This window comes from Pedobacter sp. AC402 (assembly GCF_979252805.1).
In genome coordinates, this window is the sequence record NZ_CEEDAI010000008.1 from 173015 (window position 1) to 230685 (window position 57671).

The window sequence follows — 57671 nt, forward strand, 5'->3', positions numbered from 1 at the left end:
GACTCCTGCTCAATTGGAAGAAAAAGTAAAATTTATGGGCCGTTTTGAAATGACCAAGGATATGGTTTTTACTAAAGATTTTGAACACCAAACGCATCACCGTGGCCAGGCAACTGTTTATTTACGTTTAGCAGGAGCTAAACCTCCACAAGAAAAACTATTTTAAGGTCAAAGTATTGTTCCGTCATTTCGAACGGAGTGCAACGCAGTTGAGAGACTGAATTTGAAACATACTTCATTTTAGATCTCTACATTGCGCGTTGTTTCAGTCGAGATTACAATTTGTGGCTGGTAAACAACGTATTACCTTGTACCACTATCCGGTTGTTTCGGGCCGCTCAGTTTCGATGTACTTATTTTCTAATGTACCATCACTGTATAATTTTAGTATGGCGTAACCCGGGGCTGTTTCCTGGTAATAATAAGGCCTGGCTGATCGTTTATCTCCTTTACCCCACCAGAAGCCACTCATTGCACCATTACAATAATATTCTACCCCGTTATACCATGCCCGATCTAATAAATGCTGATGACCGCTCAGGCACACTTTCACTTTATCTTTATGTTTATAAAACAATTGTTTCAGTTCTTTATGGTCGCCATGCTGCCCACCTTCAAAGGTGCCGGTAACGGTTAATATAGGGTAGTGCGACATAAGCAATACAGGTGTATTGGCAGGCAGATTTTCCAATTCGGCTTCGAGCCATTTATATTGTTCAGCATCCAAAGCTGTATTCTTATTATTTCCGTCTAATACGATAAAATGCCAGCCTTTTTTAGTGAAACTATAATAACGGTTAGGAATCTTTAGTCTTTTAACCACATACTCTTTTCCATACATTTCATCTGCGGTTGATGGTGCAGCCCACCAGATATCGTGATTCCCGATACAGCTGTGTACCTCATAACCCGCAATTTGTTTGATGCAGTTATCCCAGATGCCCCATTGCTCTGTTACACTTTCACGCGTAATGTCTTTATAATCTGCGGCATGGATACTATCACCTCCGTTTAGAAAAAAATCAACTTTCAACTTTTTAATCTCCTGCAAACATTTCTCAAATCTTGCAGGCGCATTGTCGCCACCTCTGATATGTACATCAGTAATGTGTGCAATGGTTAATATAGGTTTACGGTTATTGCTTTTTTCAATAGGTGCAGCTAAAGTAACATTCTTTAAATCTCCTACCACAAGAGCAGCAGCAGCCAAAGGGATTGACTTTAATAAATTTCTTCTTTTCATATTTTTGTGTGTTTGTTGATTAAAGTAAAGGCACAACCGTCTTATTGAGCCTGTCGAAACATAGTAAAATGGTTTAAACCAAATCTTTCGCTAAGCTACCGTTGACAGGCTCAGTAAAGCGGTCGTTATTGCGAGGTACGAAGCAATCCTGAAAACACACGCTACTAGCGATCATTTTAAGATTGCTTCGTCGGCTGAAAAAGCCTTTTCGCAATGACGATAAACTGGGGATATTCATTTCCTTAAAATCATGTCACTCATATAGAGTTTTTTACAATAAATTACTCCTCAGTATGACGATATTTTAATTAAACCCATCCTCTTATTTACTATTGCCAGCCAGTTGGTTGTTTTAACTGTGGGTTAAGCAAAATCTGTTGTATTGGGATAGGAAAATAGTAATATTTTGGTTCGATGAATGATCTCGGAGCGCTGATATTTTCGGGGAACATGATGAAGCCCGAACTCCCGTTACTCAGATAAAAACTGTTATCGCTAAGGTAATATTTTACCAGGTTCTTTTTTACATCAGCTGTAAGCCCATCAAGTGGACCTTCCTGATCTTTAGCCTGTAAAATGGCAATATCTTCTACCCCATCACCAGTTACATCATAGGCACCGAGTTTGGGTAAATACATGCCCTGGGTTGGCCTTTCGAGTAATTTACCTGCTTTCCATCTCAATAAATCACGAAATCTAAGCCCTTCACACGCCATTTCTACATTACGCTCTCTACGGATTTCCAAAAGAACTCCTTTGTTGCTTCCATTAACCAATGGATACATATTGGCTAAAACAGGATCAGGTGAGGTGTTGGCATCAGCCATATTCAGTGGAGCAACTCCGGCACGGTTCCGTAGAACATTGATGGTAATATCCACATCAGCCTGGTTAAGCAAACCCAGCTCGGCCTTTGCTTCTGCATTAATTAACAAAACCTCTGCATAACGCAAAATCGGAAGATCGGTAAACTCAGTATATACCTTTGTGGTGGGATCAATAGCGTAGTATTTAATTTGTGGGTAGCCGCCAAAGGTAGGTCTGGTTTTACTAGGAATACCGCCCAATGTGGTAGAAAAACCCGGGGGCATAATGGTTACTGCCATCCGTGGATCGCGGTTATTAAAAATTTCGGCGTAAGTTTTTTTATCCCAGTTAGGGCTTGAAGTAAATGGTGTACCATCTGTCATGAGGTATGTATCTACCAGGCTTTTATTTATGGCCCACTGCCAATCGAAAACATAATGCGTACTGTTTGCCCGGTTTAATGCCTTATCGTAATCATCATAATAGATCATTTCTTTATTGCTGCTTAAATCCTGACTGGTAAAAAGCTTTTGATAGTCTTCTCCTTTTTTGCCGGTGTTATATATGCTAAATCCTGCTCCCATTACCTCTTTACTTGCAGATTCTGCACGCTGGATAAAAGTATTGGCTGATGCCTGCAAACCAAGCTCATCATGATATTTGCGAAAAGTACCTTCGAAAAGACAGAACCTTGCCAGTACAGTTAATGCAGCCCACTTGGTAATCCGCGTATTGGTTCCTGTTGGGATGATGTTGGTTGCAGCATACTCAAGGTCGGCTTTTACCGAATCGGCCACCAGGGCACGCGGATCTTTTGCTTTGTACAACTGCGCCTGGTCATCTGGATTGAGTACGCTGGAATAATATGGAACATCGCCATACCTAACAATCATATTATAATAAAATATGGCCCTGTAAAAGCGGGCAATACCTACAAAATGTTTAATGGTTGCAGCATCTCCCTTTACCTGCTGTAAATTATTCAGCATGTAATTAATGGTACGCAGGTTCCCCAACTCCAGCCTCCAACATTGGTTGGACTGATTTTTCCCCTGATCATGTTATCAACTTCACTACCCCCTAAGTTTACAGATATGTTATCAGAAAAAAGATCGTTCGTACTCGGGCCGAACATGCTATAAAAACCATTGCTGTAGGTTTCGAGATCTGCTGTTGTTTTAAAAAACTGATTGGGTGTAATGGTGGTTTCAGGAATCCGGTCTAGAAAATCCTTTTTACAACCCGCCAAAATTCCTATTATCAATACAAATAGGAAAATATGAATGTAATATATAGTTTTCATCTGTTCAGTGTTAAAAATTAAAGTTTAAGCCAAATGAATAGGTCCGTTGAAATGGATAAATATTGCCATCAAGGCCTTCAGGATCAAGCTTTACTTTAAGGTTAGAATGTTCAAAAAGATTTTCGCCGCTCACATAAAAATGCACGTTCTCTAACTTTGCTTTTCTTAAAAAGCTTTTAGGCAAGGTATAACCTAAGGTGATGTTCTTTACGCGTAAATAGGAAGCATCCTGTAAAAAACGGGTATTCGGTATACCAAGTTCTTCTCCGGTATCTTCGGCGGCATAGGCTTTTATCCTAGGGAAGTAGGCATTTGGCCTTTCAGGACTCCAATGATCGAGGTTCTGCACCGTAACGTTGGTCCAGGGCTGCGCATATATGCCCCAGAAGTAAATGTTGCTTCCTGCGGCATACCAGTCTCTTTTGGCTACTCCCTGTACATATACCCTTAAATCGAAACCTTTCCATGCGCCTGATAAATCAAAGCTATAAGGCAACCGGCTCCTGCTATTCCCAATTTTATAATAATCACCGGGGTTATTTACCGTTTCATTTCCAAAATCCACTTTGCCATCACCATTGCGGTCTTTAAATTTCATATCGCCTACAAAATACTGGTAGCGCTGATCATCGGTTCCTACTGCAGTTTGGTTGGCATGATTTTTCAGTTCATCAGCATTCTGGAAAAAGCCTTCTGATTCCAATCCCCAGATTTCGCCAATTTCCATTCCTTCATAATAATCACTTAATAGTTTATTTGGATTATCAAAACGGGTAATGTATGATCTGCTATCGCTCAGGGCAAAAACAGCGTTATACGTAAACGGAGAACCACCAAGCATAAACTGATCTTTCCAACCTATTTTCAACTCCCAGCCTTTGGTTTTTAAATCGGCGGCATTTGCCGTTGGCGATCCTGTTCCGAATACTGCAGGAAGCGGTTTTCCGGGCACCAACATGTTTTTGGTGAAACGGGTATAACGGTCGAAACTCAGGTCTAATCGGTTTTTAAAGAAACTCATATCAACGCCAAGATTAATGGTTGATACTTTTTCCAGGTAAAGCTATCCGAAATTGCTGCTGGTGGATTTACATAATTCGGTTGAGAACCGCCTAAAATCTGGCTGGTTTTCCCACTGGTCATTTTTAAGAAATAATCATACTCATTTGCAGCGGCCTGGTTACCCAGCATACCATAAGATCCCCTAACTTTCAACATATCCACGGCCAAAAGTTCTTTTACAGGTTCAAAAAACTGCTCTCTTGAAATAACCCATCCTGCAGATGCAGAAGGAACGAATGTCCACCGTTTATTAGGCGCAAAGCGCGAAGATCCATCATAACGGCCATCAAGCTCTAATAGATAGCGCTCTTTATAATTATAATTAAGCCTATAGAAAAGCCCCTGAACTGCCCATTCTGCAACATTTTCTGTTATTGTTTGATCACCGGTGGCCAGATTGACTGAAGGCAGACCATTTGAAATCAGTTGCTTACGAGAAGCTAAAAATTTGGCATTTCTAAAATGTTCTTGATTATAACCTACCAATCCTGATATAAAATGATCCCCTATTTGCTTTTGTGCCTGGGTATAAAGATTGATAACATTGTATTTTACATTCCCATTCTGATCTGTTGCCGAGGTAGAAGTAGTTAAAGGTGGCGCAAGATTTGGTCCCGTTTTATACGGAACCGGAATTTCGTATGATTTATTTAAGCTATCTACCCTTCTAAAAGTTGCATCCCCTTTTAAGCTCCATATATTTTTAATTAGTGAAGCATCGAAAGAAAAGGTACTTTGAACGGTATTAGTGCTTATGTTTTTTCTTCCGCCCTCTTGTACGGCGCCAAGCAATGATGCCCCGGCCGAAGTCCATGAACCATCAGGGTTCCGCGGAATATCGGTTACATTGGTGCGGTTAATATTCCAGAAGTAATTGCCATCTATAAATGTTGGTGCCTCATAAAAGGTTGAGGTTAGCATGGTGTTATTTGAAATGGTAAGCCATTTGGTTACATTTAAATCTACCTTGCCCCTTAAGTTATAAATATTATTGTTTTCATTTGCATTTTTGATCATTCCTTTTTGCCTGTAATAATTTGCAGATAAGAAATAACTGATCTGATCGGCCTTTTTAGAAATATTTAAGCCCACATTATAAGTTGGAGCAGATTGTTCGTAAGCTTCTTTTAACCAATCAGTAGATCCGATGTAAAACCATTTATTAGGATCAGTTGGATCGGTAATTACATCCGGTCGTGAAGGATCAAGCGAACGCAACCTTGCGGCCTCAACCAATGCTGCACTGTAAGCTGGATTATATAAAGGAAAAGCTGTTTCATTTTTTACTTTTAAAACCTCGTAAGGATCGGTAACTAATTCGGGCAGTTTGCCTACGGTACGGTAAGCGGTATAACTGTTTACACTCACATTTAACTTATTGCTTTTGGCAGATTTGGTAACCATTAATACCACTCCAAAAGGTGCCCTGGCCCCATATATTGCCGAAGCAGCAGCATCTTTTAATACCGATACACTTTCGATATCTGCCGGGTTAAGGGTTAATAACTCTGATGCGCTAAAAGGCACGTTATCTACCAAAATTAACGGTGCTCCACTCCCATTGATGGAAGCAAAGCCCCTAACATTAAAATTTGGTGCAGTATTCGGCCGTCCGTTTGCTATGGAAATATTCAAATTGGGAATTAAACCTTGTAAACCCTGACCTAAATTTGCAATTGGTCTGTTTTCTAACTGCTTTGAACTGATGGCATCAACTGCTCCGGTTAAATTTGCCCTTTTCTGCGTGCCGTAACCCACTACCACCACATCCTCAAGATCGGCCATATCGGGCTGAAGGGTGATGCTGATTTGGCCACCTTTTGAAACTGGTACTTCCTGGGTTTTATAGCCTAAATAAGAAACCACCAAGGTTGCACCTTCATCCGCGATGCTAAATTTAAAATTTCCGTTCTCATCAGTTTTATGGTAGGTTTTTGTTCCTTTTATAAGGATAGAGGCATTTGGAAGGGTATTCCCTTTTTCATCCAGTACTTTTCCTGTAATTTCTATAGCGCGGAAAATATTAATTACTTTCTCCAGTAATGATAAGGGCCTTGATTTGATGATTATTGTTTTCTCATCGATGGCATAGGTAAGGTTTTTACCTTCGAAACATTTCCCCAACACTTCATCAAGAGAAGCGTTGTTAAATTTCGCGTCGATGGTTTTGCTGGTTTGGAGTTTATCGGCTTCCCAAAGTACATTATAACCGGTTTGTATTCTAATGGCTTTAAAAACCTGTTTTATAGTTATGTTTTTTTTGACCAAAGATAGGCTCTGGGCATTGCTTGTTGTAGCACTTACCTGAATCAGGCAGGTTACCATTAAAACTATTATTAGTTTCATTACTCGCAAAAATTTGGTCGCGCAGGATCGATACCTGCAAAAAATATTAGCAGAATTTGTATACATTTGTTCGTTTGTTTTGGTTTAAGGTATTCTATCTCAATAGTGTATTTAAACTGAGCCAAAGCATTCCCGGGTAATCCGGTTAGGGTCAGTAATGTTCGTAGCATTGCTGACTTTTTTTTGGACTGCAGTTTTTAAGTTTTTATTTTATCACCACAATCCTCCTTCCTTCAATTTTAAAGTGTACGGAACCTGTAAATTCTATCTTTTTAAGCACTTGTGATACATTTGCAAACCGCGAAACCGTTCCGCTGAATTCTTTTGATTTTAAACTGCTGTCATTAAATACCACCTCAACATCATACCATCTTGCTACCTGGTTCATAATACTTTGCAGGGTTTCATTATCGAACATAAAAAATCCTTCCTTCCAGGCAAGTACCTGTTCGGTATCAACTGTTGAAACTTGCAGGGCCGAAGCGTTCAAAACCGATTGCTCACCAGGTTTTATGGTTTTAGCGGCTAAACTTATTCCCTTTGCAGCGATAGGATGTACTGCTACTGAACCTTCTAATAAGGTTGTTTTGGTGTTCCCATCTTCCTGATAGCTATTGATGTTAAAATGGGTACCCAGCACTTCTACTTCCTGCATATTGGTTTTTACCACAAATGGCAATCTTTTACCATTAACTGTTCTTTTGGCCACTTCAAAATAGGCTTCCCCTGTAAGCGTTACTTCTCTTTTAGTTGCAGCAAACTGTGCCACATAGCGCAAAGATGAACCGGCATTTAACCAAACTTTGGTGCCATCGGGTAAATTAACCTGGTATTGCCCTCCTTTTGGCGTTTCAATGGTATTGAAGTTAGCCATGGTAGAATTTTTCTGACTGGATTTAGCATTTTCTGAAATGGTATAAAGCAATTGCCCGTTAGCAGTTTTCGAAATAACAACACCGGTTTGATCGGCAATTTTCCCGTTTTGAACATCATCTAAGGCAATGCGCTTACCATCAGCAAGTGTTAAAAATGCTTTATTTCCTCCGGGAGCAATGTCGTTACGCACAAAATCTGTTGTTTTTTGTACTGATGCATTTGTTTTATTAGCCAAATAATACACGCCCACACTTAGTGCAATAAAAACCGCTGCAGCTGCTGCCCATTTATATTGCGGCACCAATTTCCTGGTTTGATTGTTTTCCTGCTGTATGTTTTTCCAAATCGATTTCTTTAATTCATTGTAATCTGGTTCCGTTTGGAATGGTCCGGGATCTGCTGTTTCTTTTAAATACCAAGATTCTACAAGATCCATTTCTTCGGGGCTGCATTTGCCCTCCAGGTATTTATCAAGTAGTGCCTGAGCGCGTTTATACTCCATACTATATTTCCTCTTTTGGTAAGATGTATGGTTATGAACGCTTACTCCTACGATGGGAGTAGACGAAATGAAAAAAAAATTAAAAAATTAAAAAGAAAAGCGTTCCAAGCTTTAAACGAAGGATTTTTAAGGCATTTGCCATTTGTTTCTTCACTGTTTTATCTGAAATTTCCATTTGTGAGGCAATTTCACGATGAGAAAGATGCGATTTTCGGCTAAGTTCAAATACCGCCCTCATTTTGGGGGGCAATAGGGAAACTTCATGCTCAATCCGCCTGGCAAGTTCCCGATCACGTACCAGGTGGTCGGTAGTGTTGTTCTCATCATCCAAAAATTGAGTTAAAGAACTTAAATAGTTGGCCTTTACTTTTCCGCGTTGAAAAAGCTTGAGAATACTATTTCGGGTAGCAGCATATAGAAAACAGGAAAGGGAAATTTGTATATGTAAGGTTTCGGCCTTCGACCACAGCATCACGAAAACATCCTGTACCACATCTCTTGATTCTTCATCATTTTGAAGTATTTTACGCGAATACCTAAAAAGTATGGCCCAATAACGATCGTAAAGTATGGCATATGCACGATGATTCCCTTCTTTCAATAAAAGAAAAAGTTCTTCATCCGTATACAGATTATAATTTGCCATTACTCCGCATAAATTTAGCTACAAAAAAACCATTTACAGATTAAAGATACAATTCTTCTTATATTATCAATTTGTTAAGTTAAAATCGCTGATCAATTTATGACCAGTAACTTTACATGGAGCATACTTTAAAATAAGTTGATTTACAGCTCATTACCAACCAATACCATAATCTTCGCCATGATTACTCGATCCGCCTTGTAAGCTACCATGTTTCCAATCGAAATAAATTGCATTGATCGGGCCACTGGTGCGCTCAGAAAAACTGAGTTTATAACCCATTTTTTTCAATTCATCACGCACCGTTTCTTTGGTATTTGCGTTTAATAAAATTTGTCCGGGTTTTGGTTCCCTGTCGCTGGTTTTAGTGCCACCCAATGAAAGCCAAAGCTGGTTGGTGTTAAAGTTAGCTGCTTCTGTAGCTTTTTGCACCGACATGCCAAACTCTGCCATGTTTAAAAAAAACTGCAATAAATTCTGGTCTTGCGTATCTCCACCCTGAACTGCAGCAGAAACAAATGGCTTACCATCTTTCAAAAATAAAGATGGAGATAAAGTAACCCTTGGGCGTTTGCCGGGTGCAACTACGTTGAAAGGATTTAGAGTAGAATCAAGCACAAAACTTTGCAACCGCTGACTCATGCCCAGCCCTGTATTGCCCGCAATGCAAGCGGGTAGCCAGCCTCCACTTGGCGTAACCGATACTACCCAACCTTCTTTATCAGCAGCCTCAATAGAGGTCTGTACCTCTCCATAAGCGATCTTCATATATTTCTTTTGTAGAATTGTTGCCTAAATCGTGTTTAGGAGCAAAGTTCCTTTTGGTTGTATCCAGCTCGAAACCTCTATTTTTTAAGAGATTAAAGTAAGGATTTTTCTTTCCTTCATAAGGATAAGGATCGCCTGGACCAATGTGTTCATCGTTTTTATCCAACTGAATCAGCGATGCCCTTTGCTTTGCATAATCTTTACTTAGCAAACCTTTCATGGGTTCGGCAGGTGCCTGATTAGGGTCTCCATAATAAAAATCACGATCTGCGAAAGATAAATTCATGGCCTGGTAAACCGTATGAATATACTTTGAGCTATTGTAGCCCATTGCTTTTAAATCAAAATTCTCCAAAATATTCAGGGCTTGCAGTAAAACCGGGCCTTGCGTCCATTGTTTTAATTTATAAACCGCTATCCCTTTATAATTGGTGCTTAAGGCTTCTTCCTCAACAGGTTTCCATTTGGCCAGGTCATCCATAGTAATTAAACCACCTTGCTCTTTACTTCCACGAACAAATTCCTGTGCAATATCTCCTTTATAAAAACGATCATAAGCGGCCATCAATGCTTCCTCACGGGATTTACCTTTTTTTAATGCAGCCTTTTCAACTTCAACCATTTTAGTTAAAGTAGTAAGCAGGTCTTTCTGAATAAAAATTTCTCCGGCTTCCGGTGCTTCACGTTTCTCGCCGGAATGTGGTAAAAGCACTTTTTTGCTATAAGGCCATGTTTTAATCAGTTCTTTATCACGCTCGATGGCATTTGCTGCCTGCGCTTCAATAGCATAACCTGCAGCCATATGCATTGCCGGAGCCAAAACCTGCCCTAAACTCATACTTCCATATTTACTCAGCATAAAAATAAGGCCACCCGGCGTGCCTGGGGTAGTAGCAGCCAAAGGGCCATATTCTGGCGGAAAATTATAGCCTTTACTTTTAAAAAAGGCTACTGTAGCTCCGGTTGGTGCAACGCCCATTGCATTAATTGCGATAACTTTTTTCGTTTTTGGGTTATAAATCAGTGCCTGTGTTTCTCCTCCCCAACTTAAGGTATCCCACATGGTGCAGGTTGCAGCCAGCATGGCACAGGCAGCATCAACAGCATTTCCACCTTGTTGAAATATCATAGAACCAGCGGTTGCCGCCATGGGTTTACCCGTAATGGCCATCCAACTGTTTCCATAAAGCATTGGCTTTTGCGTTTGTTGGGCACATAGTGGAGCGATAAAGAGCGAGAAAACAAAAATTAAGGCAAAATTCTTCATAACCCTAAGATAAGTAAATTATAGAACTGAAAAGGCTAAATCTCCCCTATTATCCTGTTGAGGAAATTTAAGGCAGTTTTGCTACAAAATTTTTAGCGGAGCAAAAACATTCCGGTTTTTTGCTTGTTAACTGAAAAGAATGAGCTGGTTATAAATTTTAACTCACTATTTTTGAGTATTTTATATCAAATTAATTCTTTTCTCCACTTCGGGATATTATACCTCACAAACTAAGCCGTACCTTTGAAAAAAATTATTACAATGAACAATATTACGCCATACCCAGTTTTAGAATACGTTGTTAACGTCATCAAGAACGCCATTAGTGACATTAAAACCGAATATACTGCAGCAGATGCAGCCACCCTGAAGGACGGCAATGATACCATAGATTTAGTACAACGCTTTGATGAAACGGGAAAAACCGCAACAGTTTTTATAAAAGACCCAAAAGACATTATTTTTAGTGAAGATTTGTTCCCGGAATTAAAAGATTTGCAGAAAAGTGCGAAGGGAAAAGCAATTCCGGAGTTACAAAACGCCAAAGTAATTATTAACGACCTGAATATTGAAACACATTTGATTTTCCAGGGGGTAAAAGATTTTTTTGACGAATTAAGCAGCAGTTACGAATTTGGTAAAACTGTTGAAAAAGATGCCAATATCACCAAGAATACCTATAAATTCGGGAGCCACTTTTTTGGTTTAACGGTAATTAACGAAGCCGATACCATTGTGATTAAAACAGGTTTTCAGGCGTCTACTGATCCAGCGATCAAGAAAATAATTGAAAATGATGCACTTAAAGTTCAAAACGCAGCTATAAAGATGTTTAAGAGCGGCAAATAACGATTTAAAGGAGGATACGATATACCTTAAATAGCCTCGTCATCCTGAGGAGATATCGTCAATTGCGAGAAGGGTCTTTTTCGGCCAACGGAGCAATCTTACAACTATGATCTCATTAACATTAAAGATTGCTCCGTTTTTCCTCCCGCAATTGACGACTTAATTTATGACTTGATTTCTATAAGCTCAATATTACAAATACGCGGTTTAATTGTTGGCCATTTTTTCTTGCTCGGCCGTATACCTTGCACCAGTATCAGGATATTTTTTTAATAAATCATCAATAACAGCCAAATCAGCTGCATTCAGATTTACATCCACTGCACCAGCATTTTCTTTCAGGTATTTTGTTTTCTTGGTACCCGGAATAGGAATAATATGCTCACCCTGACTTAATACCCAGGCCAGCGCAATTTGGGCCGGTGTAACATTTTTCGAGGCAGCCAATTCTGCAAAACCCTCCGCCAGTTTCTTATTGTTTTCGGCGTATTTTTCCTGGTAGCGAGGTAGGGTTTTTCTAAAATCATTATCCTCAAGTGTACTTACATCGAGCGTATTGGTTACCAAGCCACGTGCTAACGGACTAAAAGGAACAAATGCTATACCCAGTTCTTTTGTTAAGGGAAGAATTTCGTTTTCTACCTCTCTTGTTAACAAAGAATATTCACTTTGAAGTGCGGCAATTGGATGTACTGCATGTGCTTTTCTGATTGAAGCAGCAGAGGCTTCGGAAAGGCCAAGGTACCTCACCTTCCCTTCTTTAACCAATTCGGCCATGGCGCCAACGGTTTCTTCAATGGGCATATTTGGGTCTACCCGATGGGCATAATATAAATCGATATGATCTGTACGTAAACGTTTTAAACTTTGTTCTACAGCTGTTTTAAGGTAAGCGGGTGATCCATCAAAAGCACTGGTTTTATCGTCATCCCATCTGAATCCGAATTTTGTTGCTATAAAAATTTTATTTCTGTTCGGTACCAAAACCTGCGATACCAGTTTTTCATTCTCTCCTTTGGCATAAATATCAGCAGTATCCCAAAAGTTAATACCCAGATCGATGGCCAAATTTAATGTCGCTATTGATTCCTGATCATCTGGTTCGCCATAAGCGTGGTTCATCCCCATCGTACCTAATCCAATAGCAGATAATTGTTCTTCGGTATTTCCTAATTTTCTATATTTCATATCCTTATTGATTAAAAGATTGATTTTTGAATTTACAACACAAATTTAGGCAGAAAAGGGAGTTGGTTAATTACCAAAATCAAACGAATTGTTATGCATTTCAAATATTCAATTGATCTGGCGGAGCTGATGCCTTTCAAATTTGATTTTCTCCTTATCATTTTCTACATTGAAGCGGAATTTAATCCTCCACGAATTAAGCGTTATGAAACGATACCTATTTATTCTCCTTTTTGCATTCTCTTTTTCTGTTCAGGCACAATCAAATGCCAACAATTACAAATACCTCATTGTGCCCGAAAAATTCAGTTTCCTTAAACAGGTTAATCAATATGGTTTAAATACAGAAACTAAAGCGATGCTCGAGGAGAAAGGCTTTACTGTTTATTTTGATAACGGAGATTTACCAACAGAAATTGCAACGGATAGATGTAAAGCTTTAACAGTAGAGCTACAGGAAAAAAATTCTATGTTTGTAACCAACCTTAGCCTGGTTTTTAAAGATTGTAAGGGAACTGTTGTATTAAAAAGCAAGGAAGGTAAAAGCCGGGAGAAAGAATATAACACCTCTTATAACGCCGCATTAAAAGATGCATTTGCTTCTTTAGGCGATTTCAGGTATGTTGCGGGCAGCACAGCTGAAGTTTCTACACCTACGCCTGCAGCAACAACGCCAGTGCCAGCGGCTACAACTGCTCCGGCAACTTCTAACCAACCTGTTGCGGCCGAGGCAAAACAACCAGATGCTTTATTGTATGCCCAAGCCATTACCAATGGTTACCAACTGATTGATGCTGCACCAAAAATTGTTATGACTTTACTAAAAACTTCTGTTAACGATTTTTTTATCGCAAATAACGGAAGCCTTAACGGGGTGGTTATTAAAAAAAATGGAAACTGGTTTTTTGAGTATTACAAAAACAATTTGCTTGTTTCTGAACAGTTATCCATTAAATTTTAACAAAATAGATCGAAACATTGATTTTGTAAAGAATAACTGTAGCTTAATTGAGCCTTTTAGCTCAATGCTTTATGTTTTTCGCCCCAACTTTCGAGTTGCTTAATAACCGTTTTCAATTCATAACCTATTGGCGTTAATTCATACTCTACCCGGGGTGGTATTTCTGCGAATACGGTACGTTTAATAATTTTACTTTCTTCCAGTTTGCGAAGTTGCAGTGTAAGCATTCCGCTCGGTAATATTGGGCAGGTGTTTTTTCAATTCACTAAACCTGAGCTTTCCATTAATTAGCCACGAACAGATTACCAGTGCCCACTGGCCGCCAATAATATGGGCTGCATAAACCTCCGGACACTCATCGGCTAATGCCTGCTTATTGGCAAAATTGGTTGAAGTTTCCTTTATTTTAGTCATTACTTACATTTTTTATAGTACCCTACAATGGGTGGCTAATCTACAGAATTTACATTAGCTGCTTTATTTTTGTGGCTGATAAATTTGAAAATTGACAAAAATGAAGACACTTATAATTGCAATACACCCCGATATTAAAAACTCAGTAATAAATAAAAGATGGATTGAAGAACTGAATAAATTTCCGGATAAATACCATGTTCATCAACTACATGAAATATATCCTGACGAAAAAATTGATGTAGCTGCAGAGCAAAAACTGATTGAACAATATGATAAAATTGTATTCCAGTTTCCTTATTATTGGTTTAACTGTCCTGCGCTATTCAAAAAATGGCTCGATGAAGTATTAACGCATGGCTGGGCTTATGGCAGCAAAAGTGGTTACAAAGTTGCAGGTAAAAAAGTTGCCCTGGCTATCTCTTTGGGGGTTGATGAGGATGAACTTGGCCCATCAGGAATATATAAATATCCTCTTTCAGAACTTACCCGCCCTTTCGAACTTTCTTTTGAATACGTTAAAGCATCCTACCAACCTTTATTTGCCTATTATGGAATTGAATACAATTCTTCATCCGAAAGGATTGAAAATAGTGTAAAGCTGTATCTCGATTTTTTGGAGGCCTTATAATGTGGGCAGGGTTTTAAAATAATTAACGGGCGGTAAAAACCGCCCATTAAATTAAGCGATTTTCTGTTTCTAACGCTACGGCAACAGGCCAATCTACCGGAACTTCTGTTAAAGCATGCAGATAGTTGGTAATAATTTTATCACCGATTACCATATTTACATCTACCAAACTACCTTTAGTATAACCAGCAGCGTAAAAATTGTCCAATAGTTCGGTGGCTACATGTCCTTTATCCAAAACTATTCCTTTAACTAGTTTGGCAAGTGCATCAAGTTTAGCATCGAATGTTAGATTTACTTTTCTAATTTCAATAATCTGTTCATCACTAAACCCATTCATTTTGGCAAAAGCAGTGTGGGCACTTAAACAATATAAACATTCATTCAGCTGGCTTACAACAAGGTTAATAACCTCACGCTCTTTCGCTCGTAGCGAACTTTTACCATTCTGCAAGGTTAAGTAATTGGCCAATGCATGTTCTGAATGTGCAAAAACTGCATAAAGATTTGGCACAAAGCCAACCATACCTTCCAGGTTGGTAAAAATAGCCTGGTTTGCTGATGAAACGTCTTGTTTTACTGGGATTGTGAAATTTTCCATAATATTTTATTTTAAATAATTACTTGTTTCTTTATAAGGATAAAGGTCTTGAGTTTTTAGGCAGGAAAGAATGTACAAACTTCCCGAATGTTTGTAATTAATGGCTTGTTTTTCCAACACAGAAAAAACATTACGATATTGCAGCAAGTAAAACCATGTAAAATGAAATTCCAGTATCTGCAAGAGCTCACCCGGGGAGAATTCAGGCTAACTATAAATGAAAATCAACTCGACCGATTTTTTTTTCAGCGAGACAGGCAAGATAAATTTTTAACCATTGCCTGGAACAGGGGTGCTGCTCAACAGATTACCATTGATGGTGTAGGTTATGAATTTCCTCAACAAAGCATAATTCCATTGGTTGTTAGCCAGTCTTTCAGTTTTGAGAAACCCGAAAAGATTGTAGCCTGGCAGTTTAACCGGAATTTTTATTGTGTGGTTGATCATGACAGGGAAGTTAGCTGCGTTGGTTTTATTTTTTATGGTTCATCGGGCAATATGTTCATCAACCTGGATGAAACTCACCAGAAAAAAATCGACTCCCTGATCGAAGTATTTGCAGATGAATTTGGAACTGCTGATAACATTCAACTGGATATGCTGCAAATGTTATTAAAACGTTTGATTATTATTGTTACCAGGCTTGCAAAACAACAATTTATCCCCGCCAATACGGTAAGCGATGACAAACTTGATATCATCCGAAGTTATAATTTATTGGTAGAAAATCACTACCGTAAACAGCACACGGTGGCCTTTTATGCAGGCCAATTATACAGGTCTTCGAAAACATTATCCAACCTTTTCGCGCTTTATGGCCATCAATCGCCACTGGCAATCATTCGTGAGCGTTTACTGCTCGAAGCTAAAAGATTATTGATGTATACCGATAAATCAGCCAAAGAAATTGCTTATGAGTTGGGTTATGAGGATGCTGCATACTTTAGTGGTAACTTTAAAAAACAAACTGGATATTCACCCACTGACTTTAGAGCAGCAAAAACAGCACTAGTTGTTCAGGTTTAATTAATACGTAATTTTATAAGAAATAAGTTAATCCTTACGTTTTTTTGATCAATGCCACTGGATTATTTTACTAATTTTGATTTAGATAAATTCCTAAACTACCTGATCATCTTATGAAAATCAAAGCCTTATTCTACCTCTTTTTTCTTCCCATTTTTACCTTTGCTCAAAATGTGCACGAACCGGGTGACACCCCAAAAGAATGGTCGGAACCCTATACTCCTTTCCGTATTGTTGGCAATATTTATTATGTAGGCACTGCTGATCTGGCTTGTTACCTGATTACTACTCCAAAAGGAAACATCCTCATTAATACGGGTTTAAGTTCATCAGCAGAACAGATTAAGCGCAATGTAAACACTTTAGGTTTTAACTTTAATGATATTAAAATTTTGCTTACCACCCAGGCGCATTACGACCATATGGGTGCAATGGGAGAAATCAAAAAGCTTACGGGCGCAAAAATGATGGTTGACGAAAAGGATGCCGCGGTAATGAAAGACGGCGGCAGATCGGATTATGCACTTGGCGGTAAGGAAAGTAGTTACGCGCCTGTTTTTGCCGACCGTTTATTAAAGGATGGCGATCACATACGCTTTGGAAATACCGATATTACTATGCTCCACCATCCCGGGCATACAAAAGGATCGTGCAGTTTTAAATTAACAACAAGAGATGAAAAAAGCAGTTATGTAGTGTTAATAGCGAATATGCCAAGCATTGTTACCGATAAAAAGTTTTCTGAAATACCTGCATACCCTGAAATTGAAAAGGATTATGCCTATACTTTTAAATCGCTTAAAAACCAATCTTTTGATATTTGGCTGTCATCTCATGCGAGCCAGTTTAACCTGCACGATAAGCACAAACCGGGCAATGCCTATAATCCAGCCGCATTTATTGATCGTAAGGGATATGATACAGTATTGGCAGCGCTTGAGGCAGCTTACAATAAGAAAATCGGTAAACAATAGCATTAAAGTGATCTTTTTCCTGGCGCGGAATTAAGTTGACAAGCTTAAACGTTTTGACCAGCGAACGATTTTAAAAACGAAATAACTGCCGATTTCCAAAATTTTACCTCACCTTTGCTTGTGGCTTGAAATTTGTGCCTTTTAAGATTATGGAAAACACCAATAACCCAAAAAAGAAGATTTTAACACCTTCTGTTGTACACGATGATTTACCAGAGGTTAAAAAACCTGAGCACTTAAGAAGAGTAGCGCCAGATCACGACAATGGGTTACCTGAAAATCCGGAGAAGAAATTACCATCACGAAGAACTAAAAAGTGTAACGTCCAGTCATGACGAAATTAGACATGCTGATGATGATATCTGGAACGGAGAAGATGCTTAAATTACTTTTTTGAAGATACATTTTGGCAATTTATTGATGTTTTAAGCAGTTAAATATTTAAAAATATCGCTTTTTAGCCGTTAGTTATCATGTTTTTGCATGAATATCCAATTTTAATTGCTTCGTTTTTAAATACTTATTTAAAATAAGAAAAACAGCCTTCAAATAGTTTAAAATATATTTTTACATATTCAATAGAACTTCTATATTTGCAGCTCATTAAAAAATGGGCCTCGGTAGCTCAGCTGGATAGAGCGTCGGTTTTCTAAACCGAGGGTCAGGGGTTCGAGTCCCTTCCGGGGTACAATTAAAGGCTTCTAGTTTAAAAACTGGAAGCCTTTTTTTATTGAATTTATTTCCTATTTTCTGCTTCACTGCAATATTCTCTTATCCAAAAAATATCCCAAATAGCCCTATTATATGTCTCTTAATAACCCCAACTATCCGTGTCTTAAAACGTAAATTAGTATTTCTTATTAAATAACTTTAACATGAAGCCTAAAAAGATATGGTCGAATTTTACAGTAAGTGATCTAGACCGAACAACAAAGTTTTATACAACACTTGGATTTAAGCCAAACGGAAGAAATAACGACCTCACCAGCTTCTTAATGAGTCGAGGATAATTTTATCATGCATTTCTTTTTAAAAGAAGTATTAAAAGCAAATGTTGAGATTGATATTTCGGATGCCCATGTTGCTAACGAAATTGTATTTACCCTTTCAGCAGAGTGTAAGGCAGAAGTTGATCAGTGGGCGAAAGATGTTGTGCAGGCAGGTGGCAAAATTGTTTCAGAACCTAAAGCGTTTGGTGAAGGATATTATGGTTTCGTATTTTCAGACCCTGACGGTCATAAGTTTAATGTTTTTTATATGTAAAACTGAAAACGGGGATATGAGTGCAGTGAAGGTTCTTTCGACCCCGCTCAGGATGACACTTATAAAAGGAGAAATACTTACAGAAGATAATAGATTTTCCGTGATTTCAGTGTTTCCGTGGCAAATGCAATAAAAAACACAAACAGCTGTAGTTAACTCATGACTAAGATCCTGAAACAAGTTCAGGAAGACGCATGAGAGGAAAGTGGACGAATAACGATTCAGGAAGACTTATGAGATGAAAGTGGACGAATAACGATTCACGAAAACACATAAGGGCTCAGGATGTCACTAATAAAAGGGGAAATTCGTAGAAATAATAGATTTTCATTGTTTCCCTCGCAAACACAACCAAAATGCGCACATAAAACAAAGCTGTTTATCCGTGCGCATCTGTGTTTTAAAATTAAGGTCCTAAAGCAATTTCAGGAAGAAAAAAGAAGTTAATAATTTCCGGTTACCCCTATTTCCAGGCCCCTCAGCTCTGCTAAACCTCTTAACCTGCCAATTGCAGAATAACCCGGATTGGTTTCTTTTTGTAAATCATCCAGCATCTGGTGACCATGATCAGGGCGGAAAGGAATGGTTTTATCGCGTAAAGCATTTTCTTCTGTTAATGCTTTCATAATCTCATACATATTTACGTCGCCGCCTAAATGATCTGCCTCATAAAAACTGCCATCTTCATCTTTTTTAACATTACGCAGGTGGGCAAAATAAACACGTTCTTTAACTGCATTAAAGATTTCGAGTGCATTATTATCCATTCCGGCCCCTAATGATCCTGTGCAGAAACACACACCATTGAAAGGCTGATCTACCGATTTAATAATGTAGTTGAAATCATCCAAAGTGCTCGCAATTCTCGGTAAGCCTAAAATAGCATAAGGAGGATCATCCGGATGTATGGTCATTTTAATACCTTCTTCAGTACATACATCAGCAATTGAGGATAGGAAAAACTTCAAATTTTCTTTTAAGCCTTGTGTACCAATGGCTTTATATTCTTTAATGCTATTGCGTAAAGTTTCCAGTTCGATTTCTTTTTCGTTAGGAATTCCCATCAACACATTAATGCGAAGATCGATAAGGTCTTGCTCGCTTAAGGTTGCAAATTTATCTTTCGCTCTTTTTAAAATTGATTCCGAATAGTCAGCTTCAGCTTCTTCCCTTTTCAAAATATAAAGGTCAAATATTGCAAGGTCGATCCAGTTGAAATAAAGTGCTTTCGAACCATCGGTCATTTCCAGATCCAGCTGCGTGCGGGTCCAATCTAAAACCGGCATAAAGTTATAGCACACGGTTTTAATTCCACATGCCGATAAATTACGCAAAGAGGTTTTATAATTTTCTATATAATCGCCAGCATCAGCCCTACGGGTTTTAATGGCCTCGTGTACAGGCACACTTTCTACTACCGACCACGTTAAGCCGGCAGCTTCGATTATGGCTTTTCTTTCTTGAATATCGGCCAATGGCCACACTTCGCCATGAGCAATATGGTGTAAGGCACTTACAATTCCGGTAGCACCTGCTTGTTTTACATCTTGTAAGCTAACCGGATCATTCGGACCATACCAACGCCAGGTTTGTTCTAATTTCTTCATATAATGATTGTACTGATAATGGAATAAAAACAGATTAATAATTGCTAAACACCAGAAAATGCGGTAAATCCACCATCTACCTTGATATTTTCGCCATTTACAAACTTAGAGGCATCGCTCAGCAAATAAACCAAGGCACCAATCAACTCTTCAGGAGCCCCGAAACGTTTAAATGGTGTTTTATAAATAATGGCTTCTCCCCTCGCGGTTAAGCTGCCATCTGCATTGGTTAACAAAGCTCTGTTTTGGTTGGTGATAAAGAAACCGGGAACAATAGAATTGATTCTTATTTTATCCTGATAACGGTTAGCCAACTCCACAGCCATCCACTTGGTATAACTATCAATAGATGTTTTGGCCAGCGAATAACCCAATACGCGCGTAATGGCCTGATTGGCAGAAACAGAAGAAATATTAACTATACTACCTCCATTTTTTGCTATTTCTTTACCAAAAATCTGCGTTGGCAACATGGTACCAAACAAATTAAGATCAAATGCTTGTTTTAGGGCTGATATGTTAAGGTCGAAGATATCACTTCCGGGTTGAATTACCGCTTCGGCCACATTACCGCCTGCTGCATTAACCAAAGCATCTATACGGCCAAACTGGTTAATTATCGTCTCATTTGCATCGATTAAATTTTGCTCATTCAATACATCGGCAATAATATAAATGGCTTTACCACCTGCCTGCGTTACATCGGCAACCCTCTGTTTTGCAGCATCTTCATTTCTACCTATTACAACAATTGTAGCACCTGCGGCACACAATCCGTTAACAAAAGCCTCGCCTAAAACACCTGTAGCACCGGTTACTACTACAACCTTGTTTTTTAACGAAAACAGGCTTTCTATTTCTTTCATCATTTTGTTTGGTTCTTATTTTGGTTTATTCTACTACTAATGTGGTTATTGAATGCGGTAAACTGGTTGTTGTTGCCGCCTCACCTTTAATCCATAAACTGTATTTCAATTTATCGTCTGATTGATTCATCACCACTACCACAAGTTTTCCATCGGTATTTAAAAAGGCAGTAGATTGCAGTTTATCGCGACTTGATGCTGATCCTATCCTTTTAGCTCCGGGACGGATAAATTTAGAAAAATGACCCATGTAATAATAAGCATTGGTGTAAATCAATTTATCATTTTTAGTATCTGCATGCACAGGAGCGAAACAGAAATTACCTACATGGTTTGGCCCGCCTTTTTCATCTAAAAGTATGTTCCAATCTGTCCAGGCAGCTGTTCCGGCATTAAAATCGTTAATCATCGAATTGCCATAACGCTCACCTAAAGTCCAGTCGTCTAATTTATTCACATCGTATTTTTCCTTACATCCTTCAGTAAAGATTAATGCTTTATCGGGATAGGCTTCATGTGTTTGTTTTACATTGCCAAATTGCATTCCGCTACCTGTCCATGTTTCATACCAATGGAAACCAATTCCCCAAACGTATTTGGCTGCATCTTTATCATTTAAAATGGTGCTTGCCCTTTGGAAAATCTGATCGCGGTTATGATCCCATGCGATTAGTTTTTTAGAGGCTAAACCTGATTTCTGTAAAGTTGGACCTAAAAAGTTTTTGATAAAATCGCGTTCTTCTTCAGCTGTAAACACACAAGATTCCCATTTCTGTTTCGCCATCGGTTCATTTTGAACTGTTAAGCCCCAAATCGGCATGCCCATTGCCTCGTAGGTTTTAATAAATTTTACATAATGATTGGCCCAACTTTGGCGATAGGCAGGTAACAAATGCCCACCCTGAACTAAACTATTGTTATCTTTCATCCAGGCTGGTGGCGACCAAGGGCTAACAAATAAAGGTAATTTGCCTCCCGCAGCAGCAATGGCCTGTTTAATCAATGGAATTTTAAATTCCTGATCGTGTGCTACACTAAACGTTTTAAGGTCTTTGTCATTATCCTGAACATAGGTATAACTACCGCTTGAAAAATCGCAGCTGGCAATATTGGTACGTGCCAAAGTATAGCCGATACCCTTAACAGGGCTATAATATGCGGTTAGCAGTTCTTGTTGATTTTTTTTGGAAAGTTTAGCAAATGTTTCGGCAGAAGCATCGGTTAAAGCACCGCCAATGCCCACCAAAGTTTGGTATTTAATGGTAGGATCGACAAAAATACAAGGCTCTGTTTCAAAAGGTTGCTTATTTTCGGTAAAACTTAAGGTTTCAGTTTTACTGATTCGGTATTCAGATTTTTCTGCCGTGGTATAAACTGAAACTTTTTTATTGCCAACGGCATAAGTTTGAACAGGTTTTACTGTTTTTTTGTTTTGGGCAACGGCGGTAAATGCGGTTGCCAAAATCAATAGGATACTCAGATTTTGCTTCATTATTATATATTTATTTAAACCAGCGCCTTACAAATGGCGTTATTTTTATTTACAGGTCCAATTTCCGAATAAATCGTGCATTTTCGCCATACAATCTTAAATATTACAGCCCATTATGCCTGTTTTAAAGCCTTAATGATATAACCTTTTATCAATAAGGAAAATACATCAATCATTTTTTTATCATTTTAATTTATTACTTCTTAGCAAAGCCTCCAAATAGTAATAATCAGCATAGTTAATAGGCACATCAACTTCCGATTTTGCAGGGCGATGCCCGGTACTGTGTTCTAAAATAAAACCATAATTATCGCCTATTTTACTGGTATACTTTGTACTTAATGAATTTAAAATTTTATCAGCAGCTGCCTTGTACTTTTTACCGTTTGTACTATATTTTGCCAATTCGTAAAGTGCAGATGCTGTAATTGCAGCTGCAGAAGCATCGCGGGATACATCAGGTATTTTTGGGTCGTTATAATCCCAATACGGAATACCATCTGCCGGTGTAATTTTACTGTTCAAAATAAAACCTGCAACCCCGTCGGCCTGGGATAAATAGGTTTTGTTTTTAGTTTCGCGATAACACATGGTGTAGCCGTATAGTGCCCAGGCCTGGCCACGTGCCCATGCCGATTCATTGGCATAACCCTGTGCAGTTAATTTTTGACGCACATTACCAGTAAGTGTATCATAATCAATTACATGATAAGAACTGAAATCGGGTCTGAAATGATTCTTCATTGTGGTATTGGCATGGGTGACCGCAATTTTATAAAAAGACGAATCGCCTGTTAATTTGGTGGTTTCGAACAGTAATTCCAAATTCATCATGTTATCAATAATAACCGGATATTTCCATTTATCACCATTATGATCCCATGATTTTAAAACACCAGCTTTTGCATTAAAACGTGTAGACAGTGATTTAGCTGCCTGAATAATCACTGCTTTATAAGCAGGATCGTTCGTTAAGCGGTATCCGTTGCCAAATGGACAATAAATCATGAAACCCAAATCATGCGTTCCGGTGTTAAACTGTTCTTTTTTAATGTCTTCAGTATATTTTTTGGCCAAGTTGAGCCATTTTTTATCATTGGTGTACTGGTAGAAATACCAAAGTTCTGCCGGAAAAAATCCACTTGTCCAATCTCTGGAAACAACCATTTTAAACTGGCCGTTTTCTACCGTTCGTGGTGATACTAAATTGGGCTTTACTTTTCTGGCCGAATCTACATTCTTAATCAGTACATCGGTTTGTTTGGCTGCCGAGGCAAATGCTGTTTTAACATTTACTTTTTGTGCCTTTACAACACTGAAAGACAATAGACTTAGTGCCGTGATTGTTAGTTTTAAGTTCATATTATAACCAGATTATTGGGTTACGGATAGGTAAATTTCTAATTACTTCTTCTACTTGTGGTTTATGGTCTAATTTAGCCCAGGTTTGGTACCAGTTTTCCTGATGGTAAGCTACAGCACCAAACAATAAGAAAGGTTGCGCCACCGGCCAGTTCTCCCAATACATTACATCGGGTTTTAAAGTCCATTTATTTTTATCGGCAATAAACGGATACAAATAAGTTAATCCTTTTTTAATGGATTTTCCATCTGCCGTTTCAAAATTCCAGAGGTTATTTTTTGGTGTCGATAAAATCTGGCAAAGCATTGTCATCGCATCCAAATTAAAAATCGAATAACCATAAGGTTTGGTTCTGGCCATTTCTAACGGGAAACTACCATCTGTACCCATTTGGTTGGGCAAAAGGACGGTTTTATAACTGTTGCGTAAAGAATCAAGCATATTTTCATCGCCACATAACCTGGCAAATGATGCCACCTGCATGGCCCAACATGTTGCATGATTGTTTTTAACTGTTTTTTCCTGAATACCCGGTTTGCTGGTATTGAGCCATAAAGTATACTCTGCAAACCATTTTTTAACGCCCTTTGCTGTGTTTGGATCGAAAGCTTTGGCTTTCTGCATAATTAATGCACCTTGCGCCACTTCCATTAAATGAATGGTATCGATTATACCATAATTACGGCCTGTAAACTTACCTTTTACAGCTTGTGCGAAAAGTAAATTTGGATTCATCAGTGTTTCGGCATTGATAAACCAGGCCTGAAAATGTACAACAGCTGCTTTTACGTATTTTTCATCTCCTGTGATTTTATAAGCCGATGCCAGTGCACCAATTATTTTACTAAAACGCACCATTGCTTTGCGATGCGCTAAAAAATTATCAGGATTTGTTAAGCCATCTCTATTGATGTATGGCCCATCAGGGTTTTGAGGATCGGGCCAAAAATAATCAGCTTCCGAGAAGAAATCGTGTTTTCCGCCTGCGCTTCTTGGCGAAGAGGAAGCAGTAACGGTAACCGGTTTTTGCTGCATCGCCCAGGCTGCCTCAGTTAGAATCTGTTTTTTAAGCAACGCTTCGGCCTGGTTCTTAAAATCTCCCTCTTTTGGATTGTCATGGGGAACTGCCAACATTGTTCCCGTAAAAAAGAACAGTGCAAGCATTACAAATGTGATTAATTTTTTCATTGGTTAGAAATTTGTTAGCGGTTATAATGTAGTAAAAACTGTTTTCAAACCTTCGCTACTTACAGATACGGCACTTTGCCCTTTATTTAATTTAACTTTAATTATGGCCCTTCCGTTGTAAGCCTGTACCTTTCTTGATCCTGAAGAAGTACCTTGATTATCAATTAATTTACCATCACCAGTTAAACCAAAAGTTATCCAGTTGATTGCATCTAAACAAAGTATTCCCTTATCATCAAAGAGTTTAACTTCGACAGTAGCTATATCATCCTGCTGATCGATTTTCCTGAGTTCCATTTTTGCGGGCTTGGTCCACTTTTCAGTCTGATAAGTAAACTTAATCTCATCAGTTACGGTTTCTTTTCCATTCTTAGCAATTACTTTAACTGTATTTTCGCCTTTTGCAAAAGGGAGGTTCCAGCGTAAGCCTGCCGCAGGATAATCCTGACTGTTGCGTTTTTTACTTCCAAAACTTTTTCCATTTAAAAAGATTTCAGCCTCGGTGCAATTGGAATATACTTTAACCATCTTTTCTTCGCCTTCATCGCCCCAACGGGTTGGCCAGGTATGGCCGTAAATGTGTACCATTGGTTTTTCTGTCCAATAAGATTGAAAAACGTAATAGGCTTCCTTTTTTGTAAAATCTCTTTCTACCACGCCTTTCTGGTTCATATAAGGCACAGGATTATCTGGACGGACAGGTGTAGAAAAATCTTTAAAAGGCCAGTAAGCTGTACCGCTTAACCAGGGCATGGTTTCCTGTTCTTTTAAATGCCAATCGATTAAATTGGTTATATAAGATTCGCTCCAGTCGCCATCTTTGGATATTCTGGCTGCACCGCCATACAATGAGGCATCTCCTGCCCTTTCATCGGCACTGCCGCCTGTTTTAATTTTACTTAGCGCTTTATCCGGATTTTCTGAGTGGCGTAACGCATGGCTATCTCCTCCCCACTCTACATGTAAAAAACGTTTAACCTTGGCAAACTCATCTTCTGATGCTTTCTTATAATCGGTATAAGCACCTCGGTACCAGCCAGCCCAAATGGAAGGCGAATACACATCTACAATATCGCTGCAAAAATCGCATCTGCGAATGGCGGTATAGCGCGATTTATCGAGTTTGTGCGAAAGATCGTTGACTTCTTTCATAAAAGCCCTGATTTTCTCCTTATCAAATTCAGGGAAATCGCCCGGCCAATCGTTTTCGTTGCCCATGCCCCAAATAATGATGGCCGGATGGTTATAATGCTGCTCAACCATATTGGTAAGCATTCTTTTGGCCTGCTGTTTATAAATATCGCCACCTAAACCGCCACGGCACCAGGGAATTTCTTCCCAAACCATAATGCCTAAACTATCGCAAAGGTTTAAAACAATACGCGATTGCTGATAATGCCCGAGGCGGATAAAGTTGACACCCATATCTTTCATCATTTGCATTTCCTGGCGGATCATGCCCTCCGTCATGGCTGCTGCCACACCCGCATGGTCTTCGTGGCGGTGGGTACCACGCAATAGCAAACGTTTTCCGTTAAGGTTAAAGGGGCCTTTTTCTACAAATTCGATATGGCGAAAACCAACTTTTTCTTCTCCTTTATAATTCCCTGTAGAGGAAATAACTTCGTATTGCAAACGGTATTGCACAGGTTTTTCGGTAGACCATAACTGAGGCTTTTTAAGCTCCAGCGACCATAAATCGATATCAGCACTTAAATTAGTAAGCTTTTTATCTGTTTTACTTACAGTTTTACCCTGAGGATCAACTAATTTCAATAGAACGGTTGCCTCGTTAAGTGCTTTTGGGTTATATAAACGGGTTTTAACAGTTAATTTACCTAATTTACCCTGAGCATCTACTTCAGCTTTGGCAAACATTTTATCAACAGATAGTTGTGGTGCATATACTAAATTCAGGTAACGGTAAATGCCGCCATATACATTAAAATCGGATAGATTGGAAGGAATCATTTCCAGATCTCTAGAATTATCCGTCCGTACTGAAACCGGAACCTTGCCTTTGAACTGTTTCTGGTAAATAGCCGTTTTTTCGAAAGCAGCAACTGCATCCGTAATATCTGCTGTCCATTCATCATAGCCTCCCACATGTGTAGCTACTTTGGTGGTATATACATAAACTTCTGTTTTTTGTCCCGCACCTTCGAAATGTAAAATTGTTCTTCCGTTCTGGTAAGGGTTTTCTATTTTAAGCTGCGTGCGGTACCAAGCGGGGCCCTGATAATAATTAACATCAGGATCTACAGCATCTTCTGCATTAAAGCAGTGCGGCAAAGTTACCTTCTGCCATAGTGGAACCGCCTCAGGATTGCCAACGCCAACGGGACGTACGGCTTCCCATATACCGCCCAAATCTTGCTTTAAAAATTCCCAGTTATTATTTAAACGTGTAGACTGCTGTGCAAACAATAACTCACTGTTAAACAATACAATAAACAAGAGTATATACCTAATTAACTTTAACATTTATTTTTAAATTAAACTTTTAAACGTAATTTTTTCTTTTCCAAAAAATACACAATCCTAATTACCAAAAGTGCTATAACCAAAGAACGGATGATGCCACCTATACCTGAACTTAGAAAATGTGGAAAATGAAAATGAACTAAACTAAAAGTAGCATACAACAAATATGGAATGAGGTAACAGGTTAATGTACTGGTACCTGCTGGTTTAATTAACTTAAACCAATCGTTTTTATGTTTTACATCTATTAAATAAATAAGCAGTTGGAACACAAGGATGGTAATGCCCATGCACACAAATACCCAAGCAGGTGTAGCGTAAATTTTAGAAATCCCCCCTGCGTAAGGCCTGATGAACATGCCAAAAGCGAATGACAATAAGCCATAAAAACTGATCAAGATCCAAAAATCCAGGTACTGTTTACTGCCAATGAGCTTTTTATATATGGAAGTAATTAATACACCGCCCAACATTAACACGATTGAAGAAGCATCACTGATGATCCATAAGTGGTGGTTAAATAAAGCCAGGTGGGTAGTAATGTTAATGCCCGCAAAGGCAACAAAAGCCAACATGAGCAATAACAAATTACCTTTTAAAAAAAGGTACACAAAAGCAGAAACCAGATAAGCCCAGCCAATAATACCTAAAATGCCCCACCAATGTGGCTTTAAGCCCTCAGGATGACTTATTGAACCACCTTTGTATAGTAATGCCAATACAGCAAGTAATAAAATGCCAAGCCCAATAAGGCCATACTTTTTATTTTTTGATAAATTTTCAGGGTAATCCAACCATATCAGAAAGAAAGCAATTGTGATGGCAATTGTATAAACCGGGTAAGGCAAAATTGCCGAATGGTGATTGTAATTTTCTAAATTAACATGAAAAAAGCCCATTACAATTAAAGCGAGTGCCCTTAAAGCAATATAGCCTGAAATAGAAAATAAGCTTTCGCCTTTAACAATTCTACTTTGAATGGCAAATGGAAGGGAAAGGCCTACAATAAAGAGGAAAGCCGGGAAAATTAAATCTGAAAAACCCAATCCATCCACATCGGCAGGTGCATGTTCTATCCATTGCGGAATGTTGGAAACGCCGGCAACATCGTTAACAAAGATCATTAAGAACATGGTAAGTGCTCTTAAAACATCAATCGATAAAATGCGCAGTGGAAGCTGGTTCATGGTTTTACAGATTAATAGATTTTTCTTAATTGTAATGCATTTAAAACCGGTTTACCTTTTATCGCGTTAAAATCAATTGAAATTCCTTTTCCATTCTGTACGGTTACCCTGGTGGTTTTTTTAACCGCTGTGGTATAGCCAAAATCTGTAGCGAGGTTTAATCCGGGTAAAAAGGATACACCATTAATGGAAACATCGAAAATGCGTTGCTCTTCCACTTCTTTTTTATGGTTATTATCTAAATTATAAGCCAATGCTTCTTTTGTTTCGCCACCAACCAACTCTGCAAAGTGCAAGGCCAATTCATATTCGCCATCAGGCACATCAAATTTAAATTGCTTAATACCTACCTGTTGGGTTTGGTAAACCGGATCATTATCAGTACCTAAAATGTTTTTGTCGCTGCCATAAGTAATGCGGTTGTTGGTTCCTTTGTAAGGATCGCCACCTATCCATCCCCATGCGCCTATTTTGTAAGGTTGATCGGGCATCCAGAGCTGGTGTTCTTCTTCGTCGATATAAAAACGTTTTGAACCTAATAGGATATTGATGTTTTTAAAAGGAATATTGCTATCATTAAATTTAAAAGGTTGTAATTGAAAATCAACATCGGCCTGATCGTTCTGATCACCAGATATTACGCGTATTTGGTTGTTTCCATCAATAAATGGTACTTTCCATTCGATAATGTGATCTACAGCATCTTTTACACCTAAACTTTTACCATTTAGAAAAAGTTCTGCCGATTTGAGGTTGGTGGCCACCTGAACTGGCTGTGTACTGCTTAATGTGGCAGAATCGGCCGTTCCTCCTCTTTCTTTCCACTGTGCTGAAGTAATTTTAATAAAGGGCTTTTGCAATAAATAAGCCTGATAAAGGAAATAAGTATCTTTTGGATCGCGACCGATGGTTAACAAACCTTTGTTATTGATGTGCGGCATGGTTTCTTCGCGAGTTTCGGAGTTGAAATCGGCCAAATTCCAGGCTTCGCCTCCGGCTACAAATGGCCTGCTTAACATAGCATTTAGGTAAACCTGGTTAAATTTAACGCCATATTCTACGCTTTTATCAAAACGGATTGGTGAAAATGATCGAATCCTAGGATCAGCATCTGCTCCGTATTCGGTAACCATAAAAGGGGTATTTGGCAATTCTTTGTGGTGACGGTCTAAAAATTTAGCAAAATCTTCGGGTACGCCAGAATACCATCCGGAGTATAAATTCCAGCCCACAATCATCGGTATTTTAGTTAAACCCACCTTGTTGTAAATATCCCAGGCACCGTGGTTAACCAAAAGGGTATAACGTGATGGGTCTTCTTTGCGGGTTAAACTATCTAATTTTTGGGCCAGTTGGCGTACATGATCAAAATAAATTTGCTGACGGGGTTTATCGTTCGAAAACTTTAGGCGAAGTAAGATTTCGTTCATATATGCCCAGATGATGATACTTGGGTGATTGAAATTCTGTTTGATCATTTCAGTTTGCATGTTCAAACAGTTTGCGGTAAAAGCCTCGGTTTCGGTAATGGTATTAACTACCGGAATTTCTACCGAAGCCAAAATGCCCAAACGGTCGCAGGCTTCTAAAATTTGTGGGTCTTGAGGATAATGTGCAACCCTTAAAAAGTTACCACCCATGGCTTTAAGCAACTCAATATCTTTAATCTGCAACGCATCTGGTGTAGCATTGCCCCTATTTTCGTAATCCTGATGCCTACTAGCACCAATAATTTTCATTGGTTTATCGTTTAACAAAAATCCTTTATCGGCATCGAACTTAAACCAGCGGAAACCTAAAGGATTAGAAACCTGATCGATTACCGACTTAGTTTTAACATCGATAATCTTGGTCACCACGCGGTATAAATAGGGATTTTGCGGCGACCATAATTGAGGCTGGTTTATGGATTTAATATCCTGAACCACAACTATACTAGCCCCTTTATTAATATTTTGAGCAGTGTTTTTATTGGCTACCGCATTGCCTTTTGCATCGAAAATGGTGGTAACAACTTGTATCTTTTTATCTGTAGAAGATGCGTTATCAATCAAACTTTTAACTTGTACACTTGCCGCTGAAGCAGAAACCTGCGGCGTGGTGATAAATACTCCCGAACTTCCGTTTTCTTTTTGCGAAAAATGAATTTGATTCGCAATTAACAGACTTACGTTGCGGTACATCCCACCAAAAAACGTAAAATCGGCCGTAAGCGGTGGAATATCTTCATTAAAACGGTTATTTGCCCTTACTTCTATAACATCGTTTTTATAATTTAAAAATGAAGATATGGGCACAGTAAAATGGGTATAACTGCCAATATGTTTTCCGGCTGTTTTACCATTGATTAATACTTCAGCCTCTTGTGCTACGCCATTAAATATCAAGTAGATATCCTTTCCTTTCGCACTTTCATCAAGCTTTAATTTACGTTTGTAAATACCTAAACCCCGGTAATAGCCAGGCACATCATCCAAAACATCTTTATCATTCCAGGTATGTGGAATATTTACTTTTTCAACAGGTCCGTTTTCTTTATTAAATTCCCATTGATCGTTTAAGCTAATGGTTTTGCGGCCAGCATCCTGGGCAAAGCTGTTTAAGGCTATAGTTGCTGCTATTAGTAGTAATAATAGTGATTTCGATCTTAGGGATGATTTCTTCATGTTATATTTTTGCACTTTATTTTTTGCCACGGAAACACGGAAGGATCGGAATTTTTGTTTTGAATTCCTTCCTCGCCGTTGCCATGAACCGTTTAATTTTTTCACCAAGAAGGCACTAAGCACACAAAGTAGCCTTGCGATATAATTCCGTGTTTCTATGTCTCCCTGGCCAATCTAATTCAATAGCGTAAAATCCTTTTCCAGTTTAATATTATTCGAAGCAGTTCCGATCATTAATTTGAAATCGCCAGCCTCAGCACCCCATTTGAGCTGTTGGTTATAAAAGGAAAGTTTTTCTTTATTAATAGTGAATGTGATGGTTTTACTTTCTCCTGCCTTTAACATCACCTTTTGAAAATCTTTCAATTCCTTAACAGGGCGAACAATAGAAGCAAACTTATCTTGTAAGTAAAACTGAACCACTTCTTCACCTGCATATTTGCCTGTATTTTTTCAAAGTAAAACTTACACTTATTTGATCATCCAGTTTCATTTGTGTTTTACTTACAGCCAAATTGCTATAATCGAAATTAGTATAACTTAAACCGTACCCAAAAGCGAATTTAGGGCTGTTCGGCATATCCAGATAAGCAGAACGGTACCGGGTATCTTTATCATTTTTAGCCGGACGGCCAGTGCTTAAATAATTGTAATACAAAGGAATCTGTCCTTCATCGCGTGGGAATGTCATAGGTAATTTACCTGCCGGATTATAATCTCCATAAAGTACATTGGCCATGGCATTACCGGCTTCACTCCCTAACCACCAGGTATACATTATAGCCGGAACGTTGTCGGCTGTCCAGTTGAAAATTAGCGGCCGGCCGGCCATTACCAATACCACAACAGGTTTGCCTGTAGCTTGTATGGCCTTAATTAAATCTTCCTGTACACCAGGCATGTGGATATTGGCTTTACTTTTTGCTTCACCACTCATATCCAACGTTTCACCAACAGCCATAATTACTACATCAGCCTGTTTGGCTACTGCTACAGCCTCAGCAAAACCAGTTTTAGAAGAGTCGGCCACTTCACAGCCTTTGGCATATAATAATTCGGTTTGGTTGCCGACTTTGTTTTTTAGTCCTTGGTATAACGATACCAGGTTATCTTTCTCCCATGCAATAGACCAAAAACCTTGCATATCCTTTTCAGATTTTCCTAGAGGACCAATTACAGCAATCTTTTTTAAGTTTTTGGACAAGGGAAGTATTTGATTTTCATTTTTTAACAGCACAATGCTTTTTTCGGCCATTTTAAGCGATGCTGCTCTGTTTTCAGCAGAATTTAATTCCTTTTCCTCACGGTTTTCATTACTGAAACGGTATGGATCATCAAACAAGCCCAGTTCGAATTTCTTGCGTAAAACTCTTCTCACGGCATCATCAACCAGAGCAAGCGGCACTTTTTTATCGGCAACCAGTTTAGCCAGACCAGGCAGGTAACTCCTGCTTTCCATGTCCATATCGCTTCCTGCTTTGATAGCCAGCTCGGCTGCCTGTTCTTTATCTTTAGCATAACCATGGGCAATCATCTCCCCGATAGATCCCCAATCGCTTACTACAAAACCCTGGTATTTCCACTGTCCTTTTAAAATATCGCGTTGTAAATAACTGTTTCCAGTAGCGGGAATGCCATTAAGGGTGTTAAACGAATTCATAAAAGTTGCAGCACCTGCATCAACCGCAGCTTTAAATGGCGGCAGGTAGGTTTCCCAAAGCGTATGTTCGCTCATATCAACTGCGTTATAATCTCTACCGGCTATTGCAGCACCGTAGGCTGCAAAATGTTTTGCACAAGCCATAACTGCATCAAGGTTGCCTAAACCTTTACCCTGAAAACCTTTTACACGGGCAAATGCAATTTTAGTACCCAGGTAAGTATCTTCTCCTGCACCTTCCATTACCCTGCCCCAACGTGGATCGCGGGCAATATCAACCATGGGCGCAAATGTCCAGTGTACACCCGAAGCCGCGGTTTCTCTGGCTGCTACTCTTGCAGCGTTTTCCATTTCGGCCAAATCCCAGCTTGCGGCTTCTGCCAAAGGAATTGGGAAGGTAACGCGGTAACCGTGAATAACATCCAAACCAAAAATCAACGGAATTTTCATTCTCGATTGCATGGCCACTTCCTGCACGGCTCTGGTTTCTTTTGCCCCACGTACATTTAGCATGGATCCCAATTTACCATCGCGGATATCTTTTAATTTATTCGGATTATTGGTAATTGGTCCTGTTGCATCCCTGTCGCCTGTATATTGATTTAACTGACCGATTTTCTCCTCGAGGGTCATCAGTTTCAAAACGGAATCAATTTTCTTTTCGATTTTTTTATCCTGCGCAGAAGCAGAAAGTGAAATCCCTAAAATTAAGGCTAATGGTAAGTATCTTCTCATAATTGATGTTTGCTATTTAACGCCATCTAAAATTGCTTGATAGGCCGGTTTTCGCTGATATTGTGCATCAAATGGCAAAGGCCAATCGGCTCGGTTATAATTTGCAGGAATCCAACTGTCTGCATCGGTAACATTCCACTGGGTAATGCCAAATTGCTGACTTTTTGGTATGGCATTATAGGCCTGAACAATGGTTTTGTATTTTGCAGCCTGCTGTTCGCCCAAAGCAGTAGTGTAAATAATGGATGGTACGTTATCGGGATTTAAGGAAATATCTATTTCTGAAATGTGTATTTTTAAACCTGTGGCAGCAGCAGTACTGATGGCAGCTGTTAAATTTGCATCGCTTTGTGTTACGCGGGTATGCATCTGGATGCCGATACCATCAATAGGAATACCTTTATTTTTTAAACTGGTAACCAGGTTTAGTATTGCAGTGCGTTTTGTGGTGCCAAATTCATGACCATAATCATTGTAAAAAAGTAACGCATTTGGATCGGCTTCGTGTGCGTATTGAAATGCCCTGCCAATATAATCAATGCCTAACTTTTGCACCCAAATGCTGTTGCGGATCGTACCATCTTCGTTAACGGCTTCGTTTACTACATCCCATGAAACAACTTTGCCTTTAAAATGGCCTACAACGGTTTGAATATGGGTTTTTAAAAGGTTTTCCCAATCGGCGGTAGTCCCCTGGAAATTATTTACCCAATCTGGTAATGATTTGTACCAGTTTAAGGTATGGCCATGTATTCTTTTTCCATTGGCTACGGCAAAATCAACCAGGTAATCGGCATCGCTCCAGGTGTATGTATCTTTTGCAGGATGTACGGATGCAAATTTCATGGCATTTTCTGCCGTAACACTATTAAATTCTTTAATAACCAGATTACGGTAGTTCGTATTGCTTTTTAATAAACTTACATTAACGGCTGCCCCCATGGGGAAAGGCATGTTTGCCTGCAAAGTAATTTCTGCTATTTTTGGTGCTGCTATTGCCATTCCAGGATCGATACTGGTACTCTTGTATTTTGCACAAGAAAGGGTTAAAAGCGACACCGAAAGCATTATTTTCGAAGCGAAACTAATTCTCTGTAATCTTTTCATAATCTATTTGTATTTAACCTGCATTTGGTCGTAATAGTCTTTCAGCACATAGAAAGCTTTCTTTTTCTTTCCTGTTTCACTGATTAATCCTTTACGGTTCCAAAAATTTTGATAAATGGGATGTTGTCTTCTTGGCGACCTGAAATCGGTCAAAATCCAGGGTGTCATACCGCGTAGTGCACCAATTTTGCTCAGCATGGTAATTTGGTTTTTGTATAAAGCTTCCTGATATTCTTCGCTCCAGCGGGTATTTTCATCAGCATGGAAACCACCCAGCGCATCACCACCGAATTCGGTAATTACTACGGGTTTTTTATACTTGATATCGAAATTGTATTTAGTAATTTCTGAAGGATTACCTCCCCAGTACCAGCCCGCATATTCATTAAAACTTACCAGATCGATTTTTTCGCCCAAAGGATCGTTCAAAATGATGTTATTTCCTTCACGGTGCACCTCCAAAGCCGCAGCAACCAGGCGCGTATCATCCAAAGTGCGGGCAGTTTCTGCCAAATTGCTCATAAAGCTTAAACGGGCATCGCTTAAAGGGGTTTCGTTACCGATAGACCATACAATTACACTTGCCCTGTTTTTATCGCGTACAATTAAATCGGTAAGTTGTTGTTTGGCATTTGCATATGTTGCAGGGTTGGTCCAGCTGATGGTCCAATACACCGGAACTTCAGCCCAAACCAATAAACCCATTTCATCTGCCAAACGGATCATTTCTTCGTTGTGCGGATAATGTGCCAGGCGAACATAATTACAGTTCATATCTTTTGCCCATTGCAACATCATGCGCATATCGCCTTCTGAACGTAAACGGCCTGCTAAAAGCGGGTTTTCATCATGCAGGGATATGCCCCTTAAAAAAACAGATTTACCATTTAAAAGAATGCTGTCACCATCAACCTGAATGGTTCTGAAACCAATTTTATCGTTGATATTTTCTTTGTCGGTTTTAATATTTACGGCATATAGCTTTGGCGTTTCCGGCGACCATAAGCTTAAATTGTTCCAGGTAAATTCATCAGCTATTTTGCCTTCGCTATCTGTTTTGTATTTCTTTTCTAATTTTAATTCGGGGATAGAAAGTGTAATCTCCTGCCCTGCAGTTGCATCAGCAAGCTTTACTGAGAAATTTAACAGGTTTTTGTTTCCCTTTACGAGTTGAAGTTTATAATCATTAATAAAATGATCGGGAAATTCTGCCAGAAATACATCACGGGTTATGCCTCCATAATTCCACCAATCGGTATTCACAGTAGGTATTTCATCTTGCTTACGGATATTATCTACTTTAAGTACAATAGAGTTTTCGCCAACCTTTAAATTGCTGGTAACATCAAACTGGAAAGGTGTAAAACCACCTTTGTGTACACCCAATTTTTTTCCATTGAGGTAAACGTGTGCTTCGTAATTAACGGCAGCAAAGTACACGAAATATCTTTTTCCTTTTTCGGGTTTTGCATCAAACTTTTTGCGTAGCCAGACATTGCCTTCGTAAAGTTCTAATTTTTCTGACTGTGAGTTCCAATCGCCAGGAACATTCATTTGTGGTGAATGATCAAAATCATATTCTATCAGTTCTGACTTATCTTTTTGAACTTTATCGTCAAAATAACCACCTGTTCCGGTTTTGGATTGATCGAATGGTTCGTGGCGATAATCATAATAGCCATTTTCGTATGGATCGACAATATAATTCCATTTGCCATTCAAACTTTGGATTTTACGTGCCTGAATGTTCTGTATAGCCGTAACCTGACCGTAACTGATGGATGAAAGGAGCGAAAAGCAGATTAAAAATACGCTATAGGTTGTTTTTAACATAACTTAAGTTTTAATTTAATTAATTGACTGTTTCAAAACTAACAATTAATTAACGGACGGTGTTTCCACCGCCCGCCTAAATTTGAGCAAAATCTAGTTTTTGGTTAATATCCAGGGTTCTGCCCCAAACCCGGAGCTTTATTTAATTCATTCTGCGAAATTGGATATAAGTAGTTTTTAGCCGTAAAAGCCCTGTTTTCTACCACAAATGGGGTATAGCTAAATGTAGTTGGCGTTAACTGTACAATGCGCATTCCTGTAACAGGTTTGTTAAATGTGGTTTCGCCTTCTTTCCAACGGCGTACATCATAAAAGCGGTGTTCTTCGAAACAAAGCTCCACCCGGCGCTTCGTTATGAATCCTTTTACGGAGTTCTTCTTTTGTTGGGGCAACATAACCCGGGCCCGATGGGTTTGTGGTTTGCAATGGTGGCATATCAACATTTTGTGCTGAAGTTGTTGTAGCTTTTCTTTGGCGAACTGCATTTACTGATCTCAGAATTTCAGTTAAAGCCGCTACACCTTGTGCCTCATTTAATGCTTCGGCATAGTTTAATAAAACTTCAGCATACCTAAAAAATATCCAAGGACGGCGAACATTGGTTGCTGTACCTGCCCAAACGGCACTTTCACTTAAATATTTACGCATGTAATAGCCTGTTTTTGTTGCGTTTACATTCAGGCCAAGTCCATCTTTACCGCCAACAAAGGTTTCTACAGGTTTTCCTTTAAATTGTGTGAGCAAATAAGCCGCATTGCCTGGCGCTGTAGCTGGTTGAATTGAGGCTGAATTATATAATATTGCAAAACCCAACCTTGGATCGCGGTTGGCATAAGGATTATTGGCTACATAGCCAGAACCTGCATCTGTAATCGGTTTACCGGTGGTTTTCATTTCAAAAGCATCAACCAGTTCTTGTGTAGGGTTTGTACGTCCGTTTGCCCCATCGTAGCTAATAGGTGCATTATTTGATTCTATCGTATTGGTATTGAGTGTTTGTGTAGCAAAAATAACCTCATTATTATAAGCTGCATTGGCTACATTCCATAACCATATGTTTTGGTATGAGGCATATATACCATGTTTACCAGTATCCATTAACCTTTTTGCCGCATTGGCTGCATCCTGCCATTTGCTAATATCGCCCGTTGGATTATATTGTGGACTGGCCGCATACAACAACATTCGAGCTTTAAGTGCCATTGCTGAAGTTCCTGCAGCCCTACCCCGGTTTACATTATTCCAATCAGACGGAGAAGCAGGCAACCTTGTTATTGCCGATTCGCAATCAGCCGAAATCTGCGCAACACACTGATCAAAGGTGTTTCTTGGCAAATCTAAATTATCGTTAATGGTTAAGGTTTTGGTTACTATCGGAAAACTGCCATAACGTTTAAGCAATTCGAACTCGAAAAAAGCCCTTAAAAAGTAAGCCTGCCCTTTTAAACGCTCTATTTGCGAAGCAAGGGTTTGATTTTCGGGCACATTTGCTGGTAAAACTTCATCAATTGGCACAATTGCAGCTGCATCTATCTTTTCGAGGAACATGTTTGCTTTTCTAATCCCCGCATACATATCGGCATATACATCATCAAATGTTCTAACCGGACTCCACGTACCATTATTTAGGGTAGAAATTGAGGCATTCTGATTTGAATTTACCGCTTCATCACTTCCAGAGGCTAATAAAGCACCATCGCCAAGGTTATACCGATCGGAAAGTGAGGCATAAACATTGTTTAAAAAATTTCTGGCATAATCAGGATTGGCCCACAGTTGCGCTTCAGTAACATCGTTACCTCCGCTAAAAGATCCGTCCTGGAGAAATCCATCTTTTTTACATCCGGCAACCTGTAAAATTACAAGGGCAAGAAGGAGATAAAATATATTTTTTTTCATCTTGTTTTCTTTATTTTAATGGTGATGAAGCTATCATGACTAAGCATATCTTAATAGAAGGTTGTAAAATCATGATGGTTTCATTATTCATTGTCTTATCTATTAAAATTTCAGGTTCAACCCTAATGAATAAATTTTCATGTAAGGATATGAGGCATTGTATCCCGATTCAGGCAATTCCGGATCGATAGGTAAATCGCCTAGTTTATCAAATGTTAAGAGGTTTAAACCACCTACATAAAACCTGAGCTGTGAGATTTTTAATTTCCTGGTAAATGATTGAGGCAGAGAATAACCCAGCTCTACGTTTTTTAACCTGATGTAATCGCCGGAGCGGATCCAAAAGTCTGAGTTGGCTGTATTATTACCTCTATCGGTTAACAATAACCTGGGGTAAGCGGCACCAGGGTTAGCTGGTGTCCATCTATCTACACTAAACTGGCTCAAATAACCATTGTTTGCATTACCCGAGTTTACTAAGTTTTGAATGGTAATGGAACGGCCACTGGTACCTTGAAATAAAAAGTTGATATCGAAATTTTTAACGGATACTGAAGCACCAAAACCAAAGAAAGCTTTAGGTACAAAGTTGAAATCGGTTCTCACCCTATCCAGATCATTGATTACTCCATCACCGTTTTGATCCACATATTTAATATCGCCAGGTTTTACATCTCTTGATAAGATTTGTTTTGGCGAAGCATCAATCTGAGCCTGCGATTGAAAAATACCATCAGAGATCAGCATAGTTGATATATAACCGGCACTTGTATTAGCTGTAGCTGCCGGAGAAATTACACTCGAAATGGGATGCCCCAATTGCTTTTGATAAGCCGGCAGGCCAGCTGCTTCATTAATAGCCAGTATTTTACTTACGTTATAAGTGAAGTTTCCGAAAAGATTAACATTTACTTCTCCGATTTTCTTATTGTAATTAATACCTGTTTCAAAACCTCTGTATTCGGCCTCACCTTCATTTACATAAATTAAATTTTGACCAAGCAAACTAGGCAATAACGAAGCTGTGGTTAAATCTTTTCTATCCTCATAAAAATAATCGGCACTGATTGATAAAGATTGCTTAAAAAGTTTAGCATCGAAACCCAAACTGGTTTTATATGCTTTTTCCCAGGTTAAATCGGGATTGGCCAAGGCCAACTGACCAGAACCACTTACTCCGGCAAAAGCGGTACCGAAGTTATAACCGGTTGTACTTCTGCTGTAGAAATCGTTAAAGGCGAACCTTCTGGCCGAGCCAATGGCATCGTTACCCACTAAACCATAAGAACCCCTTATTTTTAAAAGATCAAGAAAACTGGTAGATCCTTTCATGAAATTTTCATCAGAGATGATCCATCCGGCTGATGCCGCAGGGAAAAAACCATACCTTTTACCTGGCGCAAAATTCTCTGAACCCGAATAGTTAGCGGTTACATCAACAAAATACCGTTGTATAAAGCTGTATGATAAGCGGTTAGACCATCCCTCTCTCCTTACATCCAAACTGCCGAATGACGATAAGTTTGCTCTTGAAACACGCGTTGAAAATTTGATATCATGCTGACCAAAGGTGCGGTTATAATCCAACCCTGCCCAAAACTCACTTTTTTTAACGTTTCCTGAAAAAACATTTCCCTGGTAGTTTACCTTGCTTGCTGTACCGTAGGCGGGAAGATATTTACCATCTGTCCCGATTTCAGAAGTGGCGTAAGTTTCAGAGAATCCTGAACGGTATAAACCTGCAATGTCATAAGCATAAAACACTTCAGCAGATAAACCTTTTAAAATGCCATCCATTTTCTGGCGGGCGCTGATAGTGGCAATCATGTTCCGCATTAAATCGGTACTTGCACCTCTTGCCTGTAACATAGCCAAGGGGTTACTTTGAGGATAAACTGAAGTACCTCCATAAGTTCCGTTTGGATTTAAAATTGGAAAAGCATTGGCCGGTGTAGCATATACAGTGGTTAAAAAAGTAGCTGTACCTGCATTTGGGAAAGTAAGGTTGGTAATTCTGCCACCAATATCAAGCGCAACATCTAAATTTTTGTTTACATGCAAATCTAAATTGGTGCGGAGGTTATAACGGTTAAAATCGGTATTGGCATCATATGTTTCATTGTTTCCACCTTTGTAAAAACCACCTTGTTGGTAGGCACTTAATACGGTATAATATTTAATAAAGGCATTGCCGCCCGTTACCGAAGCTACATATCGTTGTGTTGGTGCTACCTTTTTGGTAAAATCGCGTACAAAATTGTTATTTGGATATTTTACTGGGTCTGAGCCATCCTGGTATGCTTGTAAAGCTGCCTGATTATACACTGCAGCACCACCGCTGTTGATGGAAGCTTCATTGTATAGCGTTGCGTAAGAAAATGCATCTAACGGAGCTGTAATTTGCATAGGTGCCTGTAAGCCAGCCTGTGCATCAAAACTTACTTTGGTAGAAGTTGCACTGCCGCGGCGCGTTTTAACATAAATTACGCCGTTACCGCCATACATGCCATACCAGGCCAAGGTTGCTGCATCTTTTAAAACACTTACACTTTCAATTTCATTAAGGTCCATTGAGGTGAAATCTCTTTCAATACCATCAACAATTACCAAAGGTTCCTGATTGCTGTTGTAAGATGAACGGCCCCTTACTAAAAAACTAGAAGCATCGTAACCTGGCTGCTGCGAACCACTCGGGTATACTGCTAAACCTGCTAACCTGCCGGTAAAAACGTTGGTTAATGAAGATGAAGGTATCTGAGGAAGGTCTTCAGCCCTGATGGTGCTAATTGTTGCGGTTATCGCTCTTCTTTTCCGAACACCGAATGGAATATACACATCATCATCATCGCCTGCATCAACCAGTGATTTGGTTAATACAATATCTCCCCTGCTCACATCTGATGCAGGTTTTAATAGGGTGCCATAACCTACAAATTTGAATATCAGCACATCACTTGTAGTGGTTTCGATAGTAAAACTACCATCAGTACCTGTAGAAACTGCTTTATTCGTTTTATCTTCCTGTATGGAAATGGCTACTCCAGGCAGCGGCTTCTTATCCTGATCTACTACCTTACCCGTTACGGTTAATCTTTCATCAGGTTTTTGCCCATAAACATGCAGCACTCCTGCCATCATGAATAAGAGACAAATGATATATTTTGATTTTATAAATTTCATATTGAAAAATCTTTTTAGCGTTATATTAATTCCCTACTATTCCCAACCCGGATTTTGAGTTAAAACTCCCTTACTTTTATAAATTTCTGTCCTGGGAATTGGATAAAGATTTTGAGCTTCTGTCCAGGTTTTCTGATAAGTTGGCCCTAAAACAATTGGGGTATAGGTAAAAGTTGCATTGGCATTTTTAACTACATCCATACCTTTCATTGGCACCGCAATTGTTTGTGCACCAATTTTCCAACGCATAATATCGTACCAACGGTGATCTTCGAAAGCCAGCTCAATAGCGCGTTCGTGTCTTATTACTGCACGCATTTCATCCTGGGTCATGTTATCCTTCAGGCCATAACCATTACTACCCGCACCTTTTGTAATTCCTGCACGTTGACGAAGGGCTACAAGCTGTGCATAAACTGTGGCATCAGGTCCTACTGCTTCATTCTGTGCTTCAGCATAGTTTAATAATATTTCGCCATAACGGAAATAGAGGTAATTTAACAACGTAGTACTTCCACCAACGGTACGGTAAACCTCAGGCCAGTATTTTTTACAATAGTAACGTGTTGCGGTATAGGTTATAGTTGTGCTATAATCTTTACCAAATAATATTTTATTATTGGCATCCAAAGTGGTCCACATTTCGATTTTCCTCCCCTGCCATGCTAAATCGTTGTAAATAATGTTGTTATAAAAACGTGGCTCGCGGTTTTGATATGGCTTTTGTGGATCGTAACCTGAAGTAGGATCGGTAATGGCTTTACCATTTGCCATTTCATACATATCTACATGGTTTTGTGTAGGGTTCATTTGTCCTTGTGCACCACCAGAACCTGGCGACATTGAAAAATCCTGCATCATTTCTCCGGCTAAAGGCGTTGGGCCTTTTATCCTCATCATGATATATTCTGGCGAAGAAGGCAGATTCAGCAATTCGCCATAATTAGGCTGTAATGAATACGTTTGTCTGGCTATAGTGCCCGCCATCACATCAGCCGCCGCAGCAGCAGCAGCCTGCCATTTTGTTTTATCGTTATTTGGATTGTTTAACGGACTTGCAGCATACAACAATACCCGTGCTTTTAAAGCTAACGCAGCACCAATGGTTGGGCGACCATAATTAGAGGGGCCATATTCTGCATCGGTACCCAGCTTGGTAATGGCCACTTCAATATCTTTAAGGATAAAATCGGTTACCTGGGCAAAAGAACTTCTTGGTACACTATTCAAATCATCCGTTACGGCATAAACTTTATCTATAATGGGCACGCCACCAAATCTTTTAGTAAGTTCGAAATATGATAACGCACGTAAGAAACGCATTTCACCTTCTACGCGTTTGGCATCGAATATTGGTACGTTAGCTGCCGGAGGCAAAGGCACTTCCCCTATCCTGGCGAGCATTTTATTTTCTACAGCAATACCCGCATACATCAGTTTCCAAACCCCATAAATATCATTTAATGAGGGTCCGTTAGAATGATCGTGGTATAAACCTCTGTTTAAGGAAGTTACCGAACCTTCTGAGTTTCCGGAAACGGCCTCATCAGATGCCTGTGCTGTACAACCACGGTGATCGTTAAAACGAACATATTTTGTAATTACATAATTGTAGGCATTATCGGCAAATCTTGCAGCCAGTGCCGGATCGGCAAAAATTTCATCTTCACTAATCGCCACCCCAGGCGTACGTTCTAAATAGTCCTTTTTACAGGAAACCGAGAAGAGCGTTAATAAAAGAATGGCTGTAAATATTTTATAATTTTTCATGATCTTAGAATTGAACGTTTAAACCAAAATTGTACACCTTTGAAGTAGGATAAATTGATTGCAATGGGAAAGCGGTATTTATCGTGTTTACGTTTTCAGGATCGGTATAAAATTTATACTTGGTCCAGGTGTAAAGATTCTGCCCCTGCACAAATACCCTCACATTGCTTAACTTCAATGCAGTGGCCCATTCTTTTGGTAAATTCCAGGCAAATTCTACGTTTCTGATTTTGAGGTAAGCAGAATTTTGTAAAGTAAAATCGTTTAAAGCATAATTTAATGATGCAGTTCCCCTGGCATGGATAATTGGCCAGGTTGCTGTTGCTGCCGTGGCAGGTGTCCATGAATCGAGCATAAAAGGATACATCTGTTGCCCGTTGTTCTGCTCGTTCAAAATAACATTGGAACTTACATTACCAACTCCCTGAAATAACACCGAAAGTGAAAATCCTTTGTATAAAACACGTGGACTAAAACTATAAATGTACTCTGGGGTATTGGTATGGCCAATGGCTTTCTGATCTAAACTGGTAACAATGCCATCACCATCTAAATCTTTAAATTTTAAATCGCCCGGTATTGGCAGGTAGCCCTGTAATTTTGGTGAAGCAGCAATATCTGCGGCCGATTGGTAGAAACCATCTGTTACATATCCAAAAAACTGGCCAACACTTGCTCCTTTTCTTACCAATGAAGCCGGCAGGCCATCTGGTTCATCGTTTTCTACTATCTTATTTTTGGCATAACTTAACTGTGCATTTAAACCAAGGGTAATGCTGCCTATCTGTTTTTGGTAATCAAATTCTACTTCGTAACCTTTATTGTATACAATCCCTCTGTTAAAGTTTGGATACGTATGGCCATAAAGTGCAGAACCACTTAATGATGGTGTTAAAATATCTCTCCGGGTTTCGTCAAACAAATCTGCCGTTACTTTTAAGTTATCTTTAAATAAACGCGCCTCAAAACCGATGTTGCGTTTGGTTCCGGTTTCCCAGGTTACAATTGGGTTTCCGAGATCGTTTCCTGTAGCCCCAAAAAACTGGGGATCTCTGATTAGAATTGTTGGATAATTGGTTATGGAGTTAGGATTTCCAAATGGAGTTACCTGCCCACCAGCTGTTGTTGTGGTATAAGTTGAGTAACTGGTTAAAAATAAGAAACGGCTATCCGAAATCCTGTCGTTACCAACCAAACCATAACTACCCCTGATTTTAAAGTAAGATAGGATATCGTTTTTCTTCCAGAAAGGCTCATTGGTTAATGTCCACCCTGCCGAAACTGCCGGGAAAAACCCATAACGCAAGCCTGCTGCAAAGTTTTCTGATCCATTATAAGAAGCATTGAATTCTGCAAAATAACGCTCATCATAATTATAAGTTACCCTGCTTGCAACACCTTGCGAAGCTTTTGGAGGAGCGGTAAATGCAGTAGATCCTGTAGATTTTATTAACTGCCTGGTGCCCAATAATAAAGCACTTACATTGTGTTTTCCAAAATCGCGGTTATAATCAAATCCCGATTGGATATTCATGTTGGTACTCCCTTCAGTAACGCCACCATCCTGCACCGCACCTAAAGGCTCATCACGGTTGCGGGTATCGGTTGATAAAGTAGCCTCACCAGTTGCTGGGTTATATACATAAGCAGCCCAGTTTGCATTTCTTCTTTCGATATTGTTGTAATAAGAATCATAACCGAAAACTGTTTTAAAGCCTAAACCTTTGGTAATAAAGCCCAATTTATAATTGAGGTTAAAAGTACTTTCGATGGTATTGTTATCATCATTTCGGGTTCCAAAACGCGTTAAAACAGCATAAGGATTCCAGATATTTGTACCCACATTAGGGTTTGCAGTAATTCTGCCATCAGGCAAAGTAACCGGATAAGCATAAGCAGGAACCTGCAATATCCGCGAAATCATTCCTTCAATCGTATCGTAAGAGAAAGCAGATGATGACCTTAAACCTGCCGGCTGATAACGATCGGCAAAACGGCCGCCCAGTTTAATTCCAACAGTAAAATCCTTATTCAGCGTTAAATCTACGTTCGAACGGAAATTGTAACGGTTGTAATTTGGAACTGTATTGATCCCATATGGTGAATCGAACTTTTTAAAAATACCATCCTGAAAGGCGTAACCTGCCGAAACAAAATATTTGGCCACTTTAGTTCCACCACTGATGTTGATGTTGTGCTGCGTTTGCGAATAATATTTTTTGGTTAAATAATCGAACCATTGCACATCAGGATAACCTATCGGATCTGATTTATCCCTGAATTTCTGGATTTCAGCATCAGTAAAAAATACTGGCTTGTTATCATTAGTGTACGATTGGTTTAACAAGATCGCACTTTCAAGCGCTGGCAATCCTACAGCTAAACCAGTATAGGTTTGCAAGGCATAATTACCGGTATAGGTTACCTTTGGAGCACCAATTTTACCTTGTTTGGTGGTAATTACAATAATACCGTTTGCACCACGAATACCATAAATAGCAGTAGATGCCGCATCTTTTAATACCGTGATGGTTTCTATTTCACTTGCATCCACATCCGAAAAACTCGGCCTTTCTACCCCATCAACCACCACAATAGCCGCATTGTTGGCCCCGTAGGTTGCAACACCCCTAACCTTTAGCTGGGCACCATCCGCACCGGGCTGTCCGCTAGTTTGTACGGCCAATAAGCCTGGTAAGCGACCAATTAAACTATTGGTAGGGTTTGGAGTTGGCGATTTCATAATCTCCTCCGAACTGATCTGTGCAATAGCACCAGTTAAGGTAGATTTTTTCTGCGCACCGTAACCAACCACAACTACCTCATCCAATCCCTGAGAGTTATCTTCTAAAACAATGGTTAGGGTATTTTTGCCATTTACCGCAACCTCTTTATTTACATAACCAACATAAGTAAAGGTTAGGGTTGCAGTTTCTGCTGCTTTGATTGAAAATTTTCCATCATTATCGGTTACTGCCCCAACTGTGGTGCCTTTAACCCTAACACTCACACCCGGCAAAGTAATTCCTTTGTTATCCTTAACCACACCTGTTACTGTTGTTTGCGCAAAAGCAGAGAAACAGGAACTGAGGAGGAAAAGAAAGGTTAAGGTATAGCGCACCTTTGACCATTGGATTTTCGCAAACCCAACACAGGTAAAAGTGCGGCTCAAATTGTAAAGTTTATCCATAATTATTATAAATATTAAATCTATTTGGTAAAAATTTAATGCATACTTCATACTGAACGACTGTAATTCAAGGAGAATCAGTCAAAAATCAGAGAAAAAAATTTCTTAGGTATTGCTCAGCGTTATCGGGTCGGCACTCAGAAAATTGTTGTTTTTTTAAACTGCCTCAGGCATTTTGAGAATTATACGATTTTGCCTTGAAAACGTAATATTTTGGAGACAAAACGATTTAGTTTTTTCAACTAAACCTGGCACTTCAGTTAAAGCCCTTTTTAAACTGAAATTGGTTTGTGATGATTTGATCATGTTTATTTGGTTAGTTTGTGTTAGCGGTAACGAATTTAGAAAAGCTTGAAAGATAAAAGTGTTTTTAAATAGCCTAAAACGCTATAAAATCCATTGAAACTACATTTCAAACGTTTGAAATAATTGCATTTTTTTTCTTATCTATGCATTGAGATTGGAAAAGATGATGAATAATACCCCTGTTACACTTAAGTTCTTGGCTGAAAAGTTAAAGATGTCAGTATCAACAGTATCAAAAGCCCTGAACAACTACCCAACCATTAATGAGTACACCAAAAAACGTGTGCAGGAAATGGCTCGCGATCTGCATTTTACACCCAATAAATCTGCCATCAACTTAAAGGAAAAAAAATCTCGCATTATCGGTATCATCTTACCAAACCTGCTTGATCATTTTTTTACCAGAAGCATATACGGGGTTGAACAGTTTGCCACTCAAAATGGATATAATGTAATTATCAGTCAATCGCATGATGACCTTGCAAAAGAAATTCAATCGGCCAACATGTTGTTACGCAGTCGTGTGGATGGTTTAATAGTAGCCATTTCTAAAAATACACAGGATTTTGCCCACCTCGATCAATTCGAAAACATGGGCATTCCGGTAGTTTATTATACCCGAAACCCTAGTTTTAACTTAAGCTGCCATAAAGTATTGGGCAATACCTTCCAGGGCTGTTACCAGGCAACAAAGTTTTTAATAGACAGGGGGCATAAAAAAATAGCGTATTTGGGCGGACCAAAGATGATTAATTTTACGCATGACCGTTTTAATGGATACATTAATGCGTTAAAAGATAACCAGGTGCCTTTTTCATCTGAATTGGTGGCTTATACCGATTTTGATAAAGAAAATACCGTTTCAGCAATCCAGCATCTGTTTGCCAATCCAGCTAATATGCCAACAGCTTTGGTTGCCTTTAAAGAACCCATTTTGTTTGATGCAATAAAGTACCTCCGATCAATAAACCACCCAAACTTTAACGAAATTGAATGCATAGGTTTTGGCAATACCTCTTTTATCAGTTATCTTGATTCCCCTCCTATTGCTTCAATTGAAGAAAATCCGGAATCGGTGGGCGAAAATGCCATTAAATTATTGCTCCAGCTGATTAATAAGGAAATTGATATCCAGAATTACCAAAAAGTGATGGTAGATTGTAAGCTGATTGTGCACGGGTAAATGCAGGTAGCGTGTAGCGGCTGGGGTGTAGCGTTTTAACCTACTATTTTAAAATCTGCTGTAAACCATTTGCACCAAACTTAATATCACTTAACTCCTAAATGGTGACTAAAACCTTATTAATTATCCGGCATTTAAACGTTAAGGTAGTTAAGAAAATGAAAATAAACTTACATGATGATCTAACTACCTAATAATGAAAACTTATTCTTCAACTGATTGCGGCGGTTTTCATTATATACAAATGCAGCCACTATTAACAAACCTGCAACCCCTTCAAAGGCCACTACAACCTGTGTACCGAAAATATGCGCTAAATAACCCATTAATAAACTCCCAATCGGCAATACACCCTGGTAAGCCATAATGTAATAACTTAATGTTCTTCCCCTCATTAAATCGTCGGCATGTGTTTGTAAATAAGTATTTATGGATGAGGTTTGCGCCATTAAACCCAAAGCTGCCAAACCGGTACAAATTAAAGCCAGTATTAAAGATGGTGAAATAGCCAGGGCCACAACAGCAACTGCCAACAAAATACCCGACATCATTACAATTTTTTGCAAATTCTGATTTGCTTTCAAAGTAGCCATATAAATTGCACCAAAAAAAGCACCAAAGCCAGCTGCACTTTCAAACCAGCCAAAGGTTGTGGCATTTCCATTAAAAATATCTTTAGCAAAAACAGGCAGTAACGTTGTAAAAGGGATTACCAATAAACTCGAAGCAGCCATCATTAGTACCATCGAAGCCAAATCTGGTGATGATTTTAAGTAATCGTACCCTTTTTTAAGGTCGATCCAGATATTTTCTTTTGATTTTTGAGGTATGGTAAGTTTTAGTTTCATCATTACCATACAGCCCAATACGGCAATAAAACTTACAAAATTAATCAGGAAACAAATATCCTCACCCAATGTACTTAGAATTACACCGGCCAATGCAGGCCCGATTAATCTTGCAGCATTAAACATCGAAGAGTTAAGTGCAATCGCATTTGGTAAATCTTCTTTATCATCAATTAAATTTACCATTAACGATTGTCGCGCAGTTACATCAAAAGCATTCACCAAGCCCTGCACCAGTGAAAGTGCTGCTATCCAGAACATATCGTATACTTTAAACCAAATCATTAAGGCCAGTGCACCAGCTTGCAACATTAAAATTACCTGCGTAATTACCAGTATTTTATACTTGTTATGCCTATCTACATAGCTGCCGGCATAAGGTGCAAGCACCAGTGAAGGGATTAAACTTAAAAATGTAATTAAACCCAACAAAAAAGCCGACCCTGTTAAGCGGTAAACCAACCAGCTGATGGCTACACGCTGCATCCACGTGCCAATTAATGAAATAGCCTGACCTGTAAAAAATAACCTGTAATTGTAATGCCTTAGCGAACGAAATATGCTCATGTTTAAATTAGTAAAGTAACTTTACAAAAGTAGATATTTATAACGTAATGGAAAAGGCTAAAATGAATAGTTTTATCAATTTAAAATCATAATTAGCGCACTAATTTAAACTCGTGATCATTTACTATAAAATTAAAACATTATATTTGTAAAGTTTATTTACCATTAATATGCCTACTCAAACACAAGAAATTGCCGCAAAATTAAGGAGCACCGTTACCCGCTTAACCAGGCAACTGCGTAAACAAAACGTTAGTTCCGAATTTAGCAATGCAGAATTGTTAACAATGTCGTTATTGGAGCAGCATGGCAAAATGTTATCAACCGAACTGGCCGATCTTGAAAGGGTATCTAAACAAGCCATCTCACAAATTATTAACCGGTTGTTTGATGCAAAATGCGTAGAACGGTTTCCCAGCGAAGAGGATAAACGTAAAGTTTTTATCGGCCTTACCAAACTTGGCGAAAAACACATTATTGCCAGTAGAAAAATAAAAGAAGAATGGTTGGTACAAACCATGGAAAAAATATTTTCTTCAGAAGAAATTAACCTGATTCAGGCTTTCCTTCCTTTACTATCACGCCTGGTAGAGTACAACGGCGTAAGGGTATAGTTTTCTTTTCTCTTTCGCCAAATAAGCCTTATCTTGCAGCTTCAAAATGGCACTATATTTTACATCTATAAATTCGGGTAGTAACGGCAATTGTTACTATGTGGGCAACGATAATGAAGCGGTGTTGATTGATGTTGGCCTAACCTGTAAAGAAGTAGAAAAACGAATGGACCGATTAGGTTTATCAATCCATAAAATAAAAGCCATTTTTATTTCTCATGAGCACAGCGACCACATTAAAGGTTTAGCTGTTTTTGCTAAAAAATACCACCTTCCGGTTTACATTAGCACTGCAACATTAAAAAGCAGTCGCTTAATTTTAAATGAAAACAACACGCACCCGCTAAATCATTTACAGCATATCCAGATTGGCGGTTTAAAGATATCTGCGTTTTCTAAATTTCATGATGCTGCAGATCCATATAGTTTTACGGTAGAATGCAATGATGTAAGGGTTGGCATTTTTACCGACATCGGCTCAGTATGCGATCGTTTGATTACCCATTTCAAAAACTGCCATGCAGCTTTTTTAGAAGCCAATTATGATACGCAAATGCTTCAGAATGGCAGCTATCCTTATTTTTTGAAAAGGCGGATTATGAGCGGCCACGGTCACCTCAGTAACGAGCAGGCCCTTGAGCTTTTTACCAACCATAAAGCACCTTACCTTAGTCACCTTTTATTGAGCCACTTATCGAAAGATAATAACGACCCCGAACTGGTTGAAAAGCTTTTTAAAAACGTTGCTGGAGATACTTTTGTAAAAGTAGCATCAAGGCATCAGGAAACTGAAGTGTATTATGTTAGCAACAGTCAAAACCCGGTATTAACGTACAGTTTCGATCCAGGCTTATATCAACCCGAGCAGTTGAACTTATTTTAACATCTTAAAGTCAAAAACCAACAGCAATTTGTTAAAAATTATCTCGCTTTGCCTAAAAAAAATGCATCTAAGCGTACATTTTGATTTTTGGTTATAATCAACACAAAAAATTTTCAATTTTATAAAAACATTTTAATCAAGCAGGGCGTTATATATATACTTCATAAATAGTTTGTTTGGTTTAATTGGGGCTTATGGATTTAAGCCCCTTTCTCTTGCCCAAAATTTTTCAGCACACACTTTATTGGGCATAAAAAAAGGTAAAATGACCAATGCATCTTACCTTTTATATTTGATACAAACAGCATAAAGCCGTTTATTTATTTGCTTAATGCCTACAGGTTTTTCACAATTGCCTCGTCAGTAGGTTTTGTTTTAGAACGGAAACGGTGTACCAGTTCTCCTTTTTCGTTAATTAAAAATTTCTCAAAATTCCATTTAATTTCGCCCTGCTCCTCTGTATTGGTTTGAGAAGTTAAATATTTAAACAGCGGACTGATGTCATCACCTTTTACACTGCTTTTCTCTGCAAGTAAAAAAGAAACATTGTACTTTCCGGTGCAAAATTCTTTAATTTCTGCATTGGTAGAAAACTCCTGGCCACCAAAGTTACCAGCCGGAAAACCGATTAGAACTACCTTTTTACCATATTGTTTCTGCAGTTTTTCCAAATCTTCATATTGAGGAGTAAAACCACATTTAGAAGCAGTATTGACAATTAAGATTTTTTTGCCTTTAAATTTCGATAGTTTAATTTCTTTACCATCAATGGTTTTAAAGCTGAAATCGTAAACATTTTTTGGCGGTGATACCAATAAGTTTAATAGGATTAAAATTGTGCTGATCATCGTTCTTTTATTTTTATATACGAATATAGGTTTAAATTGGTTGTGTTGATGTAATGTCCCTGTAAATTATATCATATAGGTAATTAAAGAGCTCAGCGTTTTGAGAATCGGAAGAAAAGTGATTAGCCTTCCTCAAATAAGCAGTATTTTTTGATTAGGAAACGAAAGCATTGTGAATCTTGGCGGCATGCAATCCCGCTTTACACTTTATACCGATGAAAAATCGGTATGTTCGCTGCAATCGGGTTTAATTAACTAAGCATCTGCCCGTTAACCTCTTCTGCTAAGCACCACGCTATTAAAACGTTCATAGCAGCATTTTATAAGCCACCTAAACCCGACCGAAGCGGAAAACCCGCAGACGGAGGAACGAGGTTAAGGATTTGTAGCAAAGGCCGGGATGAAGCTTCCATATTTATTAATGCTTTTGCTTTCCAAAAAACAAAAAAGATTAAAATCACATTAAAATCAACAGGAAATCGCCATATATCGGCAACCTTTCAAAAAAAAAAATGTATTAAATTTTCCCTAGGTTTGGATTTATGCTTTAATTATAGCTTTATTTGCACAAAAACGTATTTCATGGCCAAAAATTTATTAATCGTCGAGTCACCCGCAAAAGCTAAAACTATAGAAGGCTACCTAGGTAAAGATTTCCTTGTGAAATCTAGCTATGGCCACATTCGGGATTTAGTTAAAGGTGATATGGCTATTGATATTAAGAATGATTTTGCCCAGACCTACGAAGTACCGGCCGACAAAAAAAATGTTGTTGCCGAATTGAAAAAACTAGCCAAGGAAGCCGAAATGGTATGGCTAGCATCCGATGAAGACCGCGAAGGGGAAGCAATTTCATGGCATTTATTCGAAACTTTAGGCCTAAAAGTGGAGAAAACTAAACGCATCGTTTTTCATGAAATTACTAAACCTGCAATATTAAAAGCAATTGATAGTCCACGCGGTATCGATTATAACCTCGTAAATGCACAACAGGCACGCCGTGTACTGGATCGTTTGGTGGGTTTCGAACTTTCTCCAGTTTTATGGAAAAAAGTAAAGCCATCATTATCTGCCGGCCGTGTACAATCGGTAGCCGTACGTTTAATTGTAGACAGAGAAAGAGAGGTTTTAAACTTTAACGCAGCCGCTGCCTATAAAATAACTGCACAGTTTTCTACCGGAAAAGGAAAAGAAACGGTTAAGGCAGAGTTGCCGCAGCGTTTTGAAAGTGAGGCTGATGCTGAAAAATACCTTCAAGATTGTGCAAATGCGAAATTCGACATTACCAGTTTAGAAACCCGCCCGGCAAAGCGTAACCCTGCTGCACCATTTACCACTTCTACCCTGCAACAGGAAGCTTCAAGAAAATTAGGTTTTTCTGTGGCCAGAACCATGCAGGTTGCGCAACGGTTGTATGAGGCTGGTAAGATTACTTATATGAGAACCGATTCTGTTAACTTATCGGAAACGGCATTAAATGCTGCTGCAGCGGAGATTAAATCAGCTTATGGTGACAAATACCACCAGCACCGCGTTTACAGAACAAAATCTGCTGGTGCGCAAGAAGCCCACGAAGCCATTCGCCCAACTTATTTTGACAGACATAGCGTAGATGGCGATATTTCGGAAAAAAGGTTATATGACCTGATCTGGAAACGATCAATCGCATCGCAGATGAAGCGAGGCTTTATTTGAAAAAACAACTGCTCAAATTACTGCTTCAACACGTAAAGAGCATTTAGTTGCCGAAGGTGAAGTATTAAAGTTCGATGGCTTTTTAAAAGTTTATTTAGAATCGACAGATGATGAAGAAAACGAAGAAAAAGAAGGCGGTGCAATTTTACCTCCTTTAGCCAAAGGACAAGAATTATTTTTAAAAGAAATGCAGGCAACGGAACGTTATTCACGTCCGCCGGCAAGATATACAGAAGCCAGTTTGGTTAAGAAATTAGAAGAACTGGGCATTGGCCGTCCATCTACTTATGCGCCAACCATTTCTACGGTTCAAAACCGTGGTTATGTAGTTAAAGAAGATAGAGATGGTAAACAAAGAAAATTTACGGCGATTGTTTTAGCCGACGGTAAGGTTAGTAAAGAGATTAAATCTGAAATTACCGGAGCGGAGAAATCGAAACTTTTCCCTACGGATATTGGTGAGGTGGTGAACGATTTCTTAGTAGAGCATTTTAAAGGGATTGTAGATTTTAACTTCACGGCAAAAGTGGAGAAGGAATTTGATGAAATTGCACAAGGTTTACAGGAATGGACCAAAATGCTTCATTCTTTCTACAGCCCTTTTCATACCGAAGTAGAAACCACTTTAGAAACTGCCGAACGTGCTACAGGCGAACGTTTATTGGGTTTAGACCCTGCAACGGGCAAAAATGTATACACAAAGGTTGGTAAATTCGGCCCGCTAGTTCAGATTGGTGAGCTTGATGAGGAAGAAAAACCGCGTTACGCCAGTTTAATGCGCAGCCAATCTGTAGCCACAATTACGCTTGATGATGCCTTGGAACTTTTTAAACTTCCTTTCCAACTACCTGATTATGAAGGCAAAGAGGTGATAATCGGCGTTGGTCGTTTTGGCCCTTACGTAAAATGGGGAGAAAGTTTTATTTCGCTTCCAAAAAATGAGGAGCCTTTATCGGTAACCTATGACAGGGCTGTTGAAATTATCAAACAGAAAATGGATGATGATGCGCCTATTGCTTACTATGAAGGTTTAGGTGTAACAAAAGGTAAAGGCCGCTTTGGTCCGTTTATCAAATGGAATGACCTATTTATTAATATTCCTGCTAAAGGATACGATTTTGATAACCTATCACAGGAAGATATCAATACTTTAATTGGAAAAAAAGTAGAAAAAGAGGCCAACCGTTTTATTAAAACATGGGATGCTGAAAAAATTTCTATCGAAAACGGACGTTGGGGACCATTTATCCGTTTTGGCAAATTGATGCTAAAATTGAGATACAATGAAGCCACTAAACAAAAATATACGCCAGAAGAATTGGCAGATATTGATTTGGAAGTTGTTAAGAAAATGATTGTTGAGCAGGTACCTAACGCTTTCGAAACAAAGAAAAAAGCACCTGCAAAGAAAAAAGCTGCGCCAGCAAAAAAAGCCGTAGCGAAGAAGAAATAAACTGAGTATCGTCACTCTGAATTTATTACAGCTGATTAACTAAAGAGGCTGAAACGAGTTGAGCATGACGTTGAATAATGGTTATGAAATCAGATTTACCAGAAAATATAGTTGAAGATATTGCAATGGCTGTGGTATTGATGGGCGAAACACCTGAAGTAACAAGCTGGACGGTATACCTCATCAACTTAAAAAGCGAACCGATAACCAATGTTTTAATCAGCTCTAAAGGTTACGGAGAAAAAGATGGAAAGCAGGTAAAAACTTCTGTTTTAAGGCATTTCGTTGGCGATATGAAGGCAAATTCGTTTGCAGGAGTTGAAGCTATAGATCCGGAAGTATTTGGTTTAACTAATGAATACTGGCTGAGTTATTACATCGGCAGTACCATTTACGACAAAAAATTTATTTTCCTTCCTGAAAGCATCATCGATTCTAATCTAATTAAAATTCCGTTGGTGAACCGACCAGGAGTGATGATTAAGTAAGTTGGGAGTTTTGAGTGGTGAGTTTGGAGTCACTTCCTCACAAATTTTAAGCCTACAACTTTAGTACTATCGCCAGTTCTGCATCCAAAACTGAGAACTCCAAACTATAAACTCCAAACTAACCTAAGGCACCTTAACCGCTTGTCTGCCAATTAGTTTCCAGCCAGCTTTTTCTTTACTCCAGATCAAAAGAATATATAATTTCACATTTCCAGGAACATTTTTATCATTTGTTTTGGCGTTTAATGTATGACGAACCAGCGCTGTTTTATTTTGAACAACAACGGTCTGATCAGTTAAATTAATATCCACAAAATCTGACTCTCCAGAAAGTAACGAATGCATAAATTCCTGCTTGGTTTGAATCTTTCCACTGGAATGACCATAGCTTAGGTTATTCAAGATCATTTTATCAAGTGCCAAGCTATCCGGTGTAACCATCAGTTTGGTTAATTTGCTTACGGCATCCTCAACATCAGTTTTTTGCGCAAAACAAAAACTGGTCGAAATTAACAGGCTCGAAAAAATCAAGAGTTTCTTTATCATATCTGGTTGTATAGGGGTTAATGTTGTAAACTTATCCAAATCCATGCAAAGGAACAAACCATAAGCGTTAATTTTCAACATAATTTATTTTAACGTTAATTTTAGTTTATTTTCGGAGAGAATATAGGGTTTTGACTATAAAAGATAATTGCGACACATTTATTGCTTTCACTTCACCACTATATTACATTTATCTTAACGAATTTCATCCATGGAACAACCATCTACCTACCAATCTTCCTCTAAAAAGAAATTTATTTTCATCGGATTACTTGCTGTTTCTATAGCGGCGATTGTATTTATCTATTTCAATAGAAAGAAAAAAAGTCATGAAGAAAATCAGGCTTATGCAAAATATATTGAAGCTTACACCTCCGGAACGATTTCAAAAAAGAGCTTTATCAGGGTTCACCTGGCCAATGCAGCTACAGGTATGCAGGATTTGGGCAAGGCAGACACGCGCGAACTTTTCGACTTCTCCCCTTCTATCTCGGGTAAAACCTATTGGATAGATCCGCAAACTGTTGAGTTCAGACCCGACGAAAACCTCAAACCTGGTAAAAATTACGAGGCTACATTTAAATTATCAGAAGTTTCTGATACCGAAAAGGGCCTTGAAGATTTCGACTTTGAATTTAAGGTAATTACGCCCGGAATCATGCTTTCTCAAAACGGACTGGTTTCGCAAAATAATACTGCTTTAGATTACATGAAATTAATCGGCGAAGTGGCTACCGCTGATGCTGAAGAAACTGCAAAAATTGAAAAAACTATCTCCTTGGATTTCGACCAGAAGTTAAAAATTAAATGGCAGCATGATCCTGCAAAAAACTCTTCAAAATTCACCATCGATAGCATTAAAAAAACAGGTAATGATCAGAACTTAAAAATTGATTGGGATGGTGATGCCATTGATGCTGATCAAAAAGGTGAGATAGAGATCCGCGTTCCGGCCATCAATAAATTCGAAATACTGGATATAAAAGCCATACAAGGTGAAGAAGATTATGCATTGGTACAATTCTCTGAGCCAATTGGTGTAGGCCAGGATTTAACAGGGATGATTACCCTCGGTAACCTGAGCGATTTAAGGTATACGATTGATGCCAGTCAGGTTAAGGTTTATGCAAATGAAGAATTAAAAGGCAATTATAATTTAAGTGTAAATGCAGGTGTAGAAAATATTAATGCAAAAACACTTCCTAACGGCAAGGTCATCAATCTTGTTTTCGAAGATAAATTACCTGCTGTAACCATTGCAGAAGCGCAGGAACCATTTTACCCAA

Annotated in this window: 45 protein-coding genes, 1 tRNA gene and 1 pseudogene (2 of these 47 running past the window's edge); 14 read left to right on the forward strand and 33 right to left on the reverse strand. The window is 38.8% G+C overall.

The window, feature by feature from the left end:
• Nucleotides 1–166 carry the final stretch of a DinB family protein gene (locus AC0IWE_RS10045; protein WP_471792961.1) on the forward strand. It extends 227 nt beyond the left edge of the window, so 166 of the gene's 393 nt are visible here — the last part of the coding sequence; its start codon lies off the left edge, out of view; it ends in the stop codon at nt 164–166.
• Nucleotides 167–316: 150 nt separating this feature from the next.
• On the opposite strand, the gene AC0IWE_RS10050 is transcribed toward AC0IWE_RS10045, so the two are convergent.
• The 9 genes from AC0IWE_RS10050 to AC0IWE_RS10090 all read right to left on the reverse strand — a co-directional run bounded on the left by AC0IWE_RS10050 (nt 317) and on the right by AC0IWE_RS10090 (nt 10820).
• The gene (locus tag AC0IWE_RS10050; protein WP_471792962.1) at nt 317–1243 is read right to left on the reverse strand and encodes a metallophosphoesterase family protein; all 927 of its coding nucleotides are present in this window, start codon (nt 1241–1243) and stop codon (nt 317–319) included.
• Between the two features lie 329 nt (nt 1244–1572).
• The gene (locus AC0IWE_RS10055; RefSeq protein ID WP_471792963.1) at nt 1573–3039 is read right to left on the reverse strand and encodes a RagB/SusD family nutrient uptake outer membrane protein; all 1467 of its coding nucleotides are present in this window, start codon (nt 3037–3039) and stop codon (nt 1573–1575) included.
• Nucleotides 3033–3353 carry a hypothetical protein gene (locus tag AC0IWE_RS10060; RefSeq protein WP_471792964.1) on the reverse strand — a complete coding sequence of 107 codons (321 nt, stop codon included), beginning with the start codon at nt 3351–3353 and terminating at the stop codon, nt 3033–3035. Before AC0IWE_RS10060 ends, AC0IWE_RS10055 begins: the two co-directional genes overlap by 7 nt.
• 10 nt (nt 3354–3363) lie before the next feature.
• On the reverse strand, nt 3364–4374 hold the full coding sequence (locus tag AC0IWE_RS10065) for a hypothetical protein (RefSeq protein ID WP_471792965.1): 1011 nt from the start codon (nt 4372–4374) through the stop codon (nt 3364–3366).
• Complete coding sequence (locus tag AC0IWE_RS10070; RefSeq protein ID WP_471792966.1) at nt 4371–6761, reverse strand: SusC/RagA family TonB-linked outer membrane protein; 2391 nt, start codon at nt 6759–6761, stop codon at nt 4371–4373. The genes AC0IWE_RS10065 and AC0IWE_RS10070 overlap by 4 nt, the downstream gene beginning before the upstream one ends.
• Nucleotides 6762–6966: 205 nt before the next feature.
• Nucleotides 6967–8139 carry a FecR family protein gene (locus tag AC0IWE_RS10075; protein ID WP_471792967.1) on the reverse strand — a complete coding sequence of 391 codons (1173 nt, stop codon included), beginning with the start codon at nt 8137–8139 and terminating at the stop codon, nt 6967–6969.
• Between the two features lie 79 nt (nt 8140–8218).
• Nucleotides 8219–8785: an RNA polymerase sigma factor gene (locus AC0IWE_RS10080; protein WP_055904684.1), complete on the reverse strand. Its 567-nt coding sequence runs from the start codon at nt 8783–8785 to the stop codon at nt 8219–8221.
• A 153-nt stretch (nt 8786–8938) separates the two neighbouring features.
• Nucleotides 8939–9553: a gamma-glutamyltransferase gene (locus AC0IWE_RS10085; RefSeq protein ID WP_471792968.1), complete on the reverse strand. Its 615-nt coding sequence runs from the start codon at nt 9551–9553 to the stop codon at nt 8939–8941.
• Nucleotides 9516–10820 carry a gamma-glutamyltransferase family protein gene (locus tag AC0IWE_RS10090; protein ID WP_471792969.1) on the reverse strand — a complete coding sequence of 435 codons (1305 nt, stop codon included), beginning with the start codon at nt 10818–10820 and terminating at the stop codon, nt 9516–9518. The genes AC0IWE_RS10085 and AC0IWE_RS10090 overlap by 38 nt, the downstream gene beginning before the upstream one ends.
• Nucleotides 10821–11063: 243 nt before the next feature.
• Between AC0IWE_RS10090 and AC0IWE_RS10095 the strand changes: the two genes are divergently transcribed.
• Nucleotides 11064–11669 (forward strand): hypothetical protein, encoded by a 606-nt coding sequence (locus tag AC0IWE_RS10095; protein ID WP_471792970.1) that lies wholly within the window; start codon nt 11064–11066, stop codon nt 11667–11669.
• Nucleotides 11670–11876: 207 nt separating this feature from the next.
• On the opposite strand, the gene AC0IWE_RS10100 is transcribed toward AC0IWE_RS10095, so the two are convergent.
• The gene (locus tag AC0IWE_RS10100; RefSeq protein WP_471792971.1) at nt 11877–12857 is read right to left on the reverse strand and encodes an aldo/keto reductase; all 981 of its coding nucleotides are present in this window, start codon (nt 12855–12857) and stop codon (nt 11877–11879) included.
• A 205-nt stretch (nt 12858–13062) separates the two neighbouring features.
• Between AC0IWE_RS10100 and AC0IWE_RS10105 the strand changes: the two genes are divergently transcribed.
• Nucleotides 13063–13818: a hypothetical protein gene (locus AC0IWE_RS10105; protein ID WP_471792972.1), complete on the forward strand. Its 756-nt coding sequence runs from the start codon at nt 13063–13065 to the stop codon at nt 13816–13818.
• A gap of 56 nt (nt 13819–13874) precedes the next feature.
• On the opposite strand, the gene AC0IWE_RS10110 is transcribed toward AC0IWE_RS10105, so the two are convergent.
• Both AC0IWE_RS10110 and AC0IWE_RS10115 read right to left on the reverse strand, forming a co-directional pair.
• On the reverse strand, nt 13875–14045 hold the full coding sequence (locus AC0IWE_RS10110; RefSeq protein ID WP_471792973.1) for a winged helix-turn-helix transcriptional regulator: 171 nt from the start codon (nt 14043–14045) through the stop codon (nt 13875–13877).
• Nucleotides 14008–14232, reverse strand: coding sequence for a winged helix-turn-helix transcriptional regulator (locus AC0IWE_RS10115; protein ID WP_471792974.1), 225 nt, complete (start codon nt 14230–14232; stop codon nt 14008–14010). The genes AC0IWE_RS10110 and AC0IWE_RS10115 overlap by 38 nt, the downstream gene beginning before the upstream one ends.
• A gap of 100 nt (nt 14233–14332) precedes the next feature.
• On the opposite strand from AC0IWE_RS10115, the gene AC0IWE_RS10120 reads away from it, so the two are divergent.
• Nucleotides 14333–14863: an NAD(P)H-dependent oxidoreductase gene (locus AC0IWE_RS10120; protein WP_471792975.1), complete on the forward strand. Its 531-nt coding sequence runs from the start codon at nt 14333–14335 to the stop codon at nt 14861–14863.
• Between the two features lie 46 nt (nt 14864–14909).
• Here AC0IWE_RS10120 and AC0IWE_RS10125 read toward each other — a convergent pair whose 3' ends face one another.
• Complete coding sequence (locus AC0IWE_RS10125) at nt 14910–15464, reverse strand: carboxymuconolactone decarboxylase family protein (RefSeq protein ID WP_471792976.1); 555 nt, start codon at nt 15462–15464, stop codon at nt 14910–14912.
• A gap of 162 nt (nt 15465–15626) precedes the next feature.
• On the opposite strand from AC0IWE_RS10125, the gene AC0IWE_RS10130 reads away from it, so the two are divergent.
• The 4 genes from AC0IWE_RS10130 to AC0IWE_RS10145 all read left to right on the forward strand — a co-directional run bounded on the left by AC0IWE_RS10130 (nt 15627) and on the right by AC0IWE_RS10145 (nt 18727).
• Nucleotides 15627–16490, forward strand: a complete 864-nt coding sequence (locus tag AC0IWE_RS10130) for a helix-turn-helix domain-containing protein (RefSeq protein WP_471792977.1) — start codon at nt 15627–15629, stop codon at nt 16488–16490.
• 113 nt (nt 16491–16603) lie between these two features.
• Nucleotides 16604–17464 (forward strand): subclass B3 metallo-beta-lactamase, encoded by an 861-nt coding sequence (gene bla / locus AC0IWE_RS10135; RefSeq protein WP_471792978.1) that lies wholly within the window; start codon nt 16604–16606, stop codon nt 17462–17464.
• A 614-nt stretch (nt 17465–18078) separates the two neighbouring features.
• Nucleotides 18079–18152 (forward strand) — tRNA-Arg (locus AC0IWE_RS10140).
• A 329-nt stretch (nt 18153–18481) separates the two neighbouring features.
• Nucleotides 18482–18727, forward strand: a complete 246-nt coding sequence (locus AC0IWE_RS10145; RefSeq protein ID WP_471792979.1) for a VOC family protein — start codon at nt 18482–18484, stop codon at nt 18725–18727.
• A 443-nt stretch (nt 18728–19170) separates the two neighbouring features.
• Here the strand turns inward: AC0IWE_RS10145 and uxuA are convergent, their stop codons facing one another.
• From uxuA to AC0IWE_RS10230, 17 genes are all read right to left on the reverse strand, one after another.
• Nucleotides 19171–20334: a mannonate dehydratase gene (uxuA, locus tag AC0IWE_RS10150; RefSeq protein ID WP_471792980.1), complete on the reverse strand. Its 1164-nt coding sequence runs from the start codon at nt 20332–20334 to the stop codon at nt 19171–19173.
• Between the two features lie 44 nt (nt 20335–20378).
• A complete protein-coding gene (locus tag AC0IWE_RS10155) occupies nt 20379–21203 on the reverse strand; it encodes an SDR family oxidoreductase (protein ID WP_471792981.1) in 825 nt (274 codons plus the stop codon).
• Nucleotides 21204–21225: 22 nt separating this feature from the next.
• On the reverse strand, nt 21226–22692 hold the full coding sequence (locus AC0IWE_RS10160; RefSeq protein WP_471792982.1) for a glycoside hydrolase family 30 protein: 1467 nt from the start codon (nt 22690–22692) through the stop codon (nt 21226–21228).
• 183 nt (nt 22693–22875) lie between these two features.
• On the reverse strand, nt 22876–24054 hold the full coding sequence (locus tag AC0IWE_RS10165) for a glycoside hydrolase family 88 protein (protein WP_471792983.1): 1179 nt from the start codon (nt 24052–24054) through the stop codon (nt 22876–22878).
• A gap of 1 nt (nt 24055) precedes the next feature.
• A complete protein-coding gene (locus tag AC0IWE_RS10170) occupies nt 24056–25243 on the reverse strand; it encodes an alginate lyase family protein (RefSeq protein WP_471792984.1) in 1188 nt (395 codons plus the stop codon).
• Nucleotides 25244–25264: 21 nt separating this feature from the next.
• Entirely contained in the window at nt 25265–27727 is a 2463-nt protein-coding gene (locus AC0IWE_RS10175) for a glycoside hydrolase family 2 TIM barrel-domain containing protein (RefSeq protein WP_471792985.1), read from the reverse strand.
• Nucleotides 27728–27738: 11 nt separating this feature from the next.
• Complete coding sequence (locus AC0IWE_RS10180) at nt 27739–28914, reverse strand: DUF5009 domain-containing protein (protein ID WP_471792986.1); 1176 nt, start codon at nt 28912–28914, stop codon at nt 27739–27741.
• Between the two features lie 11 nt (nt 28915–28925).
• The gene (locus tag AC0IWE_RS10185) at nt 28926–31580 is read right to left on the reverse strand and encodes a glycoside hydrolase family 2 TIM barrel-domain containing protein (protein ID WP_471792987.1); all 2655 of its coding nucleotides are present in this window, start codon (nt 31578–31580) and stop codon (nt 28926–28928) included.
• 174 nt (nt 31581–31754) lie between these two features.
• Entirely contained in the window at nt 31755–32003 is a 249-nt protein-coding gene (locus tag AC0IWE_RS10190) for a fibronectin type III-like domain-contianing protein (protein ID WP_471792988.1), read from the reverse strand.
• Between the two features lie 4 nt (nt 32004–32007).
• The gene (locus AC0IWE_RS10195; protein WP_471792989.1) at nt 32008–33975 is read right to left on the reverse strand and encodes a glycoside hydrolase family 3 N-terminal domain-containing protein; all 1968 of its coding nucleotides are present in this window, start codon (nt 33973–33975) and stop codon (nt 32008–32010) included.
• Nucleotides 33976–33987: 12 nt separating this feature from the next.
• A complete protein-coding gene (locus tag AC0IWE_RS10200) occupies nt 33988–35082 on the reverse strand; it encodes an endo-1,4-beta-xylanase (protein WP_471792990.1) in 1095 nt (364 codons plus the stop codon).
• 3 nt (nt 35083–35085) lie between these two features.
• Nucleotides 35086–36915, reverse strand: coding sequence for a glycoside hydrolase family 2 protein (locus AC0IWE_RS10205; protein ID WP_471792991.1), 1830 nt, complete (start codon nt 36913–36915; stop codon nt 35086–35088).
• Between the two features lie 104 nt (nt 36916–37019).
• Nucleotides 37020–37256 carry a RagB/SusD family nutrient uptake outer membrane protein gene (locus AC0IWE_RS10210; RefSeq protein WP_471792992.1) on the reverse strand — a complete coding sequence of 79 codons (237 nt, stop codon included), beginning with the start codon at nt 37254–37256 and terminating at the stop codon, nt 37020–37022.
• A complete protein-coding gene (locus tag AC0IWE_RS10215; protein ID WP_471792993.1) occupies nt 37222–38814 on the reverse strand; it encodes a RagB/SusD family nutrient uptake outer membrane protein in 1593 nt (530 codons plus the stop codon). The genes AC0IWE_RS10210 and AC0IWE_RS10215 overlap by 35 nt, the downstream gene beginning before the upstream one ends.
• A 102-nt stretch (nt 38815–38916) precedes the next feature.
• Entirely contained in the window at nt 38917–41994 is a 3078-nt protein-coding gene (locus AC0IWE_RS10220) for a SusC/RagA family TonB-linked outer membrane protein (protein WP_471792994.1), read from the reverse strand.
• A gap of 36 nt (nt 41995–42030) precedes the next feature.
• Nucleotides 42031–43764, reverse strand: coding sequence for a RagB/SusD family nutrient uptake outer membrane protein (locus tag AC0IWE_RS10225; RefSeq protein WP_471792995.1), 1734 nt, complete (start codon nt 43762–43764; stop codon nt 42031–42033).
• Nucleotides 43765–43768: 4 nt separating this feature from the next.
• Entirely contained in the window at nt 43769–46954 is a 3186-nt protein-coding gene (locus AC0IWE_RS10230; protein ID WP_463493908.1) for a SusC/RagA family TonB-linked outer membrane protein, read from the reverse strand.
• Between the two features lie 472 nt (nt 46955–47426).
• On the opposite strand from AC0IWE_RS10230, the gene AC0IWE_RS10235 reads away from it, so the two are divergent.
• A complete protein-coding gene (locus AC0IWE_RS10235; RefSeq protein ID WP_471793007.1) occupies nt 47427–48443 on the forward strand; it encodes a LacI family DNA-binding transcriptional regulator in 1017 nt (338 codons plus the stop codon).
• 182 nt (nt 48444–48625) lie between these two features.
• On the opposite strand, the gene AC0IWE_RS10240 is transcribed toward AC0IWE_RS10235, so the two are convergent.
• Nucleotides 48626–49858 carry an MFS transporter gene (locus AC0IWE_RS10240; protein WP_471792996.1) on the reverse strand — a complete coding sequence of 411 codons (1233 nt, stop codon included), beginning with the start codon at nt 49856–49858 and terminating at the stop codon, nt 48626–48628.
• Nucleotides 49859–50028: 170 nt separating this feature from the next.
• Between AC0IWE_RS10240 and AC0IWE_RS10245 the strand changes: the two genes are divergently transcribed.
• Entirely contained in the window at nt 50029–50472 is a 444-nt protein-coding gene (locus AC0IWE_RS10245) for a MarR family winged helix-turn-helix transcriptional regulator (protein ID WP_055904613.1), read from the forward strand.
• Nucleotides 50473–50518: 46 nt separating this feature from the next.
• The gene (locus AC0IWE_RS10250) at nt 50519–51355 is read left to right on the forward strand and encodes an MBL fold metallo-hydrolase (protein WP_471792997.1); all 837 of its coding nucleotides are present in this window, start codon (nt 50519–50521) and stop codon (nt 51353–51355) included.
• A gap of 335 nt (nt 51356–51690) precedes the next feature.
• On the opposite strand, the gene AC0IWE_RS10255 is transcribed toward AC0IWE_RS10250, so the two are convergent.
• The gene (locus tag AC0IWE_RS10255; protein WP_055904609.1) at nt 51691–52203 is read right to left on the reverse strand and encodes a glutathione peroxidase; all 513 of its coding nucleotides are present in this window, start codon (nt 52201–52203) and stop codon (nt 51691–51693) included.
• Between the two features lie 582 nt (nt 52204–52785).
• Between AC0IWE_RS10255 and topA the strand changes: the two are divergent.
• Both topA and AC0IWE_RS10265 read left to right on the forward strand, forming a co-directional pair.
• Nucleotides 52786–55351: pseudogene (gene topA, locus AC0IWE_RS10260) on the forward strand (type I DNA topoisomerase).
• Nucleotides 55352–55434: 83 nt separating this feature from the next.
• Nucleotides 55435–55839 carry a hypothetical protein gene (locus AC0IWE_RS10265; protein WP_471792998.1) on the forward strand — a complete coding sequence of 135 codons (405 nt, stop codon included), beginning with the start codon at nt 55435–55437 and terminating at the stop codon, nt 55837–55839.
• A 123-nt stretch (nt 55840–55962) separates the two neighbouring features.
• Here AC0IWE_RS10265 and AC0IWE_RS10270 read toward each other — a convergent pair whose 3' ends face one another.
• Nucleotides 55963–56466: a nuclear transport factor 2 family protein gene (locus AC0IWE_RS10270; protein WP_235526002.1), complete on the reverse strand. Its 504-nt coding sequence runs from the start codon at nt 56464–56466 to the stop codon at nt 55963–55965.
• A gap of 130 nt (nt 56467–56596) precedes the next feature.
• Between AC0IWE_RS10270 and AC0IWE_RS10275 the strand changes: the two genes are divergently transcribed.
• A protein-coding gene (locus tag AC0IWE_RS10275) for a hypothetical protein (RefSeq protein ID WP_471792999.1) crosses the window boundary here: on the forward strand, nt 56597–57671 show its 5' portion. It continues 41 nt past the right edge of the window; the window shows 1075 of its 1116 coding nt (coding positions 1–1075); it begins with the start codon at nt 56597–56599; its stop codon lies beyond the right edge, outside the window.

Bases quoted from the DNA above. Each gene is read 5' to 3' on its own strand.
- AC0IWE_RS10050 (WP_471792962.1), bottom strand. From the start codon at position 1,243: ATGAAAAGAAGAAATTTATTAAAGTCAATCCCTTTGGCTGCTGCTGCT.
- AC0IWE_RS10055 (WP_471792963.1), bottom strand. From the start codon at position 3,039: ATGCTGAATAATTTACAGCAGGTAAAGGGAGATGCTGCAACCATTAAA.
- AC0IWE_RS10060 (WP_471792964.1), bottom strand. From the start codon at position 3,353: ATGAAAACTATATATTACATTCATATTTTCCTATTTGTATTGATAATA.
- AC0IWE_RS10065 (WP_471792965.1), bottom strand. From the start codon at position 4,374: ATGAGTTTCTTTAAAAACCGATTAGACCTGAGTTTCGACCGTTATACC.
- AC0IWE_RS10070 (WP_471792966.1), bottom strand. From the start codon at position 6,761: ATGAAACTAATAATAGTTTTAATGGTAACCTGCCTGATTCAGGTAAGT.
- AC0IWE_RS10075 (WP_471792967.1), bottom strand. From the start codon at position 8,139: ATGGAGTATAAACGCGCTCAGGCACTACTTGATAAATACCTGGAGGGC.
- AC0IWE_RS10080 (WP_055904684.1), bottom strand. From the start codon at position 8,785: ATGGCAAATTATAATCTGTATACGGATGAAGAACTTTTTCTTTTATTG.
- AC0IWE_RS10085 (WP_471792968.1), bottom strand. From the start codon at position 9,553: ATGAAGATCGCTTATGGAGAGGTACAGACCTCTATTGAGGCTGCTGAT.
- AC0IWE_RS10090 (WP_471792969.1), bottom strand. From the start codon at position 10,820: ATGAAGAATTTTGCCTTAATTTTTGTTTTCTCGCTCTTTATCGCTCCA.
- AC0IWE_RS10100 (WP_471792971.1), bottom strand. From the start codon at position 12,857: ATGAAATATAGAAAATTAGGAAATACCGAAGAACAATTATCTGCTATT.
- AC0IWE_RS10105 (WP_471792972.1), top strand. From the start codon at position 13,063: ATGAAACGATACCTATTTATTCTCCTTTTTGCATTCTCTTTTTCTGTT.
- AC0IWE_RS10110 (WP_471792973.1), bottom strand. From the start codon at position 14,045: ATGCTTACACTGCAACTTCGCAAACTGGAAGAAAGTAAAATTATTAAA.
- AC0IWE_RS10115 (WP_471792974.1), bottom strand. From the start codon at position 14,232: ATGACTAAAATAAAGGAAACTTCAACCAATTTTGCCAATAAGCAGGCA.
- AC0IWE_RS10120 (WP_471792975.1), top strand. From the start codon at position 14,333: ATGAAGACACTTATAATTGCAATACACCCCGATATTAAAAACTCAGTA.
- AC0IWE_RS10125 (WP_471792976.1), bottom strand. From the start codon at position 15,464: ATGGAAAATTTCACAATCCCAGTAAAACAAGACGTTTCATCAGCAAAC.
- AC0IWE_RS10130 (WP_471792977.1), top strand. From the start codon at position 15,627: ATGAAATTCCAGTATCTGCAAGAGCTCACCCGGGGAGAATTCAGGCTA.
- bla (WP_471792978.1), top strand. From the start codon at position 16,604: ATGAAAATCAAAGCCTTATTCTACCTCTTTTTTCTTCCCATTTTTACC.
- AC0IWE_RS10145 (WP_471792979.1), top strand. From the start codon at position 18,482: ATGCATTTCTTTTTAAAAGAAGTATTAAAAGCAAATGTTGAGATTGAT.
- uxuA (WP_471792980.1), bottom strand. From the start codon at position 20,334: ATGAAGAAATTAGAACAAACCTGGCGTTGGTATGGTCCGAATGATCCG.
- AC0IWE_RS10155 (WP_471792981.1), bottom strand. From the start codon at position 21,203: ATGATGAAAGAAATAGAAAGCCTGTTTTCGTTAAAAAACAAGGTTGTA.
- AC0IWE_RS10160 (WP_471792982.1), bottom strand. From the start codon at position 22,692: ATGAAGCAAAATCTGAGTATCCTATTGATTTTGGCAACCGCATTTACC.
- AC0IWE_RS10165 (WP_471792983.1), bottom strand. From the start codon at position 24,054: ATGAACTTAAAACTAACAATCACGGCACTAAGTCTATTGTCTTTCAGT.
- AC0IWE_RS10170 (WP_471792984.1), bottom strand. From the start codon at position 25,243: ATGAAAAAATTAATCACATTTGTAATGCTTGCACTGTTCTTTTTTACG.
- AC0IWE_RS10175 (WP_471792985.1), bottom strand. From the start codon at position 27,727: ATGTTAAAGTTAATTAGGTATATACTCTTGTTTATTGTATTGTTTAAC.
- AC0IWE_RS10180 (WP_471792986.1), bottom strand. From the start codon at position 28,914: ATGAACCAGCTTCCACTGCGCATTTTATCGATTGATGTTTTAAGAGCA.
- AC0IWE_RS10185 (WP_471792987.1), bottom strand. From the start codon at position 31,580: ATGAAGAAATCATCCCTAAGATCGAAATCACTATTATTACTACTAATA.
- AC0IWE_RS10195 (WP_471792989.1), bottom strand. From the start codon at position 33,975: ATGAGAAGATACTTACCATTAGCCTTAATTTTAGGGATTTCACTTTCT.
- AC0IWE_RS10200 (WP_471792990.1), bottom strand. From the start codon at position 35,082: ATGAAAAGATTACAGAGAATTAGTTTCGCTTCGAAAATAATGCTTTCG.
- AC0IWE_RS10205 (WP_471792991.1), bottom strand. From the start codon at position 36,915: ATGTTAAAAACAACCTATAGCGTATTTTTAATCTGCTTTTCGCTCCTT.
- AC0IWE_RS10215 (WP_471792993.1), bottom strand. From the start codon at position 38,814: ATGAAAAAAAATATATTTTATCTCCTTCTTGCCCTTGTAATTTTACAG.
- AC0IWE_RS10220 (WP_471792994.1), bottom strand. From the start codon at position 41,994: ATGAAATTTATAAAATCAAAATATATCATTTGTCTCTTATTCATGATG.
- AC0IWE_RS10225 (WP_471792995.1), bottom strand. From the start codon at position 43,764: ATGAAAAATTATAAAATATTTACAGCCATTCTTTTATTAACGCTCTTC.
- AC0IWE_RS10230 (WP_463493908.1), bottom strand. From the start codon at position 46,954: ATGGATAAACTTTACAATTTGAGCCGCACTTTTACCTGTGTTGGGTTT.
- AC0IWE_RS10235 (WP_471793007.1), top strand. From the start codon at position 47,427: ATGAATAATACCCCTGTTACACTTAAGTTCTTGGCTGAAAAGTTAAAG.
- AC0IWE_RS10240 (WP_471792996.1), bottom strand. From the start codon at position 49,858: ATGAGCATATTTCGTTCGCTAAGGCATTACAATTACAGGTTATTTTTT.
- AC0IWE_RS10245 (WP_055904613.1), top strand. From the start codon at position 50,029: ATGCCTACTCAAACACAAGAAATTGCCGCAAAATTAAGGAGCACCGTT.
- AC0IWE_RS10250 (WP_471792997.1), top strand. From the start codon at position 50,519: ATGGCACTATATTTTACATCTATAAATTCGGGTAGTAACGGCAATTGT.
- AC0IWE_RS10255 (WP_055904609.1), bottom strand. From the start codon at position 52,203: ATGATCAGCACAATTTTAATCCTATTAAACTTATTGGTATCACCGCCA.
- AC0IWE_RS10265 (WP_471792998.1), top strand. From the start codon at position 55,435: ATGAAATCAGATTTACCAGAAAATATAGTTGAAGATATTGCAATGGCT.
- AC0IWE_RS10270 (WP_235526002.1), bottom strand. From the start codon at position 56,466: ATGTTGAAAATTAACGCTTATGGTTTGTTCCTTTGCATGGATTTGGAT.